This is a genomic window from Shewanella sp. cp20, from assembly GCF_000832025.1.
Taxonomy (GTDB): Bacteria; Pseudomonadota; Gammaproteobacteria; order Enterobacterales; family Shewanellaceae; genus Shewanella.
On sequence record NZ_JPII01000017.1, the window covers coordinates 346,029 to 403,699 of the forward strand.

Here is a 57,671-nt window from a genome sequence, read left to right on the forward strand (position 1 = left end):
GCGGTGTGGTCGCCTTCGAACTCAAAGGCAGCTTCGATGCCGCCAAGGCGTTCGCTAATCGACTCAAGCTCTTTAAAATTGCGGTCAGTCTGGGGGATGCCGAGTCGTTGATCCAGCATCCCGCCTCTATGACGCATTCCCCCTATTCGCCAGAGGCCAGAATGGACGCCGGCATAGGCGATAGTCTGTTGAGGATCTCCCTAGGCCTGGAAGACAGCGATGATATCATTGCCGATTTGGCGCAGGCCTTCGGGGAATAGTCTGAAGCTTTGAGTCGATAACAGTGATGTGAGCCGTTAGCTTCGATCAATAAAAAAGCCTGCGATTGCAGGCTTTTTACTTTTATACCAATCACAGTAAACATGTGATCAGAAATAACGCAGGAAAAACGCTTGAGAACAAAGCAGGATTTTTAGATAAGTAGTTATTCTACAATTAAAAATACTAATACAGTTATCGAGCGTTTTAACAAGCTAGAATGATCAATTGTTTATTACGATTGGTATTAGATGGTCCAGAACAGATGGGCGATCACATAGAGCGCCAACATGCTGATGAAGTTGATGATCACCCCCGCGCGCATCATCTCAGATTGCTTGATAAAGCCCGAGCCGTAAACGATGGCATTCGGCGGCGTGGCGACCGGCAACATGAAGGCGCAGGATGCGGCGATACCTATGAGTACTGAGAGCATCACCGGCGACAAACCAAGGGCTTCGGCGATGGCGGCAAATACGGGAACCAGGAGGGCGGCGCTGGCGGTGTTACTAGCAAATTCGGTCAGCATTACCACGAAGAAGATCACCGCAAAGGTAAACAGCGCCATATGGGTATTGCCAAAGATATCGGTCACCCAGTGTGCCAGGAAGACGCTGGTGCCCGTGGCCTTAAGGATGGCGCTCAGTGTGAGACCGCCGCCGAAGAGGATCAGCACGCCCCAATCTGTGGTTTTCTCTATCTTCTTCCAGTCGACCAGGCCAAGCCCCGCGAGCATCACTACCGAACCCAATGCCACTATGGTGTCGAATTGTTTAATTCCCCCCAGCGAGGTGGAGATAGGCTTGCTAAAGATCCAGCAGCAGACCGTGGTGATGAAGATCAGCAGGGTAAGCTTGCCCTGCATGCTGAGGTGCTCGTTGCTCTTGGGGATATCACAGACCACATTCAGATTGGGCTTAAGGTAGAGATAGAGGGCAATCAACATGCTAGGCAGCATCAGTGCAACGGTTATAAGACCAAATTCAAGCCAGTCGGCGAAGCTCAGGCTCACCTGGGCGGCAGCAATCGCATTTGGCGGGCTACCGACCAGAGTGCCTATGCCGCCAATGTTGGCCGAGTAGGCGATACCTAGCAGCATAAAGAGGTAAGTGCTTCTGTGTTCTTTAAAATCCAGTTGTCTCAGGATCCCAAGTGCAAGTGGTAGCATCATGGCCGCGGTGGCCGTGTTGCTGATCCACATGGAGAGTAGGGCTGTGATCCCAAACAGTAGCATGCAGGCGATGCTGAGCTTACCCTTGGAGGCGGTTAATACCTTCTGAGCGATGCGTCTATCGATTCCTTGATGACTTAGCGCCGCGGCCAGCACGAAGCCACCGAAGAACAGGTAGATGATAGGATTGGCGAAGTTGCTCATGGCCGTCTTAGTTTCAAATACCCCTAACAACACCCCCATGATGGGGATCAGTATGGCCGTGACGCTGATGTGAATCGCCTCGGTCAACCAGAGCACGGCGGCGAAGACCAAGATGGCAATGCCGGTATTTACGCCTGGCTCGAAAGGTAGAAAGTTATATAGCAAGACAAAGAGTAGGATATCGCCAAACAAGATGGGCAAGTTGGTTTGAGGCGCCGACTTAGGTGGTGCGGCGAGCGCCTCTTGTGTGGTGTCGAGGGACATAGGGCTTCCTTAATTATTATTTTGGCGCTCTACACTAGCCTAGCGGTTGCGCGGCGCAACAAAATTTTTTATGTGGCAAAGCTACATATTTCACTTTTGGCGGCGTGATCTGCTTCATCTTGTTTGAGCTATATGAGGTGTTGATCACGCGTTGCTGAAGCTTGGCGATCAATTTTTTTTACGGCGGCTGGGTAAAGGGGTGCTAATTAATAACAGATTGAAATAAATTAATATAATTTATTTTGTGATCCACCTCTCGGCGGGCTCTGCGTGGTTTGTTTGTCTGTCACGTATTGGCGAAATTTTTGAAGCTGTTCTATGTTTTCGAGGTGGCCGAGGAAAAAGGATTGTTGGCCATGCATACCATAAGGATATTTAAGGAGAGCCCCTCAATGAAAAACCTACTTTTAGCCGCGCTCGTCGTGGCGTCATTTTCCCTCTTTCCCGCTCTGGCTGCCGAACAGGTTTCTATACCTGCTGACACGGCCCAGGCGAGCCTGACTCAGGTTAATATCAATACCGCAAGCGCCCAAGAGTTGACTCAACTCAAGGGGATAGGTGAAGCTAAGGCATCTGCCATTGTGGAATACCGAGATGCCCACGGTAATTTCAATAGCATTGAAGAATTAACCCGGGTAAAAGGTATCGGCCCCAAGGTGCTCGAACAGAATAGGGCGATCTTGTCTCTGTAGTGACATTTGTAGTGGCATCCGTAGCGACGCCAAAGGTCGATGGAATTTAGCCCGCACTCGCGGGCTTTTGTTTATAGATTCGGCAGTTGGGCCTATTCTGGCGATTACTCTTGGATATTGACTTGATCGCCGGGCTACCATAGTAGATAATGCACGCCGTCTTAAGGATTTAATTGCTTAAGCATCTATGGTGACCCTAGGGTCCCCCCGCAATGATAACTTGTGAACTCGGCCAGGCCCGGAAGGGAGCAACCGCAGCAGGCGACTCATGTGCCGGGGTGTGGCTCTAGGGGAACCTCCAATCTCAACTATTATCAACGAGTTAACTCAGAAATACCTCAGGTGATACACTTGGTGGTACACTCGATGATAAATAGGTTATCTAAAAACCCTCCCTATCTGTTTCAATCTCGTCATGGCATCTGGTATGCGCGTATTGTCGTGCCTGAGTCTCAGCAAGGCATTTTAGGCAAGCGGGAAATCAGAAAGTCACTCGCTACCAGAGACAGATTGGAAGCTGTTCGCAAATCTTGGCGGGTGTTGAGTCAGCTACAAAATGTCGCCGAAGCTGGTAGCCTTGAAAGCATAGAGTCGATTACCACTTCAGCGCCGAAAGAATTGGCATCAATCGCTTCCCCCAAGCACGACGCTAGCCCTCCAAAGTTACCCAGACTCAATCAGGTTGTTGAAGAGTTTTGCCAAGAGAAGCTTAAACAAGGAGCCTGGTCACCACACACTGAACAAGTTAACCGACTGACATTTAAGGACTTGGTTGTCCTGTTAGGTGATATACGGCTGAATCAATTCACTTTGGCGAAGGCATTGGAATACAAGCGACACTTCTCAACTAAAGCTGGCCTATCAGTATCTACGGTTAACAAGCGATTGACGCGAGTATCGGCTTTACTAAAGTGGGCTAGTCTTCATTATGGTACAGCTAATCCGATGACAGGCTTAAGCATTAAGGTATCGGCTAAGGTCAAGGCTTCCAAAGCTAGGGACGCTTTAAGCGAGAGTAAAATCAAGCAACTATTCAGGGACATACCGCCGACTACTGAGCATAAGATGCCTTATCGTGCATGGTTACCAAGGTTAGCAGCCTATACTGGAGCAAGGATAGGGGAGCTAGCTCAACTCTACTTAGATGACTTTAGTGTCATTGACGGTTACCCCTGCATCCTGATTAGAGCGACACACCCAGACCAGTCAATTAAGACCGTGACCAGTGAGCGCGTCATACCTATTCACCCTAAGCTGATTGCCATGGGGTTCCTTCAGTTTGTTGAAAAGCAACAAGCTAACGGTCGCCAGCGACTATTCCCAGAGCTTAAGAAGCAAGCGACTAGAGGCTACTCGCATCAGGTCTCAAAATGGTTCTACGCCTTTAAGGCCAAACTCGGCTGGAGCGAGCGGGATACTCTGCACGGTATTCGCCATGCGGTTGCCACTCAGCTTAAGCATAAAGAGTTTAGCTCTGACCTAGTGGCAGGGTTACTCGGGCACTCTCATGGCTCGATAACCTTTGACCGATATGGCAAAGAGTACAAGGTAGAGAATGTGTTGAGGTTAGTTAAGGCATTGGATTGGAGTGACGCTTGATTGCCTTTAGAACAGAGTCTGGTGCTCCTTAAATAGCAGGCATCAGATTACACCAATAAAAAACGCACACCCCTTGATGGCCTGAAACCCTTGTGTACCATAGGGTGTAGAGGTTTCAGTGTTGTATGACCCATATTCATATAGACTAAAGCGATATGGTTCAGAACACTACAGGGTGACCTTTTAGTTAAGCCGCATTCTTGAACTTTAGTCCTATGACTATTGAGGGGAGGCTAGCAATGACTTCATTGAATCGTTTGGGGGATATCGTTTTGATTTTCGGTTGGTTGTCGATGTCATACAGTTCAAAGGTATCAGCTGTCTCTTCTGTATCATTGATGTCTAAGGCCTTTGATGCTTCATCGAGGTGATTAAGGTAGTGCCTATTTCTTTCAACTCTTCTTGACTCCATTGACGGTCCAAAACGGTCATAGAAGTAGTCTTCGATGTAGTTAGTATATAGAACGTACCAACGCTTATAGATTTTCCTTAGAACCTCTCCTGTTTCCGGGTTAACAAACCAGCCTATTTGCCTCTCTTTTTTGGTGAAGTTTATCGCGTCATTGTAATCACGAAGAGACCATAGGATAGAGTGAAAATGATGCTCTATAGGGTGCAATTTTGCATAAGCGGATAGGCTCAACATTAAGGCAGTAGATTGGTCAGCATTAATAACCTCTCTGATCATGTCTTGCTCTTTAAGTGTTCGCATGAGACGACCAACTTTATCCCGAGAGACTTTTAAGCTTCTCCCTATCGCTGAATCGTTTAGTTTAAAAGTATTGTCGCGCCTATCGAAACACTCTTTGCTCAAGACTATCTTGCCTAATAGTGCTCTTTGGTTTTTATTGAGTTTCAAGATTAAATCTCCTACCGTGAAGTGAATAAAGCCGTGAGGGCTTAAGTCCTCGTGTTCTTAAGGGGGGGACTAATGGATTGGGGGTAGGCGGGGGCTAATCGATGACTAAGTTGGGGGGGCTCGGAGGGAAGCATTAACAGGGTGACGGACAGCAAAGCTGGTTGAAGAAGGCCATATTTGTTACGCAGGCTTGAGTTCTTTAAGGGGGAGAGGTCTAACCTCATAATGCATTTATCTCCCTCCTGCGCTTTAAAAGCTGATGACTGTCAGTCAGGCTTAATCAGAGGGGGGTAAGTCTTAAAGCATCGTGTGTGCGTCGCGTATTACATGGGCAAGTCATTTTGCCTGTTGGGTTTGCAATTTCCCAAAGAGGTCATTGCCTTCATTGGGCCTAATAGAATGAGCTTGTAATAAGCCTTCTAAATGATCCATGGTGAAGAAATAAAGGGCTGACAGTAAGGTGATGTAGGTTAAGCGTAATCGTTTGGTTTGGTGGCCTTTAGAGCGTCCTTGCTCATTGTCTTTCCAGAGGTTATTAAGAGGCCTTTCTGCCGTTCCAATAGCGCTTAACTGTAGATAACGATAAGCCTGTTGCTTTCACCGCTTTAGCTTGTGATAACCCTTTAGCTTTGGCGTCTAAAACGGCTTGTACGGTTGAGTCAGCCATAGGTCTACCCAGTCTCTTACCTTCTGCTTTTGCGCGTTGTAGACCTTCGTTGGTGCGCTCTCTGATCCTATCCTTCTCAAACTCAGCAAAGGCTGTCATTAGCGAGAGCATGAGCTTACCTTCTGGGGAGTTTAGGTTCGAGACTGGAAGGTCTAGCGATTGGACGCTAATCCCTTTCTTGGTCAGTAACTCAATCGTTGAGAGCACATCGATAGCATTGCGGCCTAATCGGTCGAGCTTTAAGACTACCAACTTGTCACCAGCTTCAAGCTTGTTCTCAACTAGGTTCTTAAATTCGGGGCGTTCCATTGCCATTACACCACCAGAGATTGACTCACTAATCACTCGGTCAGGCCTGAGTTCAGGTACTTTCTCTTTTAGCTGGTGGGCTTGTGTCTCTGCATTCTGCTCAAGTGTAGATACACGGCAATAAGCAAATGTTCTCATAATCCTTTCCTTTGGTATCAACAATTGGTGCCAACTATAAGTGTTGGTGTCAACAAGTCAACTCCCTAGGTTGTTGGACTGTGATTGCTCTCTCATTGTCGGGTGTCATTAAACGGTGGTTTGTTGAACCTCCTCATCCAATGGTCTGGATATTGGTCGCGTTAGTGTGAATGGTCAAAGGTAACAACAGTTGTGGTTGAGCAAAGGCGTGCCTTGGTATCTTGATTCGAAAGGGGGGACGAGGGGCAGGGGGGGAATTAGAGGAGGCATTCCAAATAGAAGGCCTCAAACAATTTTTTGATAATTTTTATTTGGTCTATTTTTGCTCACTGTAGCAATTTCCAAGGAAGACTATGTTTGCTGTTGTTAAATGAAGTGCTTAACTCTGTAGGAGTCAACTATTATTGCCAACCTCGAGAGGTGACGAAGAGGGGCATTAACAACTAAATAAAGTTAGTCTCGGAATTTTTCTTATTTGAAGACATACTGCTGTGTTCTACGATAGAAAAAGCTGTACCGGACTTGCCAGATACAGCTTAGTCGGAAAATTTATACAAGCTTGATTGTTAATCCTGAGTTAGGTCCCGGAGGTAAACCAAGGGCTGTATCGAGGGGGTTAGCTCTAAGGTCTTCAAGTAATTCTGCTGGATTGATTACTCTACCTATCATGGCTACGGAAGCGCTACGTGCATTTTGTACTGCCTTTCCACGGTATACTTCAACTTGCTTCCCTTCTTCAATAGCTCTGGCACACAACCCTCGGCAGTAATAACGGTTAAATTCGCCCTCTGCTAATGTTTGAGCTGCATTTACAGGTACCTTTGCAATAGTCATTCCTCCTGATGGAGTACGCTTTTGGTATGTGTCTTTCAGCATATTCTGTGATTCAACTTGCTGCTCAAGCCAGGCGTCATCATTAGTGGTGACAGCTTCAATTAGAGCGTCCTCCCAAGCATCCTTAAAGCCAGTATTGAGATGCCTACTGCGATATACTCGGTCTTGCTCTAAATCTAGATTGACTTCATTTCGCATATAGTTTCGTGTGGTTGGGTCTAGGTTCTCGAACGCAATAGCCATGTAATTGTGCCTCGTGTTGTGAATGTTCAGGGTAGATATGGGGGCATCATTTCTGATTGCAATTTATACAAGCAGTTATTCTTCAATTACTTAGACCTGAGTCACAAAGTTCAAAAAATAATCTCACATCACTTGATGTTTATTATATGTACGATTTGGTTTCAGCACTGTGCTATGGATTCCTTTTGGGCGGCTTTTGAAAGAGAAGATGGTTAAGTGAGGTCTTTGAGATGTTGTTCGTGCGGCTTGCAGTGAGGTTGACGCTAACTTTATCAAGTGATACACGTAATGCGACATTAACAACTTAACCCAATTTGGGGTGTTTCTGAATTAGTTAATGGACGCTGACCCTAGGGTCCCCCCGCAATGATAACTTGTGAACTCGGCCAGGCCCGGAAGGGAGCAACCGCAGCAGGCGACTCATGTGCCGGGGTGTGGCTCTAGGGGAACCTCCAATCTCAACTATTATCAACGAGTTAACTCAGAAATACCTCAGGTGATACACTTGGTGGTACACTCGATGATAAATAGGATATCTAAAAACCCTCCCTATCTGTTTCAATCTCGTCATGGCATCTGGTATGCGCGTATTGTCGTATCCACAGCGTCGTACTCAATGCTCACTAGGATATTCTGGGGAAGCGGGAAACCAGAAAGTCACTGGTCACCAGAGACAAATAGCCTGCTGCTAACTGCTAACTGCTAACGGCTAACTGCAACAGCTTAGCTCTTACCTTGGCAGTCTCAGGATTCTTCCGTTTGAGTTTGCTCTTCGGGCAGTTTGGACTTTAAGAAGGCGCGCGATTTTTCCAGTGCGGTTTGGATCTCCTCCTTCATCTGCTTGAGTTCGTTATAGTCCTCGAAGAAGTAGGTATCGACCAGGTGACGTATGTAACGTACCGGCAGTTGGTTTAGGGTTACGCAGCAGAGATCGGCAAGATAGTCTTCGGGTAGCTCGTCGAACAATCCTTCATCAGACAGTATCTCCATCAACAACACTTCGTAATAATTGCGAATTTCCAGTTGCATAGGTCTCTCCCTCAGGCTCCGTTGTGGTTTAACTAAGCATAATCTAGTTTGCTACCATATGGCATGGGCGGCAATAAAAACTTGCGCGTGGCGCTCGGCGAGCACCTCTACCGCCTTGTTGTAACCGCCTCCGACGACGCAGGCGATGGGAATGCCGGCCGCCTTGGCATTTTCCAGCACCAGCCTGTCCCTTTGGTAGATCCCTTCTGTGGTGATGTCGAGATGGCCTAGCCTGTCATCCTGATGCACATCGACGCCTGCGTCATAGATAATCAGATCCGGCTGATAGAGGCGCAGCGCGAGTTCTAAGGTTTGTGCCACGGCCTCAAGATACTCATCGTCGGCGACACCCCGGCGTAATTCCAGATCGAGATCTGAGGTTTGCTTTCGAGCCGGGAAGTTTTCCTGGCAGTGAATGGAGCAGGTGTAGATCTCGTCATGAGCCTGACCCATGGCGGCCGTACCGTCGCCTTGATGCACGTCGCAATCGAAGATCAGCACCCTATCTATCCCCTCTAGTGTTTGGGCGTGTAGGGCGGCAGAGATCAGGTCGTTGAATACGCAGTAGCCGCTACCAAATTGATAGTGGGCATGGTGATAACCACCGCTCAGTTGCAGTGCTACGCCGTGTTTTGCTGCCAGCTCACAGGCCAGATGGGTGCCACCTATAGAGTAGAGTGTGCGCTGGGTCAGCCGCTCACTCAGGGGAAAGCCCAGTCGGCGCACGGCTTTATCGGGCAGGCGCTGCTCGATAAACTGGCTGACATAGTCCGGGCAATGGATCGATTTAAGCCAATCCAGGCTAACGGCCTGGGGCGCGTGGAACGCACTTGGGTCGACTATCTGCTTATCCAGCAGGTATTGGTAGAGCGCTTGATACTTAGTGATGGGAAATCTGTGGTGTTGGGGTAACGCCAGCTGTGAATAGCTGGCGTGATAGACGAGTGGTACCATCTAGGATTTACAGCTGTTTAATTGCCCAGCTCATAAATTCTTTACGAGTTTTCTCGTCGGCATGCAACCACCAGTATTGCAACATCTGCTGAGCATGATCGGCATCGCTTGCACTCGGGTTGGCCGGCAATGTAGCGGGTAGGGTAACGGCTTCGACAGTGCCTGCCTGCGGTACCGGGGCACTTGCTTGCGCGGCGACGCCTGCACCGGTCGCGGCAGCGGCGGCGGTTTCGATATCCTGACCCGAGTTGCCATTAAACAGCTTGCTGACGAAGCTGTCTTCTGTGATATCAGTTTGGGTAACCTTGTAGTTAACAACGCCGCCATCGACACGGCTGATCACCACGGCGGGTGACTTGGCGAACGATTTGGGCTGCTTGATGATCTCGCCTTCGGCCGGTTGCAAGCGGTAGTCATAGTCGCCATCGACGGCCAGGGTTAAGATGAAGGGAGATGATTTCACAAAGCTTTCGCTATCGCTGAAGTCATCTTGCACCATGTCGTGGTAACGGATAGCAATTTTATGTGTGCCTTGGCTTAACTCGAGATCAGATTTGTGATTAAACAGGCTGCCTTCTACCTTCTTGCCATCTAGGGCAAGGTATTCGAATGCCATGGGGATGGTGAGGTTGGCAGCCATTGCCGATGAGGCACCAAGCAGAGCGATTAAAGCGGTGATTGGCTTGATTGATTTCATTGTTGCTCCTTAACGATTCTGATGCTTGTATGGGCGTTCGAACGCCTGAATACGATCTTCTATATAGCTGATAGCTTGTCGGCACTTGCCTAAGCGGCGGTGGACCAAAAGTATTTCATTTTGCAGTGCAATTTTGTCAGCACTATGACAGTTTTCAAGCTTAGATTGCAAATGCGCAATTTTTTGTTCAAAGGTGTGAACCCAGTTCATATGTTTGTTCAATTCTTCATAGAGCTGGTGGCTGTTATTCATCACACCGGCGGCGATCCAGCTAAATCCACTCTGGGCATGGCTCTTCTGGCGACGTTTACGCGCATGAGCGATCCGCGAGGCTTTCTGTTGCTCGGCTGATTTCACCCCGAGTGTCGTGGTATTCAGGGCCCGCCTCAAGGCGGTAAACCTGTCCTGAATGCCCTCACAGGCCAGGGTGATGGTGGTCGCCGATATATTGCCTTGGAGCAGCTTCTCGAGCTGAGCGATCTTCTTACTGAGCTGATCTATACAGGGAGAGAGGTGCGCGCCCGTCTGATTAAACAGATTTTCATTAAATCGCTCGGTATCTTGTAGCAGCTTGCGCTGCCCCTTAGGCAATTGACTGTCGTGTTGCAGCACCTCTTGCTCTAACTGTTTCAGTTGGACTCGCAGGCGATGGATAAGTTCATTTGTCTTCATGCCCAGGCTCCCCATGCCAGATTAATGGCGATGAGTATCACTATGCTAATAAACAGAGGACGAATAAAGGGGACGCCAAACTTGATGGCGGTGCGGGCGCCGATAAATGAGCCGAGCATCATGCAAAGCCCCATCGACAGACCGACCATCAGGTTCACCTGTCCCAATACCAGAAACACGCTCAGGGAGGTGAGATTACTAATCAGGGTCATGGCCCTGGCAAGGCCGCAGCTATTAAGCACCGGCAGTCGATATTGGGATACGCTGCTAATGGTCCAGAAGGCGCCGGTAGCCGGGCCCGCGAATCCATCGTAGAAACCAAGTGGTAGCCCTTGGCGCCACTGCTTAAATTTGGAGGGTGCTTTTACCGGCGGCTCATAGCTGGGGCAGCCCATGGCGTTAGGTTTAAGTAAGGTATATACGGCCACGGCGATGATAAACAGCGGCAGCCACTTTTCTAGCCACTGATTGTCGATCAGGTAAACCACAAAGGTGCCTATTACGGCGCCGATGAAGGTGGCAATGGAGGCGTGATACCAAAACTTGGGGGTAAAAAACTGCTTACGATAATAGGTAAAGGCCGCCATGGAGGAACCAAAACTGGCGGCCAGCTTATTGGTACCCAGCGCCGTGTGTGGCGGAATGCCTATGGTGAGCAGGGCCGGGATCGACAGTAGGCCACCGCCACCGGCGACGGCATCGATAAAACCTGCGATAAAGCCGGTCGCAGCAAGAATCGCCCAGCTACCTGGGTCGAGTAATAGATCCAATGGTATTCCTATTCAATGACTTGTCGAAAGGGGGGCAGGGCATCCAGTAGAGACTTGCCGTAGCGTTTGGTCACTAAGCGGCGATCCAATATGGTGATCCTGCCATAATCCTCTTCTTTACGCAGTAATCTACCACAACTTTGGATTAATTTACGTGAAGCATCGGGGATAGTCAGCTGTAAGAAGGGATTTCCCCCTTTTGCCTTAATGTATTCCGCGTGCGCCTGTTCCACCGGTGAGGTGGGGACGGCAAAGGGCAGTTTAGTGATGATAAGGTTGGTCAGGTAGTCACCGGGAAGGTCGAGACCCTCGGAGAAACTGCCGGTACCGAAGATGATGCTGACCTCGCCATTGTCACAGCGTGTCTTGTGATCTTGTAGCAGCTGCTGACGGGACGCCTCACCCTGGATAAGCAGCGGCGACTTAATCTTGCTTCGGACCAGATCGGCCACCTTCTCCATCTGCCAGTAGGAGGCGAACAGCACCAGTGTGGCCATCTCACCATCGATAAGGGTAAGGATCTGCTCCGCCAGCTCGTCGGTATAACGATCGTCCGTGGGTTCGGTTTGCATCTTGGGCAGATAGAGGGTGGCGTTCTGCTGGAAGTCGAACGGACTGTCCATGGCAAGATAGCGACTGCCATCATTGATGGAGAGCCCCACCTGATGGGTAAAGTGATTGAAATTGTTGAGTGCCCTCAGGGTGGCGCTACAGAGCACCACGCCGGCGGCCTTCTCCCACAGCAGGGTTTCGAGCATATAACCCACTTCGATAGGGGAGACATTAAACAGATAGTCACTCTGCTTGCCCACAAGATGCTCTACCCAGCGGGCCATGGGGGCGCCCTTGGCGCTGTCTTCCTTGGCCATCATCTTCCACAGCTTCTGCAAGTTCTCAAGGCGCTGCAACATGAAGCCTGTCTCACTCAGTAGCTGTTCTGACTGGTGCTTAGGCAGTTCGCCATCCTTAATCGCCTCGTTGAGCAGGGCCAGCATCTTGTTAAATTGCTTGAGGGCGCTGCTGGATGCGGTAGCCAGGTTTTCGGCCAGCATGGTGAGCGCTGCTGGCAGCTTGCCGTGCTCGAAGCGGATGCGCCGCTCAGGGTTATCAAATTTTGCCGCCTGGCCATCGCAATATTGCGCGACGCTGGTAAGCAGGCTGGTGAGATCGTTGATGTGATCCAACATGGCCTGAGCGGGGGCAATAATGTGGTTGCTCTTGAGTTGATTTTGCAGTTTGGCGCTGGTCTTGCCGACCTTTTCCAGCCAGTCAATGGCGCCCCTCAGAGTGGCTTGGGCGCTCGAGAAGTCTCTAGCCACCAACGGCAGGTGATGGGCCTCGTCGATCACATAATAGAGCTCTTCCGGGTCGGGCAGAATCACACCGCCGCCCAGCTCAAGATCGGCAAATAGCAGGCTATGGTTGGCGATCAGCACATCCCAGGTGTCGACATCTTCTCGGGCCTTATGGAAAGGGCAGTGCCTGTGGCTGGCGAGCTGTCGATGACAGCTGTGTTTATCGCAGGCGATCTGCTGCCACAGATGATCCGGTAGCGGCTGAGAGAGGGTATCGCGCTCGCCGTTCCAGCGACCCTCATGAAAATCTTTGAGCAGTTTTTGCAGTAGCTCGACCTGACTATGGTCGGGCTTGGTCTGCCACATGGCCATCTGTGTGCCGTCATCGCCACCGATCAGCATCTCTAGCTTGGAGAGGCAGACATAGCGCTGACGCCCTTTTACCAGACCGAAGGTGAAGTTAAGCCCAGATTGCTTGGAGAAGAAGGGCAGGTCCTTATTGAGCAGCTGCTCCTGCAGGGCAACCGTTGCCGTGGCGATACAGACCTTTTTTTTGCTGGCCAATGCCAGTGGAATCGCGCCTAAGATATAAGCCAGCGACTTACCTATGCCAGTGCCAGCCTCGACCACTATGATACGCCTGTGCTTGTCATATTCACCCGCAAGTGTCTTGGAGATCTCTGCGACGATATAATTTTGTTCCCGACGCGATCTGAAGTTAGGCAGGGCGGCGGCAATATCTTTGTAAATCGTGCGGATCTGGGTTTTAACGTCGGCAGATAACATGAAGGCTTATGTCTGGCAAATAATGCTGTACATAATAACAGTGATTACATAGCCTAAGAAGAGTTGATGTGAGGAATTCACGACTTATTTGTCGTCAACAATCCTAATGTGTTGAATTAAATTGGAAAACAGTAAAGCTTGCATGATTTGAACACCCCTGTTTTGAGTGTAAAGGGACGGATCTTAACCCGTCACCACCTAGGCAGCGAATTACATTATTACCTCTGTACGGCCGACGGGCCGCTGCGGGTGATCGTGCCTCACGGCGAGCGGATCTGCTTTTGCCGGACTCAGGATGAGTTACGCTTGCTCGATGGCAACCAAGAGAGTGGCTTACGCAGCGAGGCGCTTAATTTAACCACCTTCGACGACGAGCCGGTCAGCGCGCTCTATTTTGCTAATAATCAGAGTTTTAGACACCTAAGCCGTGTGGCTACTGACAAGGGGATCGCCCTGTATGAGTCTGAGCTCAGGGCCGAGCAACGCTATCTTATCGAGCGCTATATCGCATTAGACGTCGAGTTTATCGGCCGCTGGCTGAATAGTTCCCATAGTCCTTGCCTGAGTGAACCGCAGACGATCCCCACCTTGATCGCCGAGCGGGCCAGACGCAGCGATTTAGCGGTTAAGCTGTCGGTGGTTTCGTTCGATTTCGAGTGTGCGATGGATGGCGAGCTTTTTAGCGTGGGTCTGTATGGACAATCGGCTAGCGGCGAGCCCTACAAACAGGTGATTATGGTAGGGGAGGCGTGTGAGTCGCCGCCAGACTATCTTCAGCTTGTGGCAGATGAGGCGGCGCTTATTAAGGCCTTGTTGGACTGGTTCTGGCTGCATGATCCCGACATCATCATAGGTTGGGCTGTAATCACCTTTGACCTGGACTTTTGTATCGCAGGGCCAAGGCGCTCAATATTCCGCTAACGCTGGGCAGGCAGGGTTCGCAGCTTTCGTGGCGTGTCGACAACAAGTATCGGCCGGAGACCTTAATCTTGCACGGGCGGGTGGTGCTCGATGGCATAGATTGGTTAAAGGCGGCTTTTTATCAGTTTGAGAGTTTTAGCCTGGAGTCTGTCGCCAGGGAACTGCTTGGTGAAGGCAAGGCGATTCATGATGTCAGCCATAGGGCAGAAGAGATAGCGATGCTGTTTCGTCAAGATAAGGCGGCGCTGGCCCACTACAATATTACCGATTGTCGCCTGGTGTGGGAGATCTTCGAAAAAACGGACCTGCTGGCCTTCGTGATGGAACGCTCTCGCCTGACAGGTTTAGAGCTTGGCCGTGTCGGCGCCTCGGTGGCGGCATTTAATAATCTCTATCTGCCGCATCTGCACCGCGCCGGTTATGTGGCGCCAAGTGTGCCGATAAGCGATGGCATAGAGAGTCCGGGTGGCTATGTGATGGACTCTAAACCCGGTCTCTATGAGCACATATTGGTGCTCGATTTTAAGAGCCTTTATCCCTCGATCATCAGAACCTTTCTCATCGATCCTAAGGGACTGGTGGAAGGATTAAAGGAAGGTGCAAAAGGCTCCAAAGCAGAGAGCGATACCGTCCCCGGCTTTCTCGGGGCGCAGTTTAGCCGTAGTTCTCCCATCCTGCCTGAACTTATCGCCAGTTTGTCGGCCAAGCGGGAGCAGGCGAAGCGCGATGCCAATGCGCCCCTTTCCCAGGCGATAAAGATCATCATGAATTCCCTGTATGGGGTGCTGGGTTCTCGCGGCTGTGTGTTTCACGATGCGCGCCTAGCCAGCTCGATAACCCTTAGGGGCCATGAGATCATGAAACAGACCAAGCAATGGATTGAAGCAGAGGGATTGACCGTCATCTATGGTGATACCGATTCGACCTTTGTGCATATCTCGTCGCCAGAGCGCGTTGGTGATATCGATGCCTTTGCGCGGGAACTTGTCGCATCGATCAACGAAAAATGGCGACGCAAGCTCAAGCAGGACTTTAAGCTAGACTGTTACCTAGAGCTTGAATATGAACGTCACTTCGAGCAGTTTTTTATGCCGACATTGAGGGGGTCAACCGAGGGTTCTAAGAAGCGTTATGTCGGCGCGTACCAGCAGGATGACCGCAGTCTCAAGTTGGTTTTTAAGGGGATGGAGCAGGTAAGGAGTGACTGGAGCCCCTTGGCGCGCGAGGTGCAGGCCGAGCTTTATTATCGGCTCTTTGCCAAGCAGGATGTGCTCGGTTATTTAAAGCAGATCGTCGAGGCGTTGCAGCAGGGCGAGCTGGACGATAAATTAATCTTCTCCAAACGCCTTAGGCGCAACATAGAAGACTATACTGCAAAGTCATCGCCTCACGTTAAGGCAGCGACCCTCTGGTGTCAGCGAAGCGGAGATGATAGCCATGGTAAACGGGGCGAAAAGATAAGTTATCTGATGACTCAAAATGGTGCTGAACCTGTACAGCATCGTCTTGGAAAGATCGATTATCAATATTATCTGGATAAACAGATAGCGCCTATTTCTGATCCCATACTTTCAATTTTAAACACTAGTTTCAATAATCTTGTGGCCAAGCAAATGTCGTTAATTTAGTTGTTTTCTGGTTGTTGAGATAGTGATGAATTGTTAATGCTTGGTGTAAAGTCTGAGATTTCGGGAATTCTTAAGTTAAATTGGTGAAAAATAGCGCCGTTATTGTGATATTCGTCTTTGAGGGAATGCTAATCTTTTGCTAGTCTTTAGCTGAAATTGGAACGAAATAAAACAACGGAATGTAGCACAAAAAGATAAAGCAGACTGAACATAACAAAAGGTTAGACAAACAGATGAAGAAGAGTGTAATAGCAACAGCGTTAGCGGCTGTCATTTTTGTCCCCGCTGTATCCGCTATCGAGATCTATAAAGACGATAAAAATGCGGTAGAAATTGGTGGTTTTATTGATGCCCGTGTTATTAACACTCAAGGTTCAACTGAAGTGGTTAACGGTGCATCACGGATCAATTTTGGATTTACTCGTGAGATGAGCGACGGCTGGAAGGCCTTCACTAAGCTGGAGTGGGGAGTTAACCCATTCGGTAACAGCGAAATCGTATACAGCAGCGAGAGTAACTTCGAATCTAAGAGCGGTGACTTTCTTAACAACCGTTTAGGTTATGTCGGTATTGCCCATGATCTCTATGGTAGCCTGACCATAGGTAAGCAGTGGGGTGCTTGGTATGACGTCGTCTATAACACCAACTATGGCTTCGTATGGGATGGTAATGCTGCGGGTGTATATACCTACAACAAGGCCGATGGCGCGGTAAACGGTGTGGGTCGTGGTGACAAGATTGTACAGTACCGTAACAGCATTGGCGATCTAAGCTTTGCCGTTCAGGTGCAGCTCAAGCACGATACCTTCTATACCTGCGAAGCAGATCCTAACTTGCCGACAGACTGTAAAGAGCGCTGGGACAGCCAAGATCCCGTGTTAGATTCAGAGGAAGTTGAGTACGATTACACCTATGGTGCTTCTGCTACCTACCAGGTAAACGATAAACTTTCTGTCACCGCTGGTATCAACCGTGGTGAGTTTGATGTCACCTTCAGAAAGACCTCTGAGCAGATCACCGCCATAGATGTGATTTATGGTGTTGGTGCGACCTGGGGTAACTGGGACGGTGAAGGTTTCTATGGCGCGGCTAACTTCAACAAAAACGAGAACCATGATACCGATAACCTGGGTCGTCTGATCAAAGACTCTTACGGTGTCGAAACCCTGTTCTCGTACAAGTTTGATAACGGCTTCCGTCCCTTTGTTTCTTACAATGTCTTAGATGCGGGTAAGGACTATGTGATTCAACCAAACAATGTCGATCCTAATTCTTCGTTCAAGCGTCAGTTCGTTGTGGTCGGTCTCCATTATGTATGGGATGCCAACACAGTACTCTATGTTGAAGGCCGTAAAGACTTCAGTGAGTTCGACGGTGCCGATGCTGAGGCCCAGGCGAAATTAGAAGAAGACGGTGTAGCGATCGGTATTCGTTACACGCTGTAATAATTACTGTAAGTAGAAATGAAAGCTTGAATAAGCCAACAAAAAAGCGCCTATAGGGCGCTTTTTTATGTTCAGTCAAAAAGTTTTTCCCGTTAAGGATCGGGGCGATAATCCAGTATTAGTTTGCCTTACCATTTAACTTGAGTCTCTTTGTTCACTATGGCGAAGATGTGTCTATTTTAGCGTTAGCATTTCACCTCATTGTCTGCTCTTAACGATAGTGCGTCATGGCCGAATAGGCTTTTCCGAAAGGAGACAGCGATTTAATCTTCACTGGTTGCTTAATTTGTAATCAATTCTTTACGTGAAAATATGAGTTCTGCCCAATGAGCAGCGTGAACTTACAATTAAGCCTCTTTGTTACAGCTACAGACATTTAACATCTTACCGTTATTTAGTTTGATTTTACCTAATTAAACACTCTCTTAATTTAGTATGGCCTGTTGGGTGGTTAAATATATTCAAATCATTATCTTGTTGTTTTTTATTGTGATTAATCTTTTGTCTTATCTGTCTTTATAGTTAATTCGTGGGATTCTTGTACATAAACTGTCGAATTGCTCCTGCTAACAAAAACCTGACTTATTGTGACTGTCGTCTACAAATTGAGCGGTCACCAATTAAATCTGTGAAAATAGTGATGCTATTGTTGATTAAATGTTTCACATGTGGTTCTATTTGTTGGCGAATGTGCACAAGTGTAACGATTAGTGTTGATTTGTGTTTACTTTCACAAAAAAATAAAAAATAAAGTCCAGGGAGAAACAACATGTATAAGAACAGCTTATTAGCTAATTCAGTGCGTTTCGCACTAGTTAGCGGTGCAGCTATGACGGCATTTACTGCGCCAGCAGTATTCGCGGCAGATGAGCAAGCTGCAGATAAAGTTGAACGTATTGAAGTTACTGGTTCACGCATTAAGCGTAGTGATCTTGAAGGTGCATCGCCTGTAACAACCATCACTGCAGAAGATATGAAAGTTGAAGGTAACTTTACAGTAGCTGATGCGCTACGTAACAGTAACTTAAACTCATTTGGTTCATTCTCTGAGCGTTCAGGTAGCTCTGCACAGTCTCAAGCAACTATCAACCTACGTGGTGCTGGTTCAAGCCGTACTCTCGTATTGATTGATGGTAAGCGTTTCCCAGGGTCACCTACTCTAGGTGGTGCTTCAGCTAACCTTAACGCTATTCCTATGGCGGCGGTTGAGCGTATCGAGATTCTAACCGACGGTGCTTCTTCAACTTACGGTTCTGACGCGATTGCTGGTGTTGTTAACATCATCATGAAGAAGAACTTCCAAGGTGTTGAATTCAACGTTGGTGGTGGTTCGCGTGAGCGTGACGGTGGCCTGACAAGTAAAGAATTCTCTGTTGTTGCCGGTTATGAAATGGATAAGGGTAACATTACCTTTGCATTCGACCACCAAGACCGTAAGGGTATCTCTGATGCAGATCGTGAATACACTGCACCATGGATGAAAGACCTAGATGGCGACGGCGTAATTCAGGCATACAATGAGACTGATGGTTGGTCTTACTTTGGTGCTACAGTACTTGCTCCAGATTTCTCTGAAGCTCAAGCGTCATTACTTTGTGATGACTTAGCAGCTACGTATGGTGACAACGTATTTAAGCGTGTTGCTGCCGATGCTGACTGGAGTGAAGGTTCTGAGTACTGTATGTACGCATACGGTAATGTTTCTTACAACAAAGCCTCTGTTGATCGTAACACTGTTTATGTAGATGCTAACTATGAAATCGCTGAAGATGTTGAGTGGTTTGGTCGTGTCATGGTTACTCAGAATAAATCTTTTGGTCGTTATGCACCACCAGCAGCTGCATGGGAAAGTATGAGTGCTGATAACCCACATAACCCTTATGGCGAAGATAATGCGTATGGTCTTTTCCGTTGGGTTGGTATCGGTACTCGTGATGGTAATGTAGATGACTACAACCAAGATTACCTGACTGGTCTTCGTGGTTCTATCAGCGCATGGAACGATGCGACTTGGGAATTCTACTACCACTACAACAAGGCTGATAACAAGTCTATCGGTGAATACTACCTAAGCTATTCAGGCCTTGCTTACAACGAGGCTAATGACATCGATCTAGGTTCAGAAGACGGCATCAATAATATGAAGGCTACGACTCTGACTCAAGACCGTGCGACTTTCCATCAATACAACGGTGGTATCGGTTTCGATGCATTCGAGCTTCCTGGTGGTGAAGTTGCTCACTACTTCGGTATGGAGTACTTCGAGCAAGATTATGCTTCTATCTATGACGCGCAATCTGAAGCGGGTCTAATCGGTGGTAGTGCTGGTAACTCCGCTGGTGGTGACCGTCAAGTATGGGCGGCTTTCTATGAAGCGGCTATGCCTCTGACAGATACTGTTGAATTGAACATCGCTGCTCGTTACGATGATTACAGTGATTTTGGTGATAACGTAGCACCTAAGGCGTCAGTTCGTTGGCAAGCACTTGATAACCTAGTTGTTCGTGCTTCTTACTCTGAAGCATTCCGTGCTCCAGCACTGGATCAGCTTTATGCGGCGACTTCATTTAGTGCTGAAGATTCTCGAGATATTCCACTATGTACGGAAAGCGGTGGTGCATCTGGTTGTGATGAGCGTCAGATAGACACTTACTACAGCGCTAACTCTAACCTTGGCCCAGAGCAGTCAGAGTACCTAAACCTTGGTGTAGCTTGGGATATCGTTGACAACATCGGCGTTAAAGTTGATTACTTCCAACTTGACATTACTGATGTGATCAGCACTCGCTCTACTGAGAGTGTAATCGAAGGTATTCATAATGGTTCAATTACGCCAACTGATACCTTCTACGTAGAGCGTGCGCCTACCACAGATGGTACTCTGGGTCGTGTGTTAGAAGTTGGTACTGGTTATGACAACGGTAAAGGTTTCAATATTGAAGGTCTTGACGTTGCATTCAACGCTAACTTTGAAACTTCTATCGGTGATTTTAACCTGAACTGGACCAACAGCTTCGTATTGTCATACGAAGAAGAGAAAACTGTAGACGGTGAACTTAAAGTTGTGGACACTTCAGGTGAAAATGATCAGCCTGATTATAAGTCAGTTTTCACAGCTGTATACAGCATGGGTGACCATAGCTTCGGTTGGAACATGAACTATACTGCTTCAACAGAAGAAGAGCGTGCAAATGGTGACATCGACAAGCGTGACGATTGGTTGATTCATAACATCAACTATACATACAACGCGGGTGCATTTGGTGCGATTCAGCTTGGTGTTAATAACTTAACTGATGAAGATCCAGTTCTATCTTCACTAGGTAAGTTCGAAAACCCAGAGCTATATAACAACTACGGACGTGAGTTCACAGCACGTTACACTCTTAAGTTCTAAGAGTTGTTGATAAGTAGTTAGAGTATAAATACTCGATAAAAAGGCCCTATTTAGGGCCTTTTTTTATGATATTAATAAGCTAATAACAACAAGACTGAAGGGCGAGCATTATGAGCCAACATTGGGACGAATACTGGCAGCAAGGACATTTGACATCTTTTGGTGACAGTTTTTCTGGCAATTATTCAGGGGTGTTAGAGACAAATTGGCATCATGACTTTAACGATTTACCTGATAATTTTAAGGTGCTGGATCTCGCAACGGGTAATGGGGCACTGCCGCTGTTACTTAATCAATTTTTTAAAGATTTGAGTCGGAAGGGTGAAGTAATAGGTGTAGACCTTGCAAAAATTAGCACCAAGCTTGATGAATTAGCGCTAAATAAACAGGTCGATGTGTCGCTGGTCTCGCATATCGATTGTTCGGATTTGCCTTTTGAAGAGAATAGTTTTGATCTGGTCATCTCTCAGTATGGTCTCGAGTATTCAGATTTAGCACTTTCTATCCCTGAGGCGCTTCGCGTGCTCCGTCCTGGTGGCAGACTGAGTTTGGTGACACATCATAGCCGCTCAATGATCATCAATCGTAATCGGCGAATATTGACTCTGATCAGTCAACAGGCAATTGCAAGGGTATTTCAGACCATAGATACGCTTATATTGCAGATGGGGACACTTACCAATGCCGAAGATGTCCAGCGTATTAAGCAGAATCAAGAGTGCGAGCGATTACGTCACCAATTGAATCAAGAAATCTCCACTCTGGCTCAGTCAGATGAGGGAGCGTTGAAAGACAGTGAATTACTCACTTATGTGGCAACCCTTTTTCAGCAGGGGCTGTTTTGGCCGCTAGCAAAGAAGCAGGAGTATCTCACTTTTGCGCGACAGCAAATTGATACTTTAAAAGATCGTCTCGGCGAGCTTGTCGAAGCTTCACTAGATGAACTGGCGCTTTCTGCTATGTTAGCTAATCTAATTGAACTGGGAGCGAACCTGGTTAGCATCAATCAGATTGAAGATCACGATGGTCAGGTACTGGGTTGGAAGATAGTCATAAATAAAACGAACTAGCACCAGAAGGCGTTAAGTCATGATTTGTATAAAAGATGTTGTAAATAGACCGCGTGGTAATACCAGCACAACATAATTTGATGCAAACGTTTCTGGAAGCGCTGGTTAGTTAATATTTTGTTAACAATGTATTTTGCTTTTGTTATTAGTTTAAATTTATAAAAATCAGCGTTTTAAGTGTTTTTAATTGGTTGAATCAGTATATGTGAATTAAATTTGTAAATGTTGACTTGTTTGAAAAAACGACTCTTGTGTTATTTTCACGCCCTAAGAGCTTTTTCTAGCAGTTTTAGCCGTTTCCAAATGTTGACACAGGTCAACATTTTGTGAAATGATGCCTGCGGGTCTACACCTTGATCGGTGTAGAAAAGGGAAGATAATAACTAACAATCACAAGAGAAATGCATACTTAAGGTTACGGAATTCATGCAACTATAAGCAGAAAACCCGTGTTACCGTTAAGTTAAACCTTTTATTTTTCACTTCAAATTGGTTGGGAACTATGTCCAAGGTAAGCAATAGAACTAAAATCGCTACGGCGCTCATTGGCGCGCTGGCCTTAGCAGGCAGTAACTTAGTGGTTGCCGATCCACTTTCTGATGTTCAGAAGGCGGATGCGAAAATTCATGCGGATGCAGCTGCATCTCAGAAGAAAGTTGATAAGTATTACGATCAAGCGCAAGACATGGCGTTTGAATATGGCCAAGTTGCAGACACTCGTGAGTCAACTAAGTCATACAACGATTATGTAGCTGGCCTGGTAGCAGACCAAGAAGCAACAATGAAGCTTATCCAAGAAGACATCAATGGTGTTGATAAGCTACGTCAAGGCGTTGTACCGCTAATGTTCAAGATGGTTGATGCACTAGAGCAATTTGTTGCTCTGGATCTGCCATTCAACAAGGAAACTCGTGAATCGCGTATCAAGCGTCTTCGTGAAACCTTAAACACTGCCAACGTGACGCTGGCTGAAAAATACCGTCTGATCCTTGATGCTTATAACATCGAGCGTGAATACGGTTATAAGATGAACGTTGAAACCGGTAAGCTGCAGCTTGACGGTAAAGAGATCCTGGTTGATTTCATCAACTTTGGTCGCGTTGCCTACTATGCACAAAGCCTAGATCAAAAGTCTGCGTGGATGTTCAATCCCGAGACTAAAGCATGGGATAAGCTAGAAGATAGCTACCTACGTAACATTACTAAAGCAATTCGCCAGGCCCGTGGCCAGGGTGCTCCAGATATGTTCGCGTTACCAATCCCAGCTGCGGAGGCTGCACAATAATGAAAAAGTTAATCTCTACAGCAATCGTTGCTGCAAGTCTATCTTTAACTGCTGGCATGGTGAGCGCTGCTGATGCGCCTAAGAACATCGACCAGCTACTTAAGCAAGTTCAAACCGATCGTGCTAACGCTGCTAAAGTAAACAAGAAGCGCGAAGCAGAGTTTCAAGCCGAGCGTGGCGATAAAGCTGCACTGTTAAAGCGTGAAAAGGCGGCATTGGCTGCTGAAGAACAGCGCGGTAAAGATCTTTCTCAAGCATTCGCCGATAACGAGCGCAAAATCGCTCAGTTAGAAGAAGACCGTAAGATTGCTCAAGGCGACTTGGGTGAAATGTTCGGTGTTGTTAAAGGTGAAGCCGGTGATTTCGCTGGTAAGCTTGTTTCATCAAACGTAAGCGCTCAGTTCCCAGGTCGCGATGCTTTCATCGCCGAGCTAGGTGCACGTAAAGAGCTGCCAAAAATCGAAGAGCTAGAAAAGTTCTGGGAAGAGCAGCTATTCGAAATGGCCGAGTCTGGCAAAGTCGTTACTTTTGACGGTGCCGTAACTGGTATCGATGGTAACGTTCACAACACTAAGATCACTCGTGTTGGTGCCTACAACCTGCTAGCCGATGGCCAGTATGTTGTATATAACGCCGACCTAGGTCTGGTTCAGCAGCTTTCACAGCAGCCTGGTGGTGAGCAAGTCGCTAGTGTTAAGGCTTTCGAAGGCCAAACATCTGGTGTTCACAAGCTGTTTGTTGACCCTGCACGTGGTGTACTGCTAAACGTGTTTACTCAGAAGGCGACTATCGAAGAGCGTATCGAAGCGGGTGGAACCATCGGTTACATCATCATCGGTCTGCTTGTACTCGGTGCCCTGATCTCTATCGAGCGTCTGGTCACTCTGTATGTTGTTGGCGCGAAAGTTAACGCACAGCGTAAGAACATCGACAACCCAGGTAATAACCCTCTGGGCCGTGTACTTAAGGCATACCACGACAACAAAGATGTTGACGTTGAAACCCTCGAGCTGAAGCTTGACGAAGCGATTCTGAAAGAAACTCCTGCTCTTGAGACTCGTATCTCTATCATCAAGGTTCTAGCGGCTATCGCTCCTATGATGGGTCTACTGGGTACTGTTACCGGTATGATTGCAACTTTCCAAAGCATCCAGCTATTCGGTACTGGTGATCCTAAGCTAATGGCTGGCGGTATCTCTATGGCACTGATGACTACTGTACAGGGTCTGGTTGCGGCACTACCACTAATGCTAATGCACGCTATCGTGATTGCACGTAGCAAGTCAGTTGTTCAAGTACTTGAAGAGCAAAGTGCGGGTATTGTTGCCGAGCACGCTGAGAAGAGGAACGCCTAATGATGCTATACCTGATGGACATCTGGGATTCCGTCAGGGGCTTCATGGCCTCCGGAGGCGACGTCCTCTGGTTGGTTGCGGCAGTGCTGTTCCTTATGTGGGTGTTAATGCTTGAGCGCTATTGGTATCTCAATCTGATTGCGCCAAAAGAGCACAAAAACATTATCACCGCATGGGACAATCGAGAGGATTCTACCTCTTGGCATGCACACCGTATCCGTGAAGCTTGGGTATCCCAAGCGAAACAAGATATGAATGCTCGTATGCTGATTATCAAAACCTTAGTAGCCATCTGTCCAATGATCGGTCTGCTAGGTACCGTAACCGGTATGATACAGGTATTCGATGTGATGGCAGTTCATGGGACGAGTAATGCTCGTATGATGGCAGCTGGTATTTCAATGGCAACCATGCCGACAATGGCGGGAATGGTCGCAGCGTTATCGGGAGTATTCTTTAGTACTCGTCTGGACGCCAAAATGAAAATCAGTATGGAAAAGCTAAAAGATAGCCTGCCACACCACTAGAGAGAGATTGAACATGGCACGTAAAAAGCATTCAAGTATAGAAGAAGAAGCGCAAATTGATATGACACCGATGCTCGACATCGTGTTTATCATGTTGATCTTCTTTATCGTAACAACGTCGTTCATTAAGCCATCTGGTCTTGACTACAACAAGCCAGAGGCTTCTCAAGCGACAACTCAGAAGTCGGCAAACATCTTTATTGGTGTGAGCAAGACAGGCGTCATTAAGATGGAAAACCGTCAGGTTGACATCGAGCGTGTAACAGCAAACGTAGAACGTATGTTGGCTGAATCACCAGAAGCGGCTGTATTGATCGAAGCTGATAAAGAAGCTGAACACGGCATTGTTGTTAAGGTTATGGACAATGTGAAGAAAGCTGGGATCAACAAGATTTCGGTATCAGCGGGGAAAGACTAATATGCTGAGAGGAATAGTATCATTATTAGTTGGTGGTGCTGTTACTTTCGCCCTGTTTGTTTTCATGGCCTTCTTGGTCAGTGGCGGCGCGAAACGCGCCGACACTGCGACTGATTCTCCGGTTATTGAGATCAGTATGGATAAACAGGATACGAAAGTGCAGGACAAGCCTAGGGTTAAACCTAAGCCGCCTACACCGCCTGAGCAGCCACCTTTACCAGATACGCCACCGCCTGATAGCTCATCAGACATCGACACCAACATGTCTTTCAACATGACGGGTGTAGTAGCGGGCACTGCAAATACTGGCTTCAAGCTGGGTAACATGATGACTCGTGACGGTGATGCAACACCTATCGTACGTATCGAGCCTCAGTATCCAATTGCGGCAGCACGTGACGGTAAGGAAGGCTGGGTACAACTTAGCTTTACCATCAACGAACTTGGTGGTGTAGAAGATGTGCAAGTGATCAATGCCGATCCTAAGCGTATCTTCGACAAAGAAGCTAAGCGTGCACTGAAAAAGTGGAAGTACAAGCCAAAGATTGTTGACGGTAAAGCCCTTAAGCAACCAGGCATGACGGTACAACTAGACTTTAAACTTGATGGAGGCAAATAGAGATGCAGAAAGTTAATACGCTTGCAGCAGCACTATTGCTTGCCATCGGTGGAAGCCTAGTCGTCGCACCAGCGGCCAACGCCGCCGAGAAGTGTCCGATTGAAAAGCGCCAGTCTAAGGCCGTAGGCCAAAGCTCGGCAAAGAAAGTCCAAAAGTCTTTCGAAGCTTATCAGGAAGGCAATATCGACGAAGCGATCGCCGTTTTGCTTGAAGCGAGTCCCCGTGACGACTTTGATAAGGCCTATATTGCCCGTATGTTGGGTAACTTTTATGCCGAAAAAAATCAGATGGGTACGGCGATCAAGTATCTGAAGCAAGCCGTTGACGCTGACATTCTTGGCGGTACAGACCATGGTGCAACCCTGCGTCTGTATGCCGACCTGTTGATTCAGGAAAAGAAGTTTAAAGAGTCTATCCCTTACTACTACGAGTGGATGAAGTTTACCTGTAAAGAAGATCCACAAGTGTATCGTCGTATAGGTATTGCTTATTCTGAGCTTAAGCAGTGGGATAAGGTACTCAGCGTTGTCGATAAAGGTCTGGCCATCAGCACTAAGCCTGATAAGGGCTTATACCAGATGAAGCTGACCGCTTACTTCAACAAGAAAGATTATAAAAATGCGATTAAAGTCCTAGAGACTATGGTGCCACTCTTCCAACAAGATGGCCGTCTATGGGTACAGCTAGCGCAGTTTTATTTGATGACTGAGAGCTATGATAAGTCATTAGCAACTTACGACTTAGCTTATAAGAATGGATTTTTAGAGACTGCGGGTAACATTACGCGTCTGTCTCAACTGCTTGCACAGAATGGTTCACCATACCGTGCGGCAAAAATCTATGAAAAGCACATGAAGAGTGGCCTGATTAAGGAAGATGAAAAAACTTTGTCTATCCTGGGTGGCTTCTATCATAATGCGAAAGAGCTAAAGGAAGCGGCGGAATATTATGGTAAGGCTGCTGCCGTTAATAACGACGGTAAGCTATACCTTAAACAAGCCCGCCTGCTGACTCTGCGTGAGCAACACAAAGCGGCGATCCCTGTGCTGAAGAAAGCATTGGCTGCCGGTGGCGTGAGCGCGGGTGAGGTCGAGTTCGAGTTAACCTTGGCTTATCTAGGCACTAAGCAGTATAAAGCGGCATATAACGCTTGTTTGAAGGCTGCTAAGGATGAGAAGACTAAGCGCACTGCGACCAGTTATCTCGCCTACATCAAGGAAAAGGCACGTATTTATAACGTAGCCCTTTAAGCCTGAAAATAAAAAGCCCCGCAAGGGGCTTTTTTTATGCCTGTAGACAAACAAATCTGTTAGTTAAGGCAGTGCATCGCCGTATGCTGCTCCCTCTGTCCCTCTAGGGTATGCGTTAATGACCGTACATCTTCAAACAGATTTTCGATGTTGAGGTCACTCTCGGGTTGGCAGAGACAACCGGCCAGTTCATAGTCGATACGATTATTGTGTTTGCGTTGATAATCCTGGTTAAAATCCTTTATTTTCTGTTCTATGCGGGCGATAACGATTTCGGTTCCTTCTCTATCTATGTTAAACAGCCCCAAGGCAAAGTTATCCTGGTTCAGCCTGGCCACCATATCTGTTGTTCTCAATATCGCTTCTTGAACCTGTTTCATGAATAATTCCAGTAAATGAGGTTGCTTTACTGTTTCATGAATGTGTGGGCAAAGATACAATAAGGCCAGCGTCTGGCGTTCACGCATGTGGCGGTGCCACTCACGATTAAACACCTCCATAAAATAGGTTTGGTTGTAGACGCCAGTTTCGGGATCTCTGAATCCAGAATTACTAAATGAGTAAATCATTAGCTCGCTCCTCAGATACACCTAAGGTAATTATAGAAAACAACACTCACTTGCACAGAATATGAAGGATATAACTCGAATGAACAAAACGCTTCTCGCTTTGACGATATCAGCTATGGTGGCCATGGTGGGCTGCTCGGAAAAGGAAACCAGTGCAAGCCAGGCTAACAGCAATGCGCCGGCGCCAGAGCAAACTGTGGCACCTCAAGTGCAAAGCGCCGAGCAAGAATACCTTGCCTTAGTCGATCGTTATTTCAATGACATGCTCAAATTAGAGCCCATGTACGCCACCTTTGTCGGCGTGAACGATTACAACGACCAGTTTGGTGGCGACCTCACCGAGAAATACCTCAAGGCGCGTCACGAGCTCAACACTCGTTACCTGAAGGCTGTAAAGGCAATCGATCGCAATGCCTTACCCGAGTCGCTGCAACTTAGCTACGACATGTTTAGCTATGATAGAAACATGGCCCTAGTGTCTGAGACCTTCCCATCCTATTTTATGCCGATGAACCAGTTCTACAGCACTGTGATCACTATGGTGCAGCTGGGCAGTGGCGAGAGTGCACAGCCATTCAAGACGGTTAAAGACTATGAGAACTGGCTGTCGCGTCTGTCAGGCTTCATCAACTGGACTAAGCTCGCTCAGGTACGCATGGACGAAGGGATTGCCAGCAAGGCAGTACTTCCACGCGTCCTGGTTGAGCGTATTATTCCTCAGCTGGATGCTCAGTTAGTTGAGCAGGCCAAAGATAGCCTCTTCTATGCGCCAATCAACAACCTGCCAGAGAGCTTTAGTGACGCTGACAAGCAAAAGCTGACCGAGCAATATGACGCGTTAATCAGCAAAGAGCTGATCCCTGCGCTGGCCGATTTGAAGCAATATTTCCAGGAAACCTATCTGCCGGTTGCCAGAGCGAGCGATGGTTGGTGGGGGCTGCCTAACGGTAAACTTTGGTATCAACACCTAGCTAATGCCCATACCACGACCACTATGCCGGTCGACGAGATCCATCAGATTGGCCTAGATGAAGTGGCGCGTATTCTGAGCGAGATGGATAAGGTGAGAGAGCAGGTGGGCTTTAAGGGCGACCTTAAGGCTTTCTTTGCGTCACTCTCTTCAGAGCCTCAGTACTTCTTTAGCGAGCGCCAGGGGCTAATTGATGGCTACATGGTGTTAAAGGACAAGATCAACGCAGTATTGCCTAACTACTTCAATGTCATGCCTAAGGCCGATTATGTGGTTAAGCCAGTTGAGAGTTTCCGTGAGCAGTCTGCTGCCGGTGCATCTTATGAGTCGCCAGCGGTGGATGGTTCTCGTCCAGGCGTGTTCTACATCAACACCTACAACCTGAAGGCTCAGCCTAAGTGGGGCATGACGACGCTATCTCTGCACGAGGCAGCGCCTGGGCACCACTTCCAGATAGCCATTAAGCAGGAGCTGACTGGTGTGCCCGAGTTCCAGCGCTTTAGTGGCTATACCGCCTTCGAAGAGGGCTGGGCACTGTACGCCGAGTATCTGGGTATCGAGATGGGCTTGTTTGAAGATCCATACCAGTATTTCGGTAAACTATCTGACGAGATGCTGCGCGCCATGCGCCTAGTGGTGGACACAGGTCTACACGCCAAAGGCTGGAGCCGCGAACAGGCGATTCAGTATATGAAGGATAACTCGCCGATGGCCGAGACCGACATCATCGCCGAGGTAGAGCGTTATATGGCGATTCCTGGCCAGGCCCTCTCTTACAAGGTGGGTCAGTTGAAGATCTTGGCGCTTCGCGCAGAAGCCGAGCAGGCCCTGGGTGACAAGTTCGATCTGAAAGGCTTCCACGATCAGATCTTAACCTCAGGCTCTCTGCCTATGGCGGTCATGGAGCAAAAAATCCACCGCTGGATAAAAGCAGAGGGTGGTAAGGCATAATCTGAGCGATACGCCTTTTTAAACCCAGCAAATGTTTTATACTTGCTGGGTTTTATTTTATTCATTTTTAGGAAAATCAAAGGAGTGCCACATGGTACAAGCAACAGCACGTCATCTATTGGTTAGCAGCGAAGAAGAGTGCGCCCAGATCAAACAGCAGATCCTGGACGGCGCGGATTTTGGTGAGATGGCTAAGGCTCACTCCTCTTGTCCGTCTGGCGCACAGGGTGGCGATCTGGGGTCATTCGGTCCAGGCATGATGGTTCGTGAGTTTGACGAAGTGGTGTTCAGTGCACCGCTAAACGAGGTGCAGGGTCCGGTTAAGACGCAGTTTGGCTACCACCTGCTCGAAGTGACCAGCCGCGGTTAATCTTTTGAGTCTCGAGTTATATACAGATAGCTTGAAGATCCGCTCGCTCATGCCTGAGGACTGGCCGCATTTTCTGTCGGTCCATCAGGATGAGCAGCAAAATCGCTATGTGAGAGCGCCCCAAAGCGAAGGTGTCATACGGGAGAAGTTTGACCAAAGGCTCACTCCTTGGCATTACGAGTCCGGCGCCTGGTTGACTCTGGCGATCGAAACCATAGATGGCGGCGAGTTTATCGGCTTTACCGGTTTCTACTGTGTCGATGCCAGCCTGGGACAGGTCGAGATGGGCTATATGCTCAGCCGCAGTGGCCAGGGCCGAGGCTATGCCACCGAGAGCCTCAAGGCGGTGATCGATTGGGCCTGTCTGCAGTTTAAGGTGCATAAGTTTATCGCCCTGTGTACGGACAATAACCTTGCATCGGCGCGGGTGCTGGAGAAATGCGGCTTTGTTCTTGAGGGCACCTTGAGGCACAACTTTAGGCTCAACCAGACTTGGGTGGACGACCGCTATTATGGGTTGCTCGCCTCGGAGCGTCCCGATAGCCCGCAGTAGGGCAGAGTGGTATACTCCCGCCGACTCAGTTAAATAAAGGTAGTTAGTGTGACCACAGAATCCCAAACCTTGGCCTTGTTGCCGGGTGAAGAGTATATCGAACTCTATAAAGTATTGAAGGTGCAATCCATGACCTCAGGTGGCGGCGAAGCCAAGATGGTGATCAGCGAAGGCCTGGTGACCGTCGATGGTGAGGTCGAAACCCGTAAACGTAAGAAGGTGATTGCCGGGCAGGTGGTCAGTTATAACGGCGAAAGCGTGTCAATTGTCGCTTAGTGATTCGTCACCGAGAGATCCAGAAGGAGTCAAACAATGCAGTTTCCAGATGATGATAATGGCAAGATGTTAGCGGCCATGGCCGAGGCGGGTATCGACTTAACCAAGGCCTTGGATGTGGATTTTTTCCTGATCTTCGAAGATCAGCGTGACGCCGAATCAGCGGTGGAAGAACTCGCTCAGTCTGAGCTCGAAGGTGAGATGGAATTACACCTCAACGACGAGCTTGGCAAGTGGGAGCTTATCGTCTGTATCAACATGGTGCCCGACTACCAGGCGATCGTCGATCAGGAGTTCGAGCTTAACGAGTTTGCCGCCGAGTTTGGCGGCGCCACCGATGGCTGGGGTGTGATGCAGCATCAGGAAGGTGACGACGAGTTTGCCGACCACGACCATGAGTGCGGCGACGACTGCCAGCACTAATCGCGACTAATTTAAAAAGCCACTAATTTAATAAGCCACTATTTATAGTGGCTTTTTTTTACGGTAATGTTAGCGACAAGAGCATTTAGCCAGAGTTAGGGAGAGCAGATGGCGAAGCAGATCAGTTTTGGAACCCCGGTCAATGACGCCGAACGCTGGGCATTTGCCATGTTGGCCGACGAGTTGCCGGAAAATTACATCCTGCTGACCAATGTGGAGATCCCCACCAAATCGGGCCAGGCGATGGAGGTCGATGCCCTGGTGATCGGCGAGTGGGGCGTCTATGTGGTCGATGTTAAGGGCTACATAGGGCGCCTAGATGCCGGAATGCATGCCTGGTCGCTCGATGGACGTCAGGTGGACAACAGTTTAGCCAAGGCCAACTATGTGGCCCGTGTGCTTGCCGGCAACGTCAAACATAAGATCCCCGTGGGCGTCTATGCCCCCTGGTGCCAGGGGATGGTGTTTGTCACCGGGCGAAAGGGGGAGGAGATAGAGCTGGCTAAGCAGCAGGGCTCGCTCAGTATCTATACCCCGAGTCAGATCGTCGCGGCGCTTACCAAGGAGTGGGGACTCACGGCGCCGCGTAAGCATCAGGTGACTGACAAACAGAAGCAGATGGTGCTGGAGACCATAGGTCAGGTGGCCTTGGTAGAGCAGCGCAACAACCAGATCCAGGACTTCGTTAAGCTCAAGTGTCTCTTCATCCAGAGTGGCCTTGAGGTGTGGCAGGCGGAGTACAACCCAGGTGGCTGGACTGCCCCCTGGCTGCTTAAGGTGTTAGTGCCTACTCAGTTTGAGAACAGCGATGAGTCACTGCAATATGAGCTGCGCCTGCGCGACGAGTTTAAGCGCTTGCAAACCCTGGCCGGCTGCAGCGGCGTGCCTCAGTGTGCGCCCCTTATTCAGGATGGTGAGCAGCTGGTGCTGCCCATCCGTATGCCTCGGGGCGTGCCGCTGGATGTGCTCGAACATGAACAGCTGACTACCTATCAACTGCTGGAGATCCTGCGCCGGGCCGTGTCAGGCCTGCAGCAGATCCACCGCCGTGGGGTGACTGTGGGGGGCTGGCAGAGCAACTGCCTGTTTGTCTCAGATCTGGGGGATGTCGAGTTTATCGATATCAAGGACAACCTCAACACCAGCGAAGATATTGCCGCCTTCGCGGGCAGCTTTCTTCCCCTGGCGGAGCAGACGCGTCAGCCCAGAATCTACCAATGGTTCAGGATGGCGGCCAGTGGCAGTAACACAGATTTAGACATGATCCGCTGTGATATCGCGGCGCTGATCGATAACGGCGTGTGTGACACGCTGCCTGAGCGTATCGAGATCGCCAGCGGCGCCATCATAGACCATCACTATCAGCTCGAGCAATTTATTGCCGCCACCGAGCATAGCCAGTTTTGGTGTGCCCGTCACCTTCAGGGGAACTACCCCTGCGGTGTCTCCATCTATGCCAAGGTAGAGACAGACTGGCTGATGCTTAGCAGCCTCTATCGCAGCCTGTCGAAGCTCTATCACCCACATGTGGAGAAGGTGCTTAACTTTGGTCAGCTGCCCCAGAGTGATGAGCTGTTTATCAGTCGAGCCTGGGAGCGAGGCGTGTCGCTGGACGAACTCAGCGAGATCCAACTCGGGCAGCCGGCAAACTGGTTTACTCAGCTGTTGTCGGCGTTGCAGTATCTGCATCAGATGGATATCTATCACGGTGCCATCTGCCCGAAAAATATCATCTGTAGTGATGAGAAGGCCGTCTTGGTGAACTTCGGCATAGGGCTGGATATCGCCACCAGTCACTATGCTCGCCGTTATGCCGACCCTCAGCTATGGGCCGCCGAAGGGGAAGCTGAGAAGGATCTCTATGGCCTAGTGGCAAGCTTCATCGCCACCCTGACGCCGGTAAAACTCCAGGGCGACGGTGGTCAGGCCGGGATAGTCAAGGCACTGCATGCCTTCGATAGGCAATGGTTTGGCGAGAAGACCTTCGATACCTGCCTCAAGGTGCTCAACTTTGAGTTCGACGTAAGCCAGGGCGTCAACTATCTCGAGGCCTTCGATGTGAGCGAGCTGCTTGAGTAGGGCTCGATTTATACCAATCGTAATAAATAATTGATCATTCTAGCTTGTTAAAACGCTCGATAACTGTATTAGTATTTTTAATTGTAGAATAACTACTTATCTAAAAATCCTGCTTTGTTCTCAAGCGTTTTTCCTGCGCTATTTCTGATCACATTTTTACTGTGATTGGTATTAGAAGGAATTAGCCGGAGTTAGCGAGTCGGAAGTTGTTAGCTGGAATGAGCTTTTTCGTCTCCGTGGCGATAGGGCGCGAAGATCTCCAACAGCCAGTCGATAAAGGCCTGGGCCTTGAGTGGTCGCTCACTGGCTCTAGGTTCTGCTTCTTCAGATTTTGCCGCATTAGGAGTCAGTACATAGTAGCTATAGGGGCTGATAAACTGGGTGTCCAAGGGGATCACTAGGCTGCCCTCGGCCAGCTCCTTTTCGATGAAGAAGCGGGGGATCAGCGCCAGCCCCATGCCGCTGACTGCCGCCTGACTCAGCATATAAAAATGCTCCATCCCCAGCATCTTGTCTGTGGTCAGCCTGAGCCCAACCTTTTCGGCCCAGAGCGGCCAGAGCTCGGGGCGGGTAGTGTGTTTCAGGAGCGTCTGCCGGTTGATATCTTTGAGCGTCTTTATCTGCTCGGCCAGCAGGGGGGCGCATACCAGGCAGAGATCTTCATCCATCAGCTTGAGCACGTGGCAATGGCTTGGCCGCACCGTGGCACTACGAATGGCCACATCATACTTATCTCGTTTGAAGTCCACCTGAAAATCACCGATGGAGAGATCCACATACAGGTGAGGATGGCGGGCCTTGAACTCCTCCAGCCGTGGGATCAACCAGTTGATGGTAAGGCTGGGCAAGACATTGATCGATAGCGCCTGGGTGATACTAGGTTGTGACCTTAGCTCCTCTGTGGCCTGACCGATGCTTTGCAGTGCGCTGCTGATGTGGCGCAGGTAACGTTCTCCCTCTGGCGTGAGGCTGAGCTGTTTATGTTGGCGGGTAAACAGGCTGACATTTAGGTAAGACTCTAGTGTTTTTATCTGTTTACTGATGGCGCCATGGGTGACAAAGAGTTCCTCTCCGGCGTGGGTAAAGCTTAGGTGTCTAGCAGCCGACTCGAAGGCGCGCAGCGCATTGAGGGGCGGGAGTGTTAGTGGCTTCATTGTCTATGTGTGAGATTATTTCACGCTAAGGCGAGGATAACTCCTTTGCCAAATGGATGCAAAGGGCGTTTAATAGCCGCCAAATGCTAATCAAGCTTTATATGAGTCCTTATGTCTCTCGAACTGAGTTATGAACTGATGGCCATGCTGTTTGCGGTGGCAGCCCTGGCCGGTTTCATCGATGCTATCGCCGGTGGCGGCGGCCTTATTACCATTCCCGCGCTCATGTGGGCAGGCCTTCCCCCCACGGCGGCGCTGGCCACCAACAAGCTACAAGCCTGTGGCGGCAGTTTCTTCGCCAGTTTCTATTTTGTGCGTAAGGGGATGGTCGATCTCAGCAAGATGAAGCTCGCTATCTGCTGCGCCTTTGTGGGGGCGGCCCTAGGCACGGTTGCGGTGCAGCTTATCGACACCAGCGTGCTCAAGCTCCTGCTGCCCTTTCTGATCCTGGCGATAGGCTGCTATTTCCTGTTTTCAAAGTCCATCAGCGAAGAGGATAAGCATCAGGTACTCTCGCCAACCCTGTTCGGTCTGACGGCCGCCTTAGGCGTCGGTTTCTACGATGGCTTCTTCGGCCCAGGTACGGGCAGCTTCTTCGCGCTGGCCTTCGTGTCGCTCGCCGGATATGGCTTGGCAAAGGCGACAGCCCACGCCAAGGTACTGAATTTCTCCACCAATATCGCCTCACTCATCTTCTTCGCCTTAGGTGGTAAGGTGCTCTGGCTGCTGGGCGGCGTGATGCTCTTGGGTCAGGCCATAGGTGCGACCTTAGGCTCTCGCATGGTGCTCACCAAGGGCAGTAAGATCATCCGCCCACTGGTGGTGACCATGTCGATAGCGATGAGCGGCAAGTTATTGTTGGAGCACTATCTATAGTGCTAAAGGGCTATAGATAGTGCCGATCTTTAAAAGGTTTCAGGGGATGATTGCGAGTTAGCAGGCCATCGGTTTGACTATCTGTTTTGCCTGTGTCCAAGGCTGTGGATTTCACCGAGCTTTTGTGTAGAATGGCCGAAGGGTTAGTTTAATCTCATTACATTTCAGCAACATGCAACGCCAGGGAAGTTAGGATGGCCTCTAGCCAGAACAGGATTGTTTTTACGGCATTGACGCTCTGTTTCAGCCTTTTGGGGTTGGCGTCACCCAGCTATGGTCGCGAATCGGATGGCCAGAAAATAGCCCCTAGCCAGCGTGAATATCAGGTCACCATGAGCACGCTATTTGCCCATGGTGATAGCCAACAAGTCACAGCCCGGGCCCGGGCACTGCTCCAATATCGAGTGGACTCGGCGCCAAATAGCGCTAAGGCGGTCAGTCTCTCCGTCGTGCCCACTATGTTGCAGTATCAAGACCCCGCCTATCGGCTCAATATCAACAGTTTCGATGATAGCGGCCGCGGCGCGGCGCTTGCCAACATAGTGCGCCGGGGCACCTTGTTAATGGACAATGGCGACAGTCAGATTACCGCGCGCTTTAAGGCCCAAGATGAGTGGCTTGCCTATGTGGCTAAACAGGGGCAAGAGGCGCAGTCGGTACTCGCTCCCCTGAAATCGCTATTCGAGTTTTATCCGCTTGTTTCTCGAGCATATCGTCCACAGAAGGCGCTTGCTGTGGGCGACATGTTTAGGCTTGGCCATTTATTGCCGTCGGGGCTTGGCGATTTCTCGCAAACCGGGACTGGCGAGCTAGAAGAGTGGCAGATAGTCGCCATTGAGGGGCAATGGATCACAGCGAGACTCGAGCGAGATACGCAGCGACAAGGCATCGAATATCGGCGCTTTGGCGAAGTGAGCTTTAATCGTGAAACCGGCTGGCTCGATAAACTCTTGCTAGTAGACCAGCAACAAAAGGGCGACAGGATGCAGGCTCGCCGCTGGTTGCTGGCACCGACATCGACCCCCTATGTCAGCAGCATCTTGTGGCAGGATGAGGGTGGCTATTTCGATGAGGATGACGTTTTCGCTGAGGAGCATCTTGGGGATGACGCTCAGGGCGGCGAGGGGGCCGATATCGAGCTGTTCGATATTCCAACCCTGCCCATGGCGCCGGACGATAGAGATGCCAGCGCTGCCATGATGGAACCCGATGAGGGGGTCATGTCTGCGGGCTGGGGCGGCGATGATATCGAGCTGCGTTATATCCATGGCCTGACGACGGGGGATTACGCCACCTCGGTTGAATACCGTAATATCGAGTTGCTCGACTGGAAGGATAAAGTGATCGACTTGCCGCTGTGGCAACACAGCGCCCGCGGCGCCAGCGCCATCAATGGTGTGGTCAGCTCAGGCGTTAATCTACTGCCCATAGGTTGGGGGGAGAGTAAAGCCAAGTTGGAGGAGCTCTATCAGATCCGCGCCGAGCTGATATTCACCCCAGTGAAACATTACAGCCAGCAGCTGGCCTGGGCGCAACTGCTGAAGCAGCCCTATCGATTTGGCGAGACGACACTACGGCTCACCGCGCTGAGTAAACCCGGCCGCTATCGCCTCGCTATAACCAATCGTGGTGCTAACGCCCTGGCGCCAGACTTCAATGGTCTGCAGGGCAAGCTGGGCATTGTCGAGCCGGAGGGGCAGGGGCCTGCATGGCTCTCAAACACAGAGCAGCTGCTGCTCGATGAGCTGTCTCCCCGAGATCAGAGTGCTCAAGTCTATATCTTGCAGCTCGATAGCGTGCTCGAATCGCTCAAGGTCCTGCATAGCGCGCAGTTAAGTGAACACAAGATAGCAAAACAGATTAGCTTCGTTACCCAGGCTGCCTATGAGGCCAACCTGGCCAATCCGCCGCTGGAGTCTGCCGCTCTAGTCCCTGTTGAGTTAGACCGGGTAACCAATCGAGGCGCCGTTGCTGAGCCCGGCCGATTAAGCGAGCCATCGATTGCCTCCATTACGGGCAACGATCTCTATATCCCTTTGCCGAGCGCCCTCGCCGAGGTGTGTCAGCCTCAAATCAGCGAGGGCTTCGAAGAGGCGGGTAAGCCGGTTGAGTGGCGTCTTATCGACAATGGCCAGGGGCAGAGCGCCTATGTGCTGACGACGCCCGATGGCAAGAGACGCTATTTTTACGACAAGCGCATCAAAGGCAACATAGAGTGTCTTGGCCGCGCCCATTGGCAGACGTTCGGCGTGGGTGATAATCGCCGTCCCTGGCTGGTGGATCTTACCCCTTGGCTATCGACACTGGATAAGACCGAGGTGTCAATCAGCCAGCTATATCGCTCCTTGGTGATCACCGATGCTCAGGGGCGACACCTATCGCCGCGGCTACCAAAGGGGGCCCATTCGGCAAAGGGAAGCGAGCGAAATACTTTAAATAAGGTCCTGGTTGACGGGCGCTGGCTAAGCGTCGATGGCGCCGCGAGCAGCGCTGCCTATCTCTCGATTGACCACGAGCCGCTGACAGTTCCCTATCTATTTCATCTAAAGCCGCTGCCATAGGAGATGAATAGATTGCGTCTTCTTTCCAGTGTTCTTTCCAGTGTTTTTTACACGCTTCTGCGCAGTTTGTCGCACAGTCTGCCGCTCTGGTGTGCCTGCATGGCAGCTGCCCAGGCGACGATTTGGCTCGATAAGGACTGGCAGCCTACCCAGGATAAAAATCAGGCCAAGTATTACCTCAAGGGGCCGCCCAAGCCGCGACCCGGCGCCGAGCAAGAGTTTTCCTTCGAGCCCTATTATGTTGGTAATGACTTAGATACTCACTCTGGTATTCGCCAGTTTAGCGGCGCCCTTAACAGCGATCGCCTGGGGGATGATAAGACTCATCCTGTGGGGCCATATCGCTTCTATGGCGTCGATGGCACCTTGGTCGAGCAGGGGACATTTAACCCGCAGGGGCAGCGACAGGGCGGGGTTAAGATCTTCTATGAAGACGGCCAACTCAGTTGTGACTGTCAGTTCGACAAGGGCGAAAGAGACGGGCCGCAGAAGGAGTATTACCCCGAGGGGCAACTCAAGCGTGAGGCGGTCTATCATCTGGGCGAGCCTGTGCAGCAAGAAACTGTCTATACCCCGGGCGGGGAGACGGTGCGGGTGCTGTGTCATACGGGGCAGTGCAGCGATAAGTTTTATAACCGGCAGGGGCTGCTCACCATGGAGAGCCAGAAGCGAGACGGGCTAAAGCATGGCACCGAAACCTTCTGGCGTAAGGGCAAGGTGGAGGTGACCCAGGCCTATCGAGATGGAAAGGAAGAGGGCGATTACTTTGCCTATTTTCCAAATGGCAAGATAAAACAGCATCATCAATGGCAAAACGGCGTCAAGGTGGGCGAGCAGCTGAACTACTTCGAAGAGGGGCTGCTGGCGAAACGAGAGCTTCTGGACGATCGCGGCCGCACCCTCAATTTCGTCGAGTATCGCCGCAGCGGCGAGCGATATCGAGAGGGGCAATTTCACTATGGTGCAGATGGCGACAAGCAAGAGGTGAGACGCTTTTACCGTCAAGACGCCCTGGTCAAGCAGATAGAAAAGCACAAGCTGAGGCTGTGGCGTCTTGAGACCCAATATCTTGACGGGCAGGTGATAGGCCGGGAGGAAACCCTGGCGGGTAAGCTTACCGGACTCAAGATCGCCACCAAGCTAGAACGTCAAACTAAGCTAGATGGTCAACGCAAACAGGAGCGTCAACCTAATCTAGGTCGGCAGAATAAGCCCGATCAGCAAAATCAGCTCGCCTGGATAGAGAAGCTCCATTACCGAGACGGGCTGCGCCACGGTCTGGCCGAGAAACTCAGCGGCGATGGTACTCTTATCTACAAGGGGCAATATGTCGAAGATAAGCCGGTGGGCGACTGGCAGAGACAGAGCCGCGAGATGCGTACTCAGTGTCACTATAACCTCGAAGGGTTGCTCGATGGCGAATATCTCTCCCTTGGTGAGAAGGGGCAGGTGCTGGAGCGCATTCATTATCGCGATGGCGAGCTAACCGGCAGTTTTGAGCGCTATTACGCCGATGGCGAGATCTATGCTCAGGGCCAGTATCGATATGGTCGGCGCGACGGCGAGTGGATATTGCCGCTCGCTGAGGGCGATTATTCACCGCGAGTGGTTTCACACAGGGAGCATTGGCAGGGGCGCTTTCGGGAGGGCATTAAGGTTGGTGTCTGGCTGCGACTTAGCATTCAGGGTTATCAGATGGTGATCGCTAACTTTGACGAGCAGGGACGTCAGCATGGCGCTCAGTATGAGTTTTATGAGGACGGTGCGCTACGTGGGCGCAGCGAATATCGCCATGGCGAGCCGCTTGGCGACGCACAAAGCTGGCCCAATCGCCCATTGCCGGATCAGATCTTCGCCCGATAGGCGCGGCTTGACTAAGGCTGAGGGCCAAGTTCAAGCAAGATTTTATAGAAAAGTATTTTAGGAACATATTGTTAGGTAAAAGGAAGCTTACATGCAGTTTAATCGAGCTTATTCGGCCCTGCTGGCTGGCGTTGGCCTAGGCGTCGCTAGCTTTATCGTCAGCCCCGTGGCGGCGAGTCAGAATCTTTCCAGCCTGATGGTGGAGATCCGCCAGCAGGAGGGCATCGCCACATACTACAACTTGGCTACTGGCATGGCGCTCAACGGTCAGGTGACCCTGGTGCGCGATAATCAGGGCTATACCCTGGGGGAGTTTGCTCAAGGAGTGCCCAATGGGCGCTGGCAGGTCTTCTTGCCAAATAATCAAAAGCTGCTGGATGGCGAGTATGTGAGCGGCCTGCAATCGGGCCGCTGGCAGTTGTTTGGTTCGAGTGGCGAGCTGAGTGAGGAGCAGTTCTATCTCAAGGGCGTGCCAAGCGGTGAGTGGGTGCAATATGATGACATGGGTAACCGCTATCAGAAGACTGTCTATGAGGCCGGGGTGAAGACTGAGGTGCTGCGCTATTTTGCCAGCGGCAAGCTTCAGGCCAAAGAAACCTATGTCGACAATCTGCGCCACGGGATCTGGGAGACCTATCATGGCAATGGTGTGCTGGCCCAGCGACAGCAGTATGCCAACAACCAGTTGTCCGGCCCCTATCTTGCACAAAACAGCGAGGGGCTGGTGATAGAGCGAGGCACACTGGATGCCAACGGCAAGCGTCAGGGGCGCTGGCAGACTTTCTATGATGATGGTACGCCCGAGCGCGACGAGTATTACGCCGCTGGTCGCCTCCATGGTGAGAGCCTGACCTATTATCCCAATGGTCAGTTGTCGCTAAAGGGGCAGTACAGTGAGGGGCTGCGCCAGGGCACCTTGGCGCATTACAGCGATACGGGCGTTAAGCTCGAGGAGGAAAACTACCTCGATGGCAAACATGACGGGCCTCAGCGCTATTGCAATCGCACCGGCATTTTGGTGAGCGAACTTAACTATAAAGCCGGGCTGCAGGCTGGCGTGCAGAAGACCTATTTTGACGACGGCAAGCCCAAGAAGGTGATTCGTTACCACGAGCAGACTCTGGCCGATAACGGTCAGTACCCCTTACACGGAATGCAGCAAGTCTTCGACACGGCCGGTAACCTGGTCAAGACAGAAGACTATGATCTCGGCCTGAAAGATGGCAACTTCGAGCGCTACCGCAATGGCAGGTTGCAACGCCAAGAGCAGTGGCGCCAGGGGGCACGTCATGGCGACTTCTTGGCCTATTACGACAATGGCAATCTGCGCAGCCTGGATCAATACCAGGACAATCGCCAGACCGGAGAGGCCGAGCGCTACTTCGATGACGGTACTCTTAAAGAGCGCGGTACACGCATCGAGGGCCAATGGGTGGGCAAGTATGAGGCCTTCTATGAAACGGGCAAACCCAGAGAGCTGCTGCATTACGGCAAGGATAAGCCGGCCGGGCGCAGCCGCTATCCGCTCGATGGTGAGTTTTCCCGCTGGTACGCCAATGGCGATCTTAATGAAGCGGGCGAGTACAAGAATGGCGAGAAACAGGGAACCTGGCGGCAATATCGCCAGGGTTTGGTCAGTCGGGAGATGACCTTCGAGGCGGGCAAGCTAAACGGGCCTTACCGCGAGTTTGATAATGGCCGCCGCCGGGTGACCGGCAGTTACCAGGCAGATCGTAAAGTGGGTAAGTGGACCGAATATCGTTACCAGGAGAAAGACCCCAGCTTCGGGCCGATTCCCGAGGGTAACATCTATCGTGTCAGCCACTACCATGAGGACAAACTCGAGGGCGAGCGGGCATATTACAGCTTCAAGCAGGTGCGTTATCGCAGCGAGCAGTATCAGGCGGGAGAGCTCAGTGGCCACTTCAGCGAGTATTATCCGAGCAATGGTCAACTCAAGCGCGAGGGCAAGATGCTCAAGGGCAGCCAGGAGGGCCTGTGGCAAAGCTGGTTTGAGGATGGCGTGTTGGCGGAAAGCGCCGAGTATCAGAGCGGTAAGCGCCACGGGGAATATGCCAAGTATTATCCCAATGGTCAGCTGCAGGAGCGCGCCCACTATCGAAAGGATAGGCTCAGCGGCGAGCAGTTGAGCTATTTTCAAACTGGCAAGCCTAAGGCCAAGGAGCTCTGGCTCGACGGTCAGCGTGAAGGCGAGGCCAGCTATTTTCATGCTAACGGCAAGCAGGCCGAGCAGGGGGCATTTCTGCGCTCACGCAGGGAAGGGTTGTGGCGCGCCTACTGGCCTAACGGCGAGCTGCGCAGCGAAGGAAGTTACATTGCAGACCGCGAGGCCGGTGATTGGGCCTTCTATGATCAATTTGGCAAGCTGATCAAGACGGAGCATCACTAGGTGGCGCGTCGAAAATGCGGGGGGTTAGATAAGATGTGTCCCGGTCTCTTGCTAAGTCGAGCCGCTGCACGCTTGCTAGGTCGAGCCGTGACGCTCTTGCTTGGTATTCTCCTGATCCCCGGTTGCAGCGAGGCGCCACAGCTGCCCGTAGATGAGCAGGCGCTGTCGCCCATCGACTGCAGCAGACAAGAGGTCTACGGGATCTGGATCGAGACGGACTGTCTGGAGGGCTATCGCGGCGAGCCCTTCAGTGGCATCAAGACCACAGGCCAGCCGGAGGGCTTCTTCAGCGCCACCCAGTACCATCAGGGCAAACGCCACGGCTTTAGCTTCTCGGCAAATGGTAGTCGGATCTTGTCCCATGCCTGGTATCACCAGGGGGTAAGAGAGGGGGAGCAGCTGGATTATTATGCGCAAAGCCAGCGGCCTAAACGTCAGGCTATCTATCGAGGCGGTGAGACTCAGGCGGTAGCCCTGTTTAATGAGCAAGGCATTATTGAGCGTTACCAGCGCCTGGAAGGCGATGAGATACTCGAGTCCATCACCTATGAGCAGGGGCGTCCCTGGACACACCTCTTCTATCATGATGGCGAACAGCGAGAGCGCCTGCGTCGCTATTTCCCCGACGGCAGCCTGGCCAGCGACGCCCTGTTTCGTAAAAAGGATCTTAAGCGCCTGAGCGAAATTACTTTCTATGCCAGCGGCAAGGTAAAGACCCGCTATACCTATGACAGGGCGGCGAACCTGGCCGCGCAGCAGACCTATTGGTCAAACGGTCGCCTGCAGTCTGAGCAGCAATACGGCTTCGATCCGCTCATAGTGCGCCATGGTGAGCAGCGCAGTTACTGTCAGTCCTCCGGCGCACTGGAGAAACTCGCCCACTACCAGATGGGTAGCGAACAGGGGCGGTTTGAGTGGTATCACTGTAATGGCCTGCTGATGAATGCCAAGCATTATCGACAGGGCGTCATGGTGGATACTCGGGTAGACACCCTGGATGATTCGGGCAACTTGGTTAAACGTGAGCTATTTGATGGCAAGGGAAAACGGCTAGAGGCCTTTTATTTTAATCAGACGGATGAGCAGGTTTACCACGAGCGGCTTTGATCTAGGCCCAACGTTGTTCTGGGCCCTACTTTGATCTAAGCCCTACCTTGATCTAGACCCTACTTTGTTATCTCAGGCAAAGGTAATATAGCGGCCTCACTTTTACTTTGGTTCGATGGGAGATATCGAAGCCCATGACGCGTAAGCCAGATAGCGCCACCGCCATGCTGCAGCTGATCGAAGAGGTCAAACAGACCATGCCGCTAAATGAGCCAGAGACCTTCGTCTGTGGGCCCAAGGGGTCTTGTATCGGCTGTCCTAAGAAGTTACTCGAGCTGGTCGACAGCGAGATCTGCTATTGGGAAAGCGCCCTCGAGCAGGGAGAAAAGCCCTTATTGGGTGAGGTGAGTCGTTTCGCCAAGCTGTGCCGTAACGTGCATAGGGGGCTGGCCCGCAGCGGTATCTTGGAGAGGTATCAGACAAAGCAGAACGGCGAGTCTGATACAGACCCCGCCTGACGCTTGCCTTGGCGATAATATCGTTACGCTCGCCTTGCCATGGTTGCTGCGGTTAAGTGCCAGTTTTCTTTCATGCCTTTTTTCTTGGCGCTATAGCCAAAGGTTCTATCCAATTGACCCCACAAGGGTTTAAATTGAACTCAATCGCCCCGAGATAGATAGGGAAGTTATCAGGCTCCCACAGGCAAGGTCAGAATGAGTGAGGGGCGCAAATGAATAAGATAAAGGAAGCAGTATGTCAGAAACCTATACTCCCCCGAAAGTGTGGACCATGGACAGCGAAAATGGCGGTACCTGGGCCAGTATCAATCGACCCACCGCGGGTGCCCGACATGAGGCCGAGCTGCCTCGAGGCGAGCATGGCTTGCAGCTCTACTCTATGGCGACCCCCAATGGCCAGAAGGTCACCATCATGCTCGAAGAGTTACTCGCCCTCGGCGCTGATGCCGAATATGACGCTTATCTGATCCAGATAGGTGAGGGCGACCAGTTCTCCAGCGGCTTCGTGGCAGTCAACCCCAACTCCAAGCTCCCCGCCTTGCTGGACACCTCGGGCGAGACCGAGGTGAACGTGTTCGAGTCGGGCGCCATCTTGCTCTATCTGGCGGAGAAATTTGGCCACTTCCTACCAGAGAGTGGCCCGCAGCGTACTCAGGTGCTCAACTGGCTCTTCTGGCTACAAGGTTCTTCGCCTTACCTGGGGGGCGGCTTCGGTCACTTCTATGCCTATGCGCCGGAAAAATTTGAATACCCCATCAACCGTTTCTCCATGGAGGTGAAGCGCCAGCTGGATCTGCTGGATAAGCAGTTGGCCGAGAACACCTATATTGCCGGGGATGAGTACAGCATCGCCGACATGGCTATCTGGCCCTGGTATGGCAACTTGGTGCTGGGTCAGGCCTATGATGCTGGCGAGTTCCTCGATGTCGATAGCTACGTGCATCTTAAGCGCTGGGCAGAGCAGATCGCCTCGCGGGAGGCGGTGCGCCGTGGCCGCATCGTCAATCGTACCTGGGGAGAGCCTTGGGAGCTGTTGGCCGAGCGTCACAGCGGCGCCGATATCGACGCCGTGCTGGCCATGACGCCCGACAAGTAACGCACACGCTTGATAATATGAGTTAGCAATACTGAAAAGACCCACCGCTTAAGGTGGGTCTTTTTTATCTTCTTATCTCTTTATCTCTTTATCTATTTATCTTTTCTATCTGCGGTAAACAGAGTCCTACGGCCTGTTGAGCTTGCGCGTTCATTTTTGCAGCTTTCTGTATCGATTTTGTACAAGGAAGAGCGATTGCTGTGTATGTACTAGAACAACGAGCAATAACGCGGTAGAAAAGTGATACAGATACAGGCCTGCATTGCCTAATGGGGTGACATTTCTTACTATAGCCAGCAATGGCTTCGCTCCTATCCTCCTCATTTTTAAACGAGAAAAGATGAAATTTATCCATACCTCAGACTGGCATATCGGCCGTCAGCTGCACAACCAGAGCCTGCTCGACGACCAGCGCCATGTACTCGATCAGATAGTCTCCCTGGCTAAGACCCATGAGGTCGACGCCCTGATTGTCGCCGGTGATATCTATGATAGATCCGTGCCGCCGGCCAACGCGGTGGCCCTGCTCGATGAGGTGCTCAACGAATTTATCGCCTTAGGGATCAGCGTCATCATGATCGCCGGTAACCATGATGGCCATGAGCGCCTCGGATTTGCCGCGCGTCAGATGCAGGCCAGTGGTCTGCATATCATAGGCCCGCTAGGCGCCCAGGTATATCCCATACGGTTGAGCGGCGAGGGTGGCGACGTCATCTTCTATCCGCTGCCCTATGCCGAGCCCGCCACCGTCAGGCAGATACTCGATTGCGAGGCCAGCAGCCATGAGGCGGCGATGGTCGAGCTGCTTAAGCAGGTACACGAGCACGATAGTCAGGGATTGCCTAAGGTGGTGATAGGCCACTGCTTCCTCGATGGCGGCAGCGAGTCGGATTCGGAGCGGCCACTGAGTATCGGCGGGGCGGACAAGATCTCGCCCAAACATTTCCAGCCCTTCGCGTACACGGCGCTCGGTCATCTTCACGGTCCCCAATACAAGGGGGCGGAGCAGGTGCGCTATTCGGGCTCCATCCTCAAATACTCCTTTAGTGAGCAGCATCAGCACAAGTCAGTGACCCTGGTGGAGCTGAATTCGGGCAGCCCGGCGAGCATGACGCTGCTGCCACTCTCCCCACTTCGCGATGTGCGCATCATAGAGGGGGCGCTCGATGACTTGCTAAAGCAAGGTGTGAAAGATCCCGGCCGCGAAGATTATCTGATGGTGCGCCTGCTCGACAAGCACGCCATCTTGGATGCCATGGGCAAGCTCAGGAGCGTCTATCCCAACGTGCTACATCTGGAGCGCACCGGCCTGATGGCCAATAACGAGCAGCTGGCCATCGCATCAGACCATATAAAGAAGGGTGAGCTTGAGATGTTTAAAGATTTCTTCACTCAGGTCTCTGGCGACCCGCTCAATGAGGCGCAGCTTGAGCTGCTCACCCAGACCCTGGATGAGCTACACAAAGGGGAGGCGGAGCGATGAGACCACTGCGACTGACCATGACCGCCTTCGGCCCCTTCGCCGATGAGCAGACCATAGATTTTGCCGCGCTTGGCAGCAACCCGCTGTTTCTGATCAACGGCCCCACTGGCGCGGGTAAGACGACGATTCTCGACGCCATCTGTTTCGCCCTCTATGGCAAAACCACGGGGGATGAGCGCGAAGGCACTCAGATGCGCTGCGACATGGCCGATGAGCAAAGGCTCACTCAGGTCAGCTTCGAGTTTGAACTGGGGGCGACCCGTTACCTGATTCGCCGTGTGCCCGAGCAGCCTAGAGCCAAGAAGAGTGGTGACGGGGTAACGCTGCAAAAGAGCGAGGCTCAGCTGAGCCGCTTCGACACGGATGGCAGCGAGACCCTGCTGGTGGCGGCCAAGGTGTCTGACGCCACCCATCAGATAGAGCAGTTAACCGGCCTGGATGTGGATCAGTTCCGTCAGGTGATGGTGCTGCCCCAGGGCAAGTTTCGCGAGCTCTTGATGGCCGACTCCAAGGCCAGAGAGAAGACTTCAGCCAGCTGTTTCAGACCCACATCTACCGCTGCATAGAGGAGCGACTCAAACAGCAGGCGGCCGGTATTCGACGCGACGTCGAGGCGATGCGTAATCGCCGCGGCGGTATCCTGGAAGGCGCTTCGCTTGAGAGCGACCAGGCGCTGGCGGACGAGCTAGAGAGTATCGCGCCCGAGCTGACACTTGCCCAGACACAAAAGCAGCAGAGCGAGCAGAGCCTGCTGGCGGCCAATCAGCATCTGGACCAGGGCTTGAAGTTACAGGGCGATTTTAATCGCTTGCAGCAATTGCAGAGCGAGGGTGAAGCCTTGAAGGCCCGTCAGGTCGAGGCGACCCAGTGGCAGCAGAGATTGCAGGCGGCGGGCCGGGCAAATAGTCTGAGCCCCCTGTACCGGGCGATGCGCTCACGCCTCGGCGAGCAACAAAGCGCCACCCGGCATCTAGAGATGTGCCAGCAGGCCCAAGCGAGTGCCGAGCAGGCATTAGTGCAGAGCAGGCAGGCATTTGAGCGGCTGGGTGAGCTTGAGCAGGAACAATTGAGCCAGCAGCAGCGCCTGACTCAGCTGGAGGCCTTGACTCCTCAGCTTGAGCAGCTGAACCAGCTGAGCCAGAAGCTTACGGATGGTCAGGCCAAGATGCAGGCGGCCGAGGCCAGTGGTAAGCGCAGCGCCGAGCAGCTGGAACAGCTGAATCAGGCCCGCCAGGAGATGGCCAGTCGTCGTGAGGCGCTTAAGCGTGAGGCAGAGCCGCAGCTCGTGTTGCAGCAGGCGCTTAGCGATGCGCGCGCCCAGTTCAAGGTGTTTGAGCGTTGGCAGATGCAAGGGCAGGAAATAGCGGCCTTAGAGCAGAAGTTAACGGCGGCTAAGGTCGCTGGTAGTGAGTTGGCCGAAAAGCATAAGCAGGCGATCGATGCCCACAAACGCCTGGAGCTGAGCTGGCATCGCGGTCAGGCGGCGCGCCTGGCGGCAGAGTTAGCGCCGGGCGAGCCTTGCCCCGTCTGTGGAAGCCTGGAACACCCGGCGCCCGCCAAGGGCGAGTTTGACTTGCCAAGCGATGAGGCGCTGGCGAGCGCCAAGCAGGCAGAGAGCGACGCGCTCAATCTGCTGCATCAGGCCCGCAGTGACTTTAAGCTGCTTAAGCAATCGCTGCAAAGTCTGCAGCAGAGCGCGGATCAGCTTACACAGGAGCTGGGCGAGGCGGCCGGCCTGTCGCTCGAGCAACATCAGGCGCGACTCGCAGATCTCGGCGATTCGTTCGAACGGGCCAAGGCGGCACAGGCATCGCTTGCCCAGTTAGATACTCAGATTGAGAGCAGTGAGCGCCAGGGACGTGAGTTACAAACCGCGTTGGACGATACACGTGCGATTTACGCCAAGCTGGCCGAGCAGCTGGCCAGCGACAAGGGACAGTATCAGCAGATAAGCGCGGCCATTCCCGAGGGCTTCAGCGATGCGGCGACGGTCGGCGCGGCCATTGCAGAGCTCACTCAAACCATCGCAGAGCTTAAGTCACGTCAGCAAGCGGTGAGGGCGGCGCACGCCAAGGCGGAGCAAGACAATGCCGCCACCAAGGCTTCACTGGAGGCGGCCAGCGGTCGTCTTGAGGACATCAAAGCGCTTGCCCAGCAAGAGACTCAGAGCTTCCAACAGGCGCTCGACACCTCAGAGTTTGAGTGTGTTGCTGACTTTGAGCAGGCTTGCCTGACGGAGGCAGAGCAGAGCGAGCTGGCAAACCAGATAAAGGCGTTCGAGCAGGCGCTAATCACACATCAAGCCAACCTGTCTCAGTTAACCCAGGCGTTAGCGGACTGTGAGGCGCCGGATATCGCCGTCCTCGAGCAGCAGAAAATGGACGCCCAGCAGGCGATGCAGCAGGCGTTGGCGCAGTGGCAGAAGCTGAGTGCCAGGGCGGCGCAGCTCAGTCAAACTCAGGAGCAGCTCGAGGCGCTGGACCTTAAGGCCGATGCGCTCGAGCAGCAATATGCCGTGGTCGGCACCCTTGCCGATGTGGCCAACGGCAATACGGGTAACAAGATCAGCCTACAGCGCTTCGTGCTTTCCGTGCTGCTGGACGATGTCTTGCTAGAAGCCAGTCACAGGTTGCAGCTGATGAGTAAGGGGCGCTATCGCCTGTTACGTAAGGAGGAGCGGGCCAAGGGCAATAAGGCCTCAGGTCTGGAGCTTGAGGTCGAAGATGCCTACACGGCCAAGGTGCGATCTGTGGCGACTCTGAGCGGCGGCGAAAGCTTCATGGCGGCCTTGTCTATGGCCCTTGGCTTGTCGGATGTGGTGCAGGCCTACGCCGGTGGTATCAAGTTAGATACCCTGTTTATCGACGAGGGGTTCGGCAGTCTGGATCAGGATTCTCTTGAGCTGGCCATCAGGACCCTGATGGATCTGCAATCGGCCGGGCGCATGGTGGGAGTGATCTCCCATGTCACCGAGATGAAGGAGCAGATCACTAGCCGCATCGATATCCACAAGAGCGCCGAGGGCAGCGAAATTAAATTAGTTTTACCTTAACCGAAATTAAGAAGGTGCTGATATTGATTGGCTTTTCAGCGCCTTTTTAGTTTTTTTGTCTGTTTGGCGGCCGAAAACCTCTATATATTCCATTAAATTGTGTTGTCGATCGGTTTGTAAATGCCGTTATTTTTGATATAACTTGGCATCGACCCTATGTTTTATGGGGTTTTGGGGTCTAATGAAAAGCATAATAATGAAAAATGAGGCACAGGTTGCGCGCAGGTAAAATTTCTTTTTTGAGCATGTCTCAATCCCGTATCATGGCGTTACCCGCGCCTCACAAGAAGATCTTATTGGCGGCGGGCCTGGTTGTGGGCGCGGCGCTGTTGTGGCCGAGCCAAAAACAGGCGCTGCCACAACGCATTCCCGTTGCGCTGGATATTGAATCTCTGGTGACTAACCTGCACCTGAGCGATGAAACGGTCGAAACCGTGTCTCATGCGGATTTTGTAAAGACAATCGTGTCCGGCGATACCCTAAGCGGCCTGTTTGTTGAGGCCAATGTCGATCAGCAGACCATGTACAAGGTATTGGAGGCGGATCTCAATATCCTGGCTCTCGATACCCTAAAGCCCGGCAACATTATACGTTTCTGGCTCGACGACTCGGGTCAGCTGGAGAAACTCGAACTTTACTTCAATGCGGCGCGCCAGGTGGTGTTTAGCCGTTACGAAGAGGGTGGTTTCAGTGTCGATGAGATCAACATCGACGGGATCTGGCAGGACAGGGCCCTAAGCGGCGAGATCCAAGGTTCCTTCTATCTGTCGGCTCAAGGTATCGGCCTCAATGCCGGCGAGATCCAACGCATCGAGACCCTGCTGAAAGAGAAGCTCAATTTTGCCCGGGATCTGCGTGCAGGCGACCGATTCTCGGTGCTCAAGAGCGATCAATATATCGATGGGGAAGTCACGGGCAACAGCGATATTTTAGCCGTCACCATTGAGCGTGGACGCAGCAAGATTAACGCCTATCAAAACAGCGATGGCAACTTCTATGACGATCAGGGCCGCAGCCTGGCGCGCGCCTTCCAGCGTGTTCCGCTACAGAAAAATTACCGTATCAGTTCGCGTTTCAACCGCCATCGTCACCATCCGGTGACGGGTCGCACCGCGCCCCATAATGGTACCGATTTCGCCACGCCTGTCGGCACTAAGGTGGTAGCCCCTGGTGATGGCATCGTCTCTTTGGTGACCGACCATAGATATGCGGGTAAATATGTGGTGATCGATCATGGCAACAAGTACCGTACCCGCTATCTGCATCTTTCTAAGGCCTTGGTACATAAGGGCCAACGTGTGTCCCGCGGACAGGTGATCGCCCTGTCGGGTAAGACGGGCCGTATCACTGGGCCACATCTGCACTATGAGTTTCATATCAATGGTCGTCCGGTGGATCCCATGAAGGCAAATATCCCCATGGCGAGTAAGCTGTCGAAGAAGCAGATGAATGAGTTTGCCCAGCTGGTCAAGGTGCGCCAGATGATGATGGGTCAGAGTTAAGCTCGGTTCATACATAAAAAGATTGCCATAAAAAAACGCCACATCTTGTGGCGTTTTTTTTATGGCCGAGTTTTATTGAGCTGTCAGGCTAAGCCTCATGCACTGTCAGTGCTAGGCCTCTTGCGCCTCGAGATCTAGCATGGTGAGCCATAGGCGCAGATCGAATTCCAGCTGATGATAGTCGCCTTGCATATGGCAGCACAGCTGATAGAAGGCCTTGTTGTGATCCTTCTCTTTAAGGTGCGCCAGCTCGTGTACCACCACCATGCGCAGCAGGGGCTCGGGAACCTCCTTGAGCCTGGCGGCGATGCGGATTTCATTCTTCGACTTGATCTTGCCACCATGATTCTTGGCCACATAGCTGTGCAGCCCCAGCGCCTGTTTCTTGAGGGTGATCTTATCGTCAAATATCACCTTGCTTAGGGGCGATGACTTCTTGAGGTAGCGGTTCTTCAGCGCCATGGTGTAGTCATACAGGGCCTTGTCGCTGCGAATAGCGTGGCTATCTGGGTAACGGCGCTCGAGCACCGTCCTCAGTCGATTGGTCTCGATGAGTTCATTGACCTGGCTGATGAGTTCGGGTCGATAGCCTTGTAGATAGGGCAGTGATGACATAACTAGGTGCTGATTAGCTGGCGACGTTGACGTCGCGGTCGAAGAGATAGCCGGGCGCAGTGGCCCGGCAAGATGCTTAGTCTTTCTTGGTAAAGATGCACTTGTTTTGGTAGCAGTAGGCTACTTCGAAGGCGCTCTTTTGGAAACGCTTCAAGTCCAGACCGTCGAAATCGACCATGGGCGGATTGCGCTTGAGCTGCTCTTTGATGTTGACCGGTGAGACTAGGTGTACCGGCAGGCCGCAAAGCTGAATGGCTGCTTCCATCTTGAAGCTGGTGGCGCTGCCTGCCAGCTTGCCTTTCTGCTCGCGCTCTATGATGGCGACTTCGTCGACCTTATAGTCTTGCATCAGCTTGCTGAAGGCAAAGTGGAACTCTTTGATCGACTCTGTGCTGGCCGAATTAGAGATGGTCAGTGAGCGAGAACGGCAATCAGGGATGTTAAAGGTCTCACCCTCATAGCTCAACAAACAGATGATGGCTTCGCCACCTTTTAATTCAACGCCACAAACTCTCATGATAACCCTAATATAAAAAAATCAATGGCCGCTATTGTAACCTTAATTGCTGCGATTGAGCACTACTTGTTGCGTGAAAATCGCCGCACTTGCCTATTGCTCGGTTTAAATCATGCGACTTGGCGCCGTTTCCGCAGGGAGCGTCATGGAGTGTTGGTCTGGGGGAGCTGGTCAGGGGAAGCTGCTCTAGGGGGAAAGTGATGGTGAGCGGCTCAGGACATTAAAAAGCGGCCTTAGGTGGCCGCTTATTCGTAATAGCTTATTTGTACTCGCCTATGTCTACTCGCTTACGTGTACTAGTTCAGTCCTTGATGCTTACTCTTCCGGCGTATCTTGCAGTTTCGACTTGGGTTTGCGCAGCATAGGCGCATCTCCTACATCGACGCCGGTGATAAAGCGTTTATCTCGCTGCTGTTTAGGTTTGTCGCTGCGGCTAGCCTTGGTCGTCTTGGCCTTAGGCTTTGCATGACTCTTACCCTGACGCTTGTCCTGGCTGGGCTTGTCTTTTAGACCCTTAAAGGTAGGCGCTAACTCCTCAAGCTCGCTAAATTCGAAACGTTTCTGCAGGAAGCTTTGTACCTGCTTGAAGTTGAACCAGTCTTTCGGTCCCACCAGGGAGATAGCATCGCCCTTGGCGCCGGCGCGGCCGGTGCGGCCGATTCGGTGAATATACTCTTCGGCAAATTTTGGCATGTCGAAGTTGATCACCAAGGAGACGTTGAGCAGATCCAGGCCGCGAGAGGCCACATCTGTGGTGACCAAAATCTGCTGCTGACCGCGGCTGAACTGATCCATGATCTGGTTGCGCGCCGCCTGTTTCAGTTCACCGCTTAAGGAGCTGGTGCTAAAGCCCTGCTCGGCCAGCAGTGTTGCCAGGCGGTCGGTATCGCCGCGGGTAGCGGTAAAGATGATCACTTGCTTGTGCGGCTCGAGCTGCAGCAGGCGGGTGAGCAGCTGCTCCTTGTGGCTGAGGTTGTCGCACAGGTAGATCTTTTGGGTGATATCCTGGTTCTCTACGTGAGAGGCGCCGATGGCCACGTGCTCGGGGTCTTTGAGAAGCTCGGCGGCGATTTCGTTGATCTGGCCGTGATCCAGTGTGGCCGAGAACATCAGGGTCTGGCGACGCTTGTGATCGGCGGCCAGGTTGATCGCCTTTAGCTGCTCGGCGAAGCCCAGATCCAGCATGCGGTCGGCCTCATCCAAGATGAGCAGTTCGAGTCCGTTGAGGAACAGGTGGTGCTGGGCCAGATGATCCGCCAGGCGGCCGGGTGTGGCCACCACGAAGTGAGGGTCTTTGGCCAGCGCCTTGGCCTGGTCGTTAAAGTTTTCCCCGCCGAGGATCTTGATCGCCTTATATTGGGTGTTAGCCACAAGCAGTCGCAGCTGACTGTAGACCTGAGTGGCCAGCTCTCGAGTGGGCAGCAGAATCAAGACCCTGGGGTCGCGCTTGCTGAGGGCCTTGGTGGCGATGACGCGCTGCATTGCTGGCAACAGGAAGGCGAGGGTCTTGCCCGAGCCCGTCTTAGACGATGCCATGAGATCTCTTCCCGATAAGCCTACGGGGATCGATTGCGTTTGGATCTCGGTCGGCGTGTCGATGCCCATGTGTTCAAGGCTGGTCAGTAGACGTTTATCGAGTGAAAAATCTGAAAATTGCAATGCTGTGCTCCAAAATATAGATAGGCGCGCATTATACATCGCTAAGCGCGATTCAGCCATGACTTGCGCGATACCGATTTATCAGCCGAATGTCGAGATTAATTTTTAGTGTCACGGGCTGTGCCCGAGCGCGCTTTGGCTTATGATGAAAACAAAGACAACATACGGCGCGGCGTGGTTAAGGCAGATCGCGTCCCAGGGAGAGAAGTAGAGAAGATGGCGAATATCGGCATTGCATTGGGGAGTGGCGCGGCTAAGGGATGGGCCCATATCGGGGTGCTAAACGAGCTGGCGAGCATGGGGATTTTCCCCAATAAGGTGGCAGGCTGCTCTATCGGCGCCGTGGTGGGCGCCGCCTATGCGCAGGATAATCTTGAGGATTTAGAGGCCTGGGTCAGCAGCTTCTCCAGCTGGGACGTGCTAGGCCTGATGGATCTCAGTTGGCGCAAGGGCGGACTGATTGGTGGCGAGAAGGTGTTTGACGTGATGCAGCAGCATATCGGCAACCTGGACATCGAGCAGATGCAGATGCCTTTCGCCGCGGTGGCAACCGACCTCTATACCGGGCAGGAGATCTGGTTTAAGCAGGGCAATCTGCGTCATGCGGTGCGCGCCTCCTGCTCTATGCCGGGGATCTTACCACCGGCGCGAGTCGGCGACCGCTGGCTGGTGGACGGCGCCGTGGTCAATCCGGTTCCCGTGTCTGTGAGTCGTGCCATGGGGGTCGATCTGGTGATCGCCGTGGATCTCAATGCACACAGGAAGACGCGCCAACAGCAGTTACCTGTGGCCATCTCTTCCGATGTGAAGGCCAGCGAAGCCGAGCTGGTGAAAGCCGAGAAGGAGCTGGAGAGCGGCTTCATGGATCTCCTGGCAAGGGGAAGAGACTATGTCAGCGGGCTGACCGATAAGTTTTCCCTGGGTAATCGTAGCGAGCCCGGAATGTTGGCTGTGATGTCGCAGTCGATGGATATCCTGGAGCAGCGCCACAAGCGAGTACGCCTGATGGGCGATCCGCCGGATATCCTGATCACCCCTAACGTGATGGAGATAGGCACCATGGAGTTTCACCGCGCCAGCGAGGCTATCGAGGCGGGGCATGAGGCGGTGAAGCAGGTGGCTCATATTATCCGTGCTCGAGTCGATGAGCTGGAGAGTCACTAATTTTTAGATAAGTGCCCCGGGTTTTCTGTGACGCGGGTTTTCTCTGGCCTGAGTTATTTCTAACATGAGTTTTCTCTAGCCTAGGTTATCTCTGGCCTGGTTTTTGCTGCTTGCCTGGATATTTCATGCAGCAGTCGAAAAATTGACAATGAATTCAATTAGCCAGGCCATTACGGGGTCACAAGCCAACCTGATCGCCAACACCTATGGCCAGACAGACACCCCAGATGTCGATAGTTCATCTTCCAGCGACAAGGTGACGCTGTCCCACCAGGACACCCAGGCAAAAGCTGGCGGACCAGAGATCCCACAGGAGGCGGTGTTTCTCTCGCCACGAGCACAGCGGGCGCAAAAGATAGAGGCGATGGCCAAAGATTTCTTTTCCAAGGGGCAATTTGGTCTTGGCGACATTCCTAAGTTAATTCAGCGTCTGCATCAGGACGGCATCTTGTCGGAAAACCAGCTCAATCGCCTGGGCCAGGCCGGCTTTGAGATCCCAAGGGGGGATGCGTCAAAGCCCTCGCTGCTTGACTTTATTGCCAGCCAGCGAGCGCAGCTCAAGGAGAGTAAGCCCGACAGCGTGATGCTCGCCATGCTCGATGACGCCGAGTCTGTGCTAAAGCAGATGGACAGTCTCGATAGCCAGGGGCTGAACCAGAAGGCGGCGCGGGTGTCGGCGCAACTGGCGGTGTTTGTTCAGGGGGAACACGGGCTGACCCAGAACGATAAGGCGATGTGGCAGGGACTCAAGTCGACCATGCAATTGGCGTCTGCCTCAGGAAGTTCGCAACAGGCTTCCGGGCAACTACAGCGTTATCTGTCACTATCTAAAAGAATTACGTAATTTATTCACAGTTTGTCCCATTTTTATCCCGCATCTAGCTCCCTTTGCCGGCTGGGTCAAGGCCAGTTTTGACGATAAGTGGCTCAGTTGGCAGTAATCTTGTGTTAAAAAAATCCATCCGCAAATTAATGATCTGGATCAAGGTACTTGAGCCTAACTTGTAGCTTAATGCGCTACATATTGTGTTCATCGTCCATATTAACACTATATATGGTGTTAATTTGGCCGTTACTTGAGGAGATATTGAACAATGCCAGTGGTTATTAAGCGGGATGGTTACCGCACGCCTTTTGACGAAACAAGGATTCGGGATGCAGTGATTGCCGCTGCAAGTTCGGCAGGTATTGATGATGTTGCCTATGCCACCGAGGTGGCCCTACAAGTACGCCAGACGGTGGCAGAGCTCGAGCAGGTGGATATTCATGACCTGCAAGATGCGGTCGAAAACCAGTTGATGGAAGGCCCCTACAAGCGACTCGCCAGGGTCTATATCGAGTATCGCCATGACAGGGATATCCATCGTGAGTTGAGCAGTCGCCTCAACCGCGAGATCCGTGGTCTGGTGGAGCAGAGCAATGCCGCGCTGCTGAACGAGAACGCCAACAAAGATTCTAAGGTGATCCCGACTCAGCGGGATCTACTGGCGGGGATTGTCGCCAAGCACTATGCCACACGCCATATTCTGCCAAAAGATGTGGTGGCGGCCCACGAGTCGGGCGAGATCCATTATCACGATCTCGACTATGCGCCTTTCTTCCCCATGTTTAACTGCATGCTAATCGACTTGGCCGGCATGTTGACCCACGGCTTCAAGATGGGTAACGCCGAGATCGAAACCCCCAAGTCAATCTCCACCGCCACTGCAGTGACGGCGCAGATCATCGCCCAGGTGGCTAGCCATATCTATGGCGGCACCACCATCAACCGTATCGATGAGGTGCTGGCACCTTTCGTTGCCAAGAGTTACGACAAGCACTATCAGGTCGCGCTGACTTGGGGGATCACAGACGCCAAGGCCTTTGCCACGGCGCAGACGGAGAAGGAGTGTCACGACGCCTTCCAGTCGCTGGAGTATGAGGTAAATACCCTGCACACCGCCAATGGCCAGACACCTTTTGTGACCTTCGGTTTCGGCCTGGGCACCTCTTGGGAGTCGCGCCTGATTCAGTCATCTATGATGAAGGTGCGCATGACAGGCCTGGGTAAGAACCGTAAGACGGCCGTCTTCCCTAAGTTGGTGTTTGCCATTCGCGACGGCATTAACCATAAGGTTGGCGACTGCAACTATGATATCAAGCAGATGGCGCTCAAGTGCGCGTCGATGCGCATGTACCCGGATATCCTCAACTACGAACAGGTCGAGAAGGTTACCGGTTCTTTTAAGACACCAATGGGCTGTCGCAGCTTCCTCGGCACCTATGAGGAGGAAGGCGAGCTGGTGCACGAGGGGCGCAACAACCTGGGTGTCGTGAGCCTGAACCTGCCGCGGATCGCTATCGAGGCTCAGGGCGACGAGACCCGCTTCTATCAATTGCTTGATGAGCGTCTGGCGGTGGCTCGCCGCGCCCTAGACACTCGTATCGAACGTCTACAGGGGGTGAAGGCGAGAGTCGCGCCAATTCTATACATGGAAGGCGCCTGTGGCGTGCGTCTGCGCGCCGACGATGAGATCAGCGGCATCTTTAAAAATGGTCGCGCCTCTATCTCCCTGGGTTATATCGGCCTGCATGAGACCATCAATGCGCTCTATGGCAGCCAGACCC

Annotated in this window: 45 protein-coding genes, 2 other RNA genes and 2 pseudogenes (2 of these 49 cut by a window edge); 34 read left to right on the forward strand and 15 right to left on the reverse strand. The window is 51.6% G+C overall.

Translation table 11 applies throughout. The annotated features are described in order from the left end of the window. Nucleotides 1-260, forward strand: partial view of a methionine gamma-lyase gene (megL, locus tag DB48_RS06160; protein WP_041509395.1) — the end only. Its footprint begins 916 nt before the window's first position; 260 of the gene's 1,176 nt are visible here — the last part of the coding sequence; the start codon falls outside the window, past its left edge; its stop codon occupies nt 258-260. 245 nt (nt 261-505) lie between these two features. On the opposite strand, the gene DB48_RS06165 is transcribed toward megL, so the two are convergent. Beyond that, nucleotides 506-1,897, reverse strand: coding sequence for an SLC13 family permease (locus tag DB48_RS06165; RefSeq protein WP_041509396.1), 1,392 nt, complete (start codon nt 1,895-1,897; stop codon nt 506-508). 392 nt (nt 1,898-2,289) lie between these two features. Between DB48_RS06165 and DB48_RS06170 the strand changes: the two genes are divergently transcribed. The 3 genes from DB48_RS06170 to DB48_RS19640 all read left to right on the forward strand — a co-directional run bounded on the left by DB48_RS06170 (nt 2,290) and on the right by DB48_RS19640 (nt 4,188). Next, nucleotides 2,290-2,589, forward strand: coding sequence for a ComEA family DNA-binding protein (locus tag DB48_RS06170; protein WP_041509562.1), 300 nt, complete (start codon nt 2,290-2,292; stop codon nt 2,587-2,589). Between the two features lie 196 nt (nt 2,590-2,785). After that, nucleotides 2,786-2,882: signal recognition particle sRNA small type (ffs, locus tag DB48_RS19835), an RNA gene on the forward strand. 73 nt (nt 2,883-2,955) lie between these two features. Further along, nucleotides 2,956-4,188 (forward strand): site-specific integrase, encoded by a 1,233-nt coding sequence (locus DB48_RS19640; protein ID WP_082035591.1) that lies wholly within the window; start codon nt 2,956-2,958, stop codon nt 4,186-4,188. A 187-nt stretch (nt 4,189-4,375) separates the two neighbouring features. Here the strand turns inward: DB48_RS19640 and DB48_RS06180 are convergent, their stop codons facing one another. From DB48_RS06180 to DB48_RS06190, 3 genes are all read right to left on the reverse strand, one after another. After that, nucleotides 4,376-5,047, reverse strand: a complete 672-nt coding sequence (locus tag DB48_RS06180) for a hypothetical protein (RefSeq protein WP_041509397.1) — start codon at nt 5,045-5,047, stop codon at nt 4,376-4,378. 535 nt (nt 5,048-5,582) lie between these two features. Continuing rightward, the gene (locus DB48_RS06185; RefSeq protein WP_041509398.1) at nt 5,583-6,161 is read right to left on the reverse strand and encodes a recombinase family protein; all 579 of its coding nucleotides are present in this window, start codon (nt 6,159-6,161) and stop codon (nt 5,583-5,585) included. A 549-nt stretch (nt 6,162-6,710) separates the two neighbouring features. Further along, a complete protein-coding gene (locus DB48_RS06190; RefSeq protein ID WP_041509399.1) occupies nt 6,711-7,238 on the reverse strand; it encodes a hypothetical protein in 528 nt (175 codons plus the stop codon). Between the two features lie 350 nt (nt 7,239-7,588). Here DB48_RS06190 and ffs (DB48_RS19840) point away from each other — a divergent pair. After that, nucleotides 7,589-7,685: signal recognition particle sRNA small type (gene ffs / locus DB48_RS19840), an RNA gene on the forward strand. A 297-nt stretch (nt 7,686-7,982) separates the two neighbouring features. Here ffs (DB48_RS19840) and DB48_RS06195 read toward each other — a convergent pair. The 6 genes from DB48_RS06195 to dinG are packed head-to-tail and all read right to left on the reverse strand — an operon-like array spanning nt 7,983 to nt 13,441. After that, nucleotides 7,983-8,267, reverse strand: coding sequence for a late competence development ComFB family protein (locus DB48_RS06195; protein WP_041509400.1), 285 nt, complete (start codon nt 8,265-8,267; stop codon nt 7,983-7,985). A 51-nt stretch (nt 8,268-8,318) separates the two neighbouring features. Then, nucleotides 8,319-9,221, reverse strand: coding sequence for a histone deacetylase family protein (locus DB48_RS06200; RefSeq protein ID WP_041509401.1), 903 nt, complete (start codon nt 9,219-9,221; stop codon nt 8,319-8,321). A 7-nt stretch (nt 9,222-9,228) separates the two neighbouring features. Next, nucleotides 9,229-9,918, reverse strand: a complete 690-nt coding sequence (locus DB48_RS06205; RefSeq protein WP_041509402.1) for a DUF2057 domain-containing protein — start codon at nt 9,916-9,918, stop codon at nt 9,229-9,231. 9 nt (nt 9,919-9,927) lie between these two features. Then, entirely contained in the window at nt 9,928-10,590 is a 663-nt protein-coding gene (locus DB48_RS06210) for a primosomal replication protein (RefSeq protein WP_041509403.1), read from the reverse strand. Further along, nucleotides 10,587-11,360 carry a sulfite exporter TauE/SafE family protein gene (locus DB48_RS06215; RefSeq protein WP_041509404.1) on the reverse strand — a complete coding sequence of 258 codons (774 nt, stop codon included), beginning with the start codon at nt 11,358-11,360 and terminating at the stop codon, nt 10,587-10,589. The genes DB48_RS06210 and DB48_RS06215 overlap by 4 nt, the downstream gene beginning before the upstream one ends. A gap of 8 nt (nt 11,361-11,368) precedes the next feature. Continuing rightward, nucleotides 11,369-13,441: an ATP-dependent DNA helicase DinG gene (gene dinG, locus DB48_RS06220; protein ID WP_041509405.1), complete on the reverse strand. Its 2,073-nt coding sequence runs from the start codon at nt 13,439-13,441 to the stop codon at nt 11,369-11,371. 162 nt (nt 13,442-13,603) lie between these two features. Between dinG and DB48_RS06225 the strand changes: the two are divergent. From DB48_RS06225 to DB48_RS06270, 10 genes and pseudogenes are all read left to right on the forward strand, one after another. Next, a pseudogene (locus tag DB48_RS06225) lies at nt 13,604-15,990 on the forward strand (DNA polymerase II). A 233-nt stretch (nt 15,991-16,223) separates the two neighbouring features. Continuing rightward, nucleotides 16,224-17,435 (forward strand): porin, encoded by a 1,212-nt coding sequence (locus DB48_RS06230; RefSeq protein ID WP_041509406.1) that lies wholly within the window; start codon nt 16,224-16,226, stop codon nt 17,433-17,435. A gap of 769 nt (nt 17,436-18,204) precedes the next feature. Further along, nucleotides 18,205-20,832: a TonB-dependent receptor gene (locus tag DB48_RS06235; protein WP_041509407.1), complete on the forward strand. Its 2,628-nt coding sequence runs from the start codon at nt 18,205-18,207 to the stop codon at nt 20,830-20,832. Nucleotides 20,833-20,942: 110 nt separating this feature from the next. Continuing rightward, on the forward strand, nt 20,943-21,902 hold the full coding sequence (locus DB48_RS06240; RefSeq protein WP_041509408.1) for a class I SAM-dependent methyltransferase: 960 nt from the start codon (nt 20,943-20,945) through the stop codon (nt 21,900-21,902). Nucleotides 21,903-22,404: 502 nt separating this feature from the next. Then, nucleotides 22,405-23,187: a DUF3450 domain-containing protein gene (locus DB48_RS06245; protein WP_041509409.1), complete on the forward strand. Its 783-nt coding sequence runs from the start codon at nt 22,405-22,407 to the stop codon at nt 23,185-23,187. Further along, nucleotides 23,187-24,542 carry a MotA/TolQ/ExbB proton channel family protein gene (locus DB48_RS06250; protein WP_041509410.1) on the forward strand — a complete coding sequence of 452 codons (1,356 nt, stop codon included), beginning with the start codon at nt 23,187-23,189 and terminating at the stop codon, nt 24,540-24,542. The genes DB48_RS06245 and DB48_RS06250 overlap by 1 nt, the downstream gene beginning before the upstream one ends. After that, complete coding sequence (locus tag DB48_RS06255) at nt 24,542-25,069, forward strand: MotA/TolQ/ExbB proton channel family protein (protein WP_082035592.1); 528 nt, start codon at nt 24,542-24,544, stop codon at nt 25,067-25,069. The genes DB48_RS06250 and DB48_RS06255 overlap by 1 nt, the downstream gene beginning before the upstream one ends. Before the next feature lie 13 nt (nt 25,070-25,082). Further along, the gene (locus tag DB48_RS06260) at nt 25,083-25,487 is read left to right on the forward strand and encodes an ExbD/TolR family protein (protein ID WP_011866272.1); all 405 of its coding nucleotides are present in this window, start codon (nt 25,083-25,085) and stop codon (nt 25,485-25,487) included. Between the two features lies 1 nt (nt 25,488). Next, nucleotides 25,489-26,106 carry an energy transducer TonB gene (locus tag DB48_RS06265; protein ID WP_041509411.1) on the forward strand — a complete coding sequence of 206 codons (618 nt, stop codon included), beginning with the start codon at nt 25,489-25,491 and terminating at the stop codon, nt 26,104-26,106. 2 nt (nt 26,107-26,108) lie between these two features. Beyond that, on the forward strand, nt 26,109-27,356 hold the full coding sequence (locus tag DB48_RS06270) for a tetratricopeptide repeat protein (RefSeq protein ID WP_041509412.1): 1,248 nt from the start codon (nt 26,109-26,111) through the stop codon (nt 27,354-27,356). Between the two features lie 59 nt (nt 27,357-27,415). Here DB48_RS06270 and DB48_RS06275 read toward each other — a convergent pair whose 3' ends face one another. Then, nucleotides 27,416-27,925, reverse strand: coding sequence for a diguanylate cyclase domain-containing protein (locus DB48_RS06275; protein WP_041509413.1), 510 nt, complete (start codon nt 27,923-27,925; stop codon nt 27,416-27,418). Nucleotides 27,926-28,004: 79 nt separating this feature from the next. On the opposite strand from DB48_RS06275, the gene DB48_RS06280 reads away from it, so the two are divergent. The 6 genes from DB48_RS06280 to DB48_RS06305 all read left to right on the forward strand — a co-directional run bounded on the left by DB48_RS06280 (nt 28,005) and on the right by DB48_RS06305 (nt 33,547). Next, nucleotides 28,005-29,846: a DUF885 domain-containing protein gene (locus tag DB48_RS06280; RefSeq protein ID WP_041509414.1), complete on the forward strand. Its 1,842-nt coding sequence runs from the start codon at nt 28,005-28,007 to the stop codon at nt 29,844-29,846. Nucleotides 29,847-29,937: 91 nt separating this feature from the next. Further along, complete coding sequence (locus DB48_RS06285; protein ID WP_011866267.1) at nt 29,938-30,216, forward strand: peptidylprolyl isomerase; 279 nt, start codon at nt 29,938-29,940, stop codon at nt 30,214-30,216. Between the two features lie 4 nt (nt 30,217-30,220). Then, nucleotides 30,221-30,769, forward strand: a complete 549-nt coding sequence (locus DB48_RS06290) for a GNAT family N-acetyltransferase (RefSeq protein WP_041509415.1) — start codon at nt 30,221-30,223, stop codon at nt 30,767-30,769. 48 nt (nt 30,770-30,817) lie between these two features. After that, nucleotides 30,818-31,045, forward strand: a complete 228-nt coding sequence (locus DB48_RS06295) for an RNA-binding S4 domain-containing protein (protein ID WP_041509416.1) — start codon at nt 30,818-30,820, stop codon at nt 31,043-31,045. A 36-nt stretch (nt 31,046-31,081) separates the two neighbouring features. Continuing rightward, nucleotides 31,082-31,468 (forward strand): ribonuclease E inhibitor RraB, encoded by a 387-nt coding sequence (locus DB48_RS06300; RefSeq protein WP_041509417.1) that lies wholly within the window; start codon nt 31,082-31,084, stop codon nt 31,466-31,468. 108 nt (nt 31,469-31,576) lie between these two features. Then, entirely contained in the window at nt 31,577-33,547 is a 1,971-nt protein-coding gene (locus DB48_RS06305; RefSeq protein WP_041509418.1) for an NERD domain-containing protein kinase family protein, read from the forward strand. Between the two features lie 209 nt (nt 33,548-33,756). On the opposite strand, the gene gcvA is transcribed toward DB48_RS06305, so the two are convergent. Continuing rightward, entirely contained in the window at nt 33,757-34,701 is a 945-nt protein-coding gene (gcvA, locus tag DB48_RS06310) for a transcriptional regulator GcvA (RefSeq protein ID WP_041509419.1), read from the reverse strand. A 111-nt stretch (nt 34,702-34,812) separates the two neighbouring features. Here gcvA and DB48_RS06315 point away from each other — a divergent pair, with 111 nt between their 5' ends. From DB48_RS06315 to DB48_RS06360, 10 genes and pseudogenes are all read left to right on the forward strand, one after another. Further along, the gene (locus DB48_RS06315; RefSeq protein ID WP_041509420.1) at nt 34,813-35,577 is read left to right on the forward strand and encodes a TSUP family transporter; all 765 of its coding nucleotides are present in this window, start codon (nt 34,813-34,815) and stop codon (nt 35,575-35,577) included. 194 nt (nt 35,578-35,771) lie between these two features. Then, nucleotides 35,772-38,138 carry a hypothetical protein gene (locus tag DB48_RS06320; RefSeq protein ID WP_041509421.1) on the forward strand — a complete coding sequence of 789 codons (2,367 nt, stop codon included), beginning with the start codon at nt 35,772-35,774 and terminating at the stop codon, nt 38,136-38,138. A gap of 99 nt (nt 38,139-38,237) precedes the next feature. After that, complete coding sequence (locus DB48_RS06325; RefSeq protein WP_041509422.1) at nt 38,238-40,001, forward strand: toxin-antitoxin system YwqK family antitoxin; 1,764 nt, start codon at nt 38,238-38,240, stop codon at nt 39,999-40,001. Nucleotides 40,002-40,092: 91 nt separating this feature from the next. Continuing rightward, nucleotides 40,093-42,411, forward strand: coding sequence for a toxin-antitoxin system YwqK family antitoxin (locus tag DB48_RS06330; RefSeq protein ID WP_041509423.1), 2,319 nt, complete (start codon nt 40,093-40,095; stop codon nt 42,409-42,411). 87 nt (nt 42,412-42,498) lie between these two features. Next, nucleotides 42,499-43,518, forward strand: a complete 1,020-nt coding sequence (locus DB48_RS06335; RefSeq protein ID WP_041509424.1) for a toxin-antitoxin system YwqK family antitoxin — start codon at nt 42,499-42,501, stop codon at nt 43,516-43,518. 134 nt (nt 43,519-43,652) lie between these two features. After that, on the forward strand, nt 43,653-43,976 hold the full coding sequence (locus DB48_RS06340; protein ID WP_041509425.1) for a hypothetical protein: 324 nt from the start codon (nt 43,653-43,655) through the stop codon (nt 43,974-43,976). A gap of 235 nt (nt 43,977-44,211) precedes the next feature. Further along, a complete protein-coding gene (gene yghU, locus DB48_RS06345) occupies nt 44,212-45,072 on the forward strand; it encodes a glutathione-dependent disulfide-bond oxidoreductase (RefSeq protein ID WP_041509426.1) in 861 nt (286 codons plus the stop codon). 340 nt (nt 45,073-45,412) lie between these two features. Then, the gene (locus tag DB48_RS06350) at nt 45,413-46,555 is read left to right on the forward strand and encodes an exonuclease SbcCD subunit D (RefSeq protein ID WP_041509427.1); all 1,143 of its coding nucleotides are present in this window, start codon (nt 45,413-45,415) and stop codon (nt 46,553-46,555) included. Then, nucleotides 46,552-49,607: pseudogene (locus DB48_RS06355) on the forward strand (SbcC/MukB-like Walker B domain-containing protein). Before DB48_RS06350 ends, DB48_RS06355 begins: the two are co-directional and overlap by 4 nt. 245 nt (nt 49,608-49,852) lie before the next feature. Then, nucleotides 49,853-51,109, forward strand: coding sequence for a peptidoglycan DD-metalloendopeptidase family protein (locus DB48_RS06360; RefSeq protein WP_041509565.1), 1,257 nt, complete (start codon nt 49,853-49,855; stop codon nt 51,107-51,109). 111 nt (nt 51,110-51,220) lie between these two features. On the opposite strand, the gene DB48_RS06365 is transcribed toward DB48_RS06360, so the two are convergent. The 3 genes from DB48_RS06365 to DB48_RS06375 all read right to left on the reverse strand — a co-directional run bounded on the left by DB48_RS06365 (nt 51,221) and on the right by DB48_RS06375 (nt 53,900). After that, nucleotides 51,221-51,724, reverse strand: a complete 504-nt coding sequence (locus DB48_RS06365; RefSeq protein WP_041509428.1) for a YgjP-like metallopeptidase domain-containing protein — start codon at nt 51,722-51,724, stop codon at nt 51,221-51,223. 76 nt (nt 51,725-51,800) lie between these two features. Then, nucleotides 51,801-52,241, reverse strand: a complete 441-nt coding sequence (locus tag DB48_RS06370; protein WP_041509429.1) for a DUF3010 family protein — start codon at nt 52,239-52,241, stop codon at nt 51,801-51,803. 315 nt (nt 52,242-52,556) lie between these two features. Beyond that, complete coding sequence (locus DB48_RS06375; protein ID WP_041509430.1) at nt 52,557-53,900, reverse strand: DEAD/DEAH box helicase; 1,344 nt, start codon at nt 53,898-53,900, stop codon at nt 52,557-52,559. A gap of 216 nt (nt 53,901-54,116) precedes the next feature. Here DB48_RS06375 and rssA point away from each other — a divergent pair, with 216 nt between their 5' ends. The 3 genes from rssA to nrdD all read left to right on the forward strand — a co-directional run. After that, nucleotides 54,117-55,064, forward strand: coding sequence for a patatin-like phospholipase RssA (gene rssA, locus DB48_RS06380; RefSeq protein ID WP_041509431.1), 948 nt, complete (start codon nt 54,117-54,119; stop codon nt 55,062-55,064). 148 nt (nt 55,065-55,212) lie between these two features. Continuing rightward, on the forward strand, nt 55,213-55,908 hold the full coding sequence (locus tag DB48_RS06385) for a hypothetical protein (RefSeq protein ID WP_041509432.1): 696 nt from the start codon (nt 55,213-55,215) through the stop codon (nt 55,906-55,908). Nucleotides 55,909-56,158: 250 nt separating this feature from the next. Beyond that, nucleotides 56,159-57,671 carry the 5' portion of an anaerobic ribonucleoside-triphosphate reductase gene (gene nrdD, locus DB48_RS06390; protein WP_041509433.1) on the forward strand. The gene runs 605 nt beyond the window's last position, so 1,513 of the gene's 2,118 nt are visible here — the first part of the coding sequence; it begins with the start codon at nt 56,159-56,161; its stop codon lies off the right edge, out of view.

Bases quoted from the DNA above. Each gene is read 5' to 3' on its own strand.
- DB48_RS06165 (WP_041509396.1), bottom strand. From the start codon at position 1,897: ATGTCCCTCGACACCACACAAGAGGCGCTCGCCGCACCACCTAAGTCG.
- DB48_RS06170 (WP_041509562.1), top strand. From the start codon at position 2,290: ATGAAAAACCTACTTTTAGCCGCGCTCGTCGTGGCGTCATTTTCCCTC.
- DB48_RS19640 (WP_082035591.1), top strand. From the start codon at position 2,956: ATGATAAATAGGTTATCTAAAAACCCTCCCTATCTGTTTCAATCTCGT.
- DB48_RS06185 (WP_041509398.1), bottom strand. From the start codon at position 6,161: ATGAGAACATTTGCTTATTGCCGTGTATCTACACTTGAGCAGAATGCA.
- DB48_RS06190 (WP_041509399.1), bottom strand. From the start codon at position 7,238: ATGGCTATTGCGTTCGAGAACCTAGACCCAACCACACGAAACTATATG.
- DB48_RS06195 (WP_041509400.1), bottom strand. From the start codon at position 8,267: ATGCAACTGGAAATTCGCAATTATTACGAAGTGTTGTTGATGGAGATA.
- DB48_RS06200 (WP_041509401.1), bottom strand. From the start codon at position 9,221: ATGGTACCACTCGTCTATCACGCCAGCTATTCACAGCTGGCGTTACCC.
- DB48_RS06205 (WP_041509402.1), bottom strand. From the start codon at position 9,918: ATGAAATCAATCAAGCCAATCACCGCTTTAATCGCTCTGCTTGGTGCC.
- DB48_RS06210 (WP_041509403.1), bottom strand. From the start codon at position 10,590: ATGAAGACAAATGAACTTATCCATCGCCTGCGAGTCCAACTGAAACAG.
- dinG (WP_041509405.1), bottom strand. From the start codon at position 13,441: ATGTTATCTGCCGACGTTAAAACCCAGATCCGCACGATTTACAAAGAT.
- DB48_RS06230 (WP_041509406.1), top strand. From the start codon at position 16,224: ATGAAGAAGAGTGTAATAGCAACAGCGTTAGCGGCTGTCATTTTTGTC.
- DB48_RS06235 (WP_041509407.1), top strand. From the start codon at position 18,205: ATGTATAAGAACAGCTTATTAGCTAATTCAGTGCGTTTCGCACTAGTT.
- DB48_RS06240 (WP_041509408.1), top strand. From the start codon at position 20,943: ATGAGCCAACATTGGGACGAATACTGGCAGCAAGGACATTTGACATCT.
- DB48_RS06245 (WP_041509409.1), top strand. From the start codon at position 22,405: ATGTCCAAGGTAAGCAATAGAACTAAAATCGCTACGGCGCTCATTGGC.
- DB48_RS06250 (WP_041509410.1), top strand. From the start codon at position 23,187: ATGAAAAAGTTAATCTCTACAGCAATCGTTGCTGCAAGTCTATCTTTA.
- DB48_RS06255 (WP_082035592.1), top strand. From the start codon at position 24,542: ATGATGCTATACCTGATGGACATCTGGGATTCCGTCAGGGGCTTCATG.
- DB48_RS06260 (WP_011866272.1), top strand. From the start codon at position 25,083: ATGGCACGTAAAAAGCATTCAAGTATAGAAGAAGAAGCGCAAATTGAT.
- DB48_RS06265 (WP_041509411.1), top strand. From the start codon at position 25,489: ATGCTGAGAGGAATAGTATCATTATTAGTTGGTGGTGCTGTTACTTTC.
- DB48_RS06270 (WP_041509412.1), top strand. From the start codon at position 26,109: ATGCAGAAAGTTAATACGCTTGCAGCAGCACTATTGCTTGCCATCGGT.
- DB48_RS06275 (WP_041509413.1), bottom strand. From the start codon at position 27,925: ATGATTTACTCATTTAGTAATTCTGGATTCAGAGATCCCGAAACTGGC.
- DB48_RS06280 (WP_041509414.1), top strand. From the start codon at position 28,005: ATGAACAAAACGCTTCTCGCTTTGACGATATCAGCTATGGTGGCCATG.
- DB48_RS06285 (WP_011866267.1), top strand. From the start codon at position 29,938: ATGGTACAAGCAACAGCACGTCATCTATTGGTTAGCAGCGAAGAAGAG.
- DB48_RS06300 (WP_041509417.1), top strand. From the start codon at position 31,082: ATGCAGTTTCCAGATGATGATAATGGCAAGATGTTAGCGGCCATGGCC.
- DB48_RS06305 (WP_041509418.1), top strand. From the start codon at position 31,577: ATGGCGAAGCAGATCAGTTTTGGAACCCCGGTCAATGACGCCGAACGC.
- gcvA (WP_041509419.1), bottom strand. From the start codon at position 34,701: ATGAAGCCACTAACACTCCCGCCCCTCAATGCGCTGCGCGCCTTCGAG.
- DB48_RS06315 (WP_041509420.1), top strand. From the start codon at position 34,813: ATGTCTCTCGAACTGAGTTATGAACTGATGGCCATGCTGTTTGCGGTG.
- DB48_RS06320 (WP_041509421.1), top strand. From the start codon at position 35,772: ATGGCCTCTAGCCAGAACAGGATTGTTTTTACGGCATTGACGCTCTGT.
- DB48_RS06325 (WP_041509422.1), top strand. From the start codon at position 38,238: ATGGCAGCTGCCCAGGCGACGATTTGGCTCGATAAGGACTGGCAGCCT.
- DB48_RS06330 (WP_041509423.1), top strand. From the start codon at position 40,093: ATGCAGTTTAATCGAGCTTATTCGGCCCTGCTGGCTGGCGTTGGCCTA.
- DB48_RS06340 (WP_041509425.1), top strand. From the start codon at position 43,653: ATGACGCGTAAGCCAGATAGCGCCACCGCCATGCTGCAGCTGATCGAA.
- yghU (WP_041509426.1), top strand. From the start codon at position 44,212: ATGTCAGAAACCTATACTCCCCCGAAAGTGTGGACCATGGACAGCGAA.
- DB48_RS06350 (WP_041509427.1), top strand. From the start codon at position 45,413: ATGAAATTTATCCATACCTCAGACTGGCATATCGGCCGTCAGCTGCAC.
- DB48_RS06360 (WP_041509565.1), top strand. From the start codon at position 49,853: ATGTCTCAATCCCGTATCATGGCGTTACCCGCGCCTCACAAGAAGATC.
- DB48_RS06365 (WP_041509428.1), bottom strand. From the start codon at position 51,724: ATGTCATCACTGCCCTATCTACAAGGCTATCGACCCGAACTCATCAGC.
- DB48_RS06370 (WP_041509429.1), bottom strand. From the start codon at position 52,241: ATGAGAGTTTGTGGCGTTGAATTAAAAGGTGGCGAAGCCATCATCTGT.
- rssA (WP_041509431.1), top strand. From the start codon at position 54,117: ATGGCGAATATCGGCATTGCATTGGGGAGTGGCGCGGCTAAGGGATGG.
- DB48_RS06385 (WP_041509432.1), top strand. From the start codon at position 55,213: ATGAATTCAATTAGCCAGGCCATTACGGGGTCACAAGCCAACCTGATC.